Raw genomic sequence first — 55907 nt, forward strand, 5'->3', positions numbered from 1 at the left:
AAGCCGGACACAACGTGATTGCTGAATATTGGTACGACAGCCGAGCATGGTCGAAAAGCGAATGGCAACAAGCAATAGAGCGTGGCGAATTACTCTCTCAGATCCCTGAACCTAACAACTCTCTGTTGGCTAGCAGCGCTCTACTTGCGACAAGCTATGCCCAAGGGTTTCAGCATGCCAATATCGTTCAGCATAACGTAATGCTGCACTGGAGTTGGGATGTGGAAGCGTGGGCTGCATGGAACGGTAAAGCGGATATGGGCTGGCTAAGTGATGTAACCCCTACGTTGGATGTGATGTTGTCGCCACAAGATGGTGGTGTGATTATCACGCAGTGGCTTAACTACCAATGGATTGATAATGGTGATCAAAGTGTAGAAGTGGAAGTTGCCGCACGCTTTTTAACCGGAGACGACCAATCTGCTTACGCACAAATCAATGATAAGCATATGATTGTATTTAACATCAAAGGGAAATTCTAAATGTGTTCAGCAAAATCAGTGGTGAAAAGTGGATGGCCGCGTAGCTTATTAGTGACCACGGCATTTTGTCTCTTTATCGCAGCAATGACGCTCTCGGTTTGGGGCGGTCCATTTTACATTCATGTGGCGGTTAGCTTTGGATTTGGCTATTCGGCTATCTTCTTCTCATGGTTGATTGACCGTTTATTTCCAACCATCCCACGTATAATAGAAGTGGTGTGTTCGCTTGTTGCCTGTTTATTGTTTGGGGTGATTAATGCGCAATTTTGGCTCGGAGAGTATTTTGGTATCTCCGATATGATCCCTGTTGGCTTAATGGGATTACTGTTTAGCGGTATGTGTTATTTCTATTTTTACTCGCGTGAGAAAGAGGCGGTTGCTCAACGAGAGTTGGAAGCCATCAAGCGCGAGAAAGCAGAGCAAGATCGTGCGCTCTTGCTGAGTCAGCTTAAGCAGATGCAAAGCCAGATTGAACCGCATTTTCTATTCAATACCTTGGCGAATATCAGCGCGCTCATGTCGCAAGATGTCGATAAAGCCAAGCTGATGCTAGAACAGTTGACCGCGCTGCTGCGAGCAACGCTAAAAAGCTCACGCGAAGAACACACCACCATAGACAATGAAACGGCGTTACTTGAGGCTTACTTAAGCATCCAACAAACCCGTTTGGGTGACCGACTCAGCTACAAGATTGAGGTTGAAGAGGGACTAGGCAGAACCGAGTTACCGCCGATGATGCTCCAACCTTTAATCGAAAACGCCATCATCCATGGTATTGAACCGAAGCGAGAAGGTGGCGAAGTCAGCTTACTCATTAAGCGCGAACAACAGAACTTGAAGATTGAAGTCAGAGACACAGGTGTTGGCTTGAATCACGTGAGTGGGCACATGGGGTCTGGCGTGGGTCTAAGTAATCTCAAGCAGCGAGTTGAAGCTTTGTTCGCAGGTCAAGGAGAGGTTTCTATCAGTGAGTCTGCTCAGGGTGGCGTTTGTGTTCGCTTGCGCTGGCCAATGGAATCGTAATCAAGGAAGAAAGGAATGAATACAGGGTTTACTGCCATTATTGCTGATGATGAACCGTTATTGAGGCGTCATCTTGATAAAAGCCTAGCTGAAGTGTGGCCAGAGCTAGAGGTGATAGCCAAAGTCGCCGATGGTGAACAAGCGTTGCAAGCCATTGAGCAAAGTCAACCTGATATTGCGTTTCTCGATATTCGTATGCCAGTTTTGGATGGTATGACATTAGCGCAAAAACTCAATCAACTCGCCAATCCACCTTTGATTGTGTTTGTCACAGCGTACGATGATTACGCCATCAAAGCTTTTGAGCAAAATGCCGCCGATTATTTGCTCAAGCCTATCTCGGATGAGCGCCTCCTGACGACGTGTGAAAGAGTGAAAGCACGCCTTGCTAAGCGAGAGCAAGAAAGCAGTAATGTGCAGATGAGCAGCCTGTTAGAGCAGTTGCAGCAATTATCCGCGCCACAAACGCCGCAATATCTTCAGTGGATCAAAGCGACGCAAGGGGAAGACATTCATCTGATCGCCACGTCTGATGTGTTGTATTTCAAAGCGGAAGAAAAATACGTTTCTGTGTATGCCCAACAAGGACAAGGCAAAGTGCAGGAGTATTTGATTCGCACATCGTTGAAAGAGTTGATAGGGCAGCTTAACCCAGAACAGTTCTGGCAAGTACACCGTTCAAGCGTTGTGCAAGTGTGCAAAATTAGCAAAGTAAACAAAGACTTTGCTGGAAGAATGTTTGTTCACGTTGGAGAAACTAAGCTTCCGGTGAGTCGTGCATCTCAAAGTTTGTTCAAAGGGATGTAATCGCTAGAACTGCTCACTCTTTACACTGTAAACTCGCTGCTCTTAACCCACATTATCAAGGAAGATAAATGAGTTATCGCGTAACCCTGTTAAATGCGACGGGAGAACTGTCTCCAATCTCTGAGTATTTGCATCAGAAACTTGATGATCTGAGCTCACAACTTTCTAGTTACTTTGATTTGAGTAACATTGACCTCACCATTAGCCCGTTTGATCGCAATGACGTACCGCAGACGGGGATTGGTGGCTATTGCTTAAGTGCCTATCGTGTAGAGATTCTGCTTGATACTCAACGTACTGATATTAAAAACGTTATTGAGAAAGAACTAGCTGCGGTGTTAGCGCATGAGTTGCATCACCTGTTCCGTATGCGAGCGGGAGAAAGTGGCGTTGCACTTGGTGATGTACTAATTATGGAAGGGTTAGCTTGTCACTTCGAACGTAAGGTGAATGGCGGCGTCACTCCGAGTTTGTTTGAGCAAATCAAAGATCAAGATTGGCGCCCTTTCTACGCTGAAATGAAAGACAAGCTGACCAGCCTAGATTACAACTTCGATGCTTACTTTCTTGGCAGCGATGAAAGCCGCTGGCCGAAATACATGGGGTATTGGGTTGGGTACAACCTTGTTGTTGAATATCTGGCTGATTTTCAAGGCTCCGAGCTTGATTTAGTCGGAGCAAAAGCCGAGCTTTTCTATCAATAACTCTGGCACAAGCCAAACTAATCGGCTGAGTCATAAAAACAAAAAGCGCCTAAGTCATCAGACGTTAGGCGCTTTCTTCGTTTTATAGCGACGGTTTCTCCGAAGAGGCGAATGGGCTTATTCGCTGACTGTCACTTTCTCAATAATGATTGGATCGCATGGCACATCATCGTGACCAAGTTTAGAGGTCGTTTTCACTTTCGCGATGCGGTTTACGACATCCATACCCGCGGTCACTTTACCAAACACGGCGTAGCCCCAGCCTAGGTTGGTAGTAGCGGTGTGGTCTAGGAAATCATTGTCTTCCAAGTTAATGAAGAATTGTGCTGTTGCAGAGTGCGGTGCATCGGTTCGTGCCATTGCGATAGTGCCAACAAGGTTCTTAAGACCACGGTTTGCTTCGTTCGCGATTGGTGCGCGCGTTGGCTTTTCTGCCATGTCTTCGGTGTGACCGCCACCTTGAATCATAAAGCCATCGATAACGCGGTGGAAAATGGTGCCGTTGTAGAAGCCATCTTCACAGTATTTTTTGAAGTTCTTTGAGCTAACTGGCGCTCGTTCTAGGTTCAGTTCAATCTCGATGTCACCGAAATTGGTGGTCATAATAATCATCTGGTTTTGCCCTTGTAGGTGCTAAGTTGGCGGCATTATAGCTAAGTCGTATGAGGATAGCAGAAATAAAAACAGCGACGTTTTGGCGTCGCTGTTTGCATGGTGAATGGGTGAGGAAAGCTTTAAACCGTAAAGCGGCCGACCAAGTCGTACAGCTCGTTAGCTTTGTGGTTAAGGTTGCCACTGCCTGCTCGGTTTTGGTTGGCAAGGTGCGCCGATTGGCTGCTTTGTTGAGAGATGACTTCGATGCGTTGTGAAATCTCTTGCCCAACTTGGCTTTGCTCTTCAGTTGCCGTTGCGATCAGGGTGTTCATGTCCATGATGTTAGCAATCGCGGCTTGGATTTCTTGCAGTGCGGCAGAGGCTGCTCGTGCTTCCTCAACGGTTGCTTCACCACGCGCTTGGCTTGAACCCATGGCTTTCACTGCTGCATCCGAGCCAGACTTCAACTGCTCAATCATTTGGTGAATTTCGCCTGTGCTGTCTTGAGTGCGACTCGCCAGTTTACGGACCTCATCGGCAACGACTGCGAAGCCGCGACCTTGTTCGCCTGCACGGGCTGCTTCAATGGCTGCGTTTAGTGCCAATAGGTTGGTTTGCTCGGCGATGTCTTGAATCACTTCTAGCGAAGAAGAGATGTTTTGTACATCGCTCTCTAAACGAGAAATCACTGTGCTGGCTTCCGATACTTCTAGAGCGAGCGCTTCGACAGAGTTTGCTGCGGAATCAACAATGTGTTTCGCTTGCTGTGAATTTTCATCGGCGTCTTTGGCGGATTGCGCCGCTTGGTTAGCGTTGCTGGAAATCTCGTGCGCCGTTGCTGTCATCTCGGTCATTGCCGCTGCGACTTGTTCGGTCTCTTCACGCTGACCAGAAGCCAATTCGTCCACTTGCGATGCTCGCTGTGACATGTCGTTGGTTTCTGAAACCACTTCTTGCCCTACGTGGCTCACGCTCTTGATGATGCCTTGCAGGCTTTCAACAAAGATATTGAAGTTACGGCTCAACTGAGTGAATTCCGGCACGCTTGATTCTTCCATGCGCGCGGTTAAGTCTGCATCGCCTTGCGCGAAAGAGTGAATTGAAGCATCAAACTGCTCGATAGGCTTCATGATGCTGCGGTTAACAAACACCGCGAAGACCGCTACGATGGCTGCAATCGAAACACAGAACAGAGCAATAGCCGTCAGTGTGGTGTTGAGGGCCTGATGCGCGGCTTCTTCCATGTTTGCCACAATGGCGTCGATATCGTCCGTGTAGAAGCCTGTACCCAACATTAAATCCCATTCAGGAATAAAGACCGAGTAGCTCAATTTCGGTAGTGCTTCGTTCTGACCGAGTTTCGGGAAGTAATAAGTCGTGAACTCACCAGTTTTGGAATTTTTGATCAAATCCTGAATCAGGTAATTGCCTTTCTTGTCCTGCAAGTTATAGAAGTTTTCCCCGATGCCTTTGGTGTTTTTACCCACCACGACACGAACGCCTTTTGAATCATAACCAAAGATGTAGCCGGATTGACCAAACTCTAGTTGTTTCAAGATAGGCAGAGCCTCTTCCAGTGGGGCATTTTGTGCGAGTAGCGGCTCGACAGCGGAACGCGCCATTTGTACGTAGCTTTTGAGTTCGGCTTTTTTCATCTCCATCATTCGACTTCGAGTTTGCTCAATCTCGTGCTCGTTGTAGGCCGTGGTTTGTACGTAGGTGAACCACATCATGCCTATTGCCATAGTTAGAATTGGAATTATTGAAAGGATATATAGTCGTTTTCTGATCGTCAGATTCATAGAGACGTCCTTCTCTCGGCGCAGCGTTACAAGTGACAAGCTGAATAAGCTTGCCTGATAAAAGTGTTAATACTTATTGTTGTAATGCTTAGAGATTAACCGAGTTACTCAATCAGAAGTACTGGAAATTTGTAAATCTAGACGAAGGTCGTAGCATTTTTAAGCGGGATCACAATTAACGTGAACACGACCCACTATTGCAACGAGAAGTCCCTGTTAACCAATATGAGACGCGATACCTATTCTTTGCGAATTTGAGGTAAAGCCAGTCAGCAACAGGTTTAACGAGGCGCCAACGCAGTGGAGCGTAGAGCCAACCGCGACCAACTAATTGCCACGCACGATGAGTCACGTCCAACCCAAGCAGAAGCTCCCCCTTTTCGTTGAGGGCGTGCAAAATGGTGTTGGCTTGTTCAGGATCGATCTGCGGATAATCTGCGAATGCATCACTATAGATATCGACGGTTTTGATGTGCTGCTTGGAATCGCGTTGTTTTAGCGCCTTCATCTCTTTGGCACAAAGCGGGCAGGTTCCGTCATAAAATATGGTGAGTTTTGTCATTGCGGTTTTCTTATTTGAGATTTTCTAATCGCTTTTACGTGGCGAATTTTCTTTTGGTTCATTGTTTTGCAAGTAATGCAGCCAATTGTCGCGAATGTTGCCGTAATTGAATTGGCAGAACTCTTTGCGATCACGCAGGTAGTCTTTTTCTACTTCATCGAGTAAGGCTTTGTATTGCTCAGGATCACTACCGTACACCAGACATAACGTTGAAAAGTAACGCTGCAAATCAAAGCTGTGTTCGTCAATGTACTCGCCAAAATCGTAGTAGTCCGGTCTGTCGTCGGATTCGAATGCGAACATGTCGGCGGCGCTAATGGCCATATCTGCGCCATCTTCTAGGAAGTCAATCATTAAAATAGTGGCAAAATTATCGACCGCATCTTCTTCTTTTCCGAGAACAGGGATGCTTTGATCTTCGATGTAAGCATGTCCAGCTTCATGAAGTAAAGTGTGCAATAACGTATCTAGCGCCCCTGTTTTTGGGGATTTTCCGAAGCGTTCTTCATACTGATTATTGGAGAAGTAATTGAGCGACTCCAAATAAAAAGTGTAAGGAACGTATATTGTGTGTGTATCAGGATCATACATTGGACCATCTTCTCCGCCGTAAACCAGCGTGAGAGCTTTATCAAATGGAAAGTAGGCCTGAGACAGCTCAACAAAGATGGTGTTTACATCGCTGCTTTGAATCGATTGTTGGGCGATTTTTTCATGAGTTGTTTCTATGGGAGAATATTGAATACGAATGTTTTCAGATGCTGTAGCTGATGAGACGACGCTGAGTAATAGCGCAGGGCAAAGCGAATGAATGTTCATGTGGGACTCTTGTTATTGAATAACTTGTATAAAAAATTATACATGTTTTTGTCTGATGCATAGTTGGGGTTGTACTCATAGCCAAAGTCGGGACGTCGGTCTCGAAAAGCAATCATGATAACATCGCATATTTCGGCTGCTTGGTTCTCTAGGGCGTTTATCAAGACCTCTTGGATAAGAACGGCGGTGAAGTTATTAGCTATGCATCGTTTTCTAAGAAGCTTACTGAGTAACTGTGCTTCGATCTTTATCTGTGAAAATGATAATAGGCAGTTAATCATTGCAATGTTTAACCATGGGGTTGGTGAATGTCACTGAATTGAAGAAAATTATCAGCGATATGTTATAATCCTGCTCCGTTGTGACGAAAACGTTTGTTGCAGCCTGAGAGTTTCCTTGGATTCGGCTCGTTTATACACCATGAGCCAGAGTTGAAAAGCTACGACAGGAACAGGCAAACCCAATTGTTTTGAACGCGCTCTCGGCGTTTAGCGGTTACAACGGGAAGGAACTTTGTTTGATAGTAATTGACACATTCTGTTTAAGTAAGGGAGCCCGAAGTGGTTCAGAAAGTGTCACCCAGAATTTACTCACAACACAACACCCCAAGCGATAACGCACAGGTATTGCGAGGGGCCATTTGAAGGAGCTGTATCAGCTCCTTTCACATTTAAGGGCTTGCTAACAGCGTAAAAACTGACACATCGCTTAAGGAGCGCCCCTTAAACTAGCCTAAGGCGCATCTACACCAACTTTTTGAGTATTTTCGAAACAATAAAGCGAGAAAATTTGCTATTGAACGAAGGTTAAACTAACACTCATTCATTACGGAGAATGAAGAGAACAATAATAAGAGGCGATATGAATCATTTAATATCTGTAGGTGCACTGGAGTCCTTCTTGGTCGCAATCAGTGTGCTTTTCCTGGGGCATTTTATTAATGCTAAGCTACCGATTTTAAAGAAATTCAACATACCTGAGCCGATTGTAGGTGGTCTTATTGTAGCCTGCATGATTACTGCTCTTCATTTCAACGGCATCGATTTAGAGTTCGACTTGCCATTACAAAATACGTTTATGTTAATGTTTTTTGCGACAGTTGGTTTGGCCGCAAATTACACTCAGTTGATGAAAGGAGGTGCGAAGGTTTTTATCTTCTTAGCTGTCGCATCGTTTTACATCATCATACAAAACGGCGTTGGCGTTTCACTTGCGGCGGCGCTCGGTTTAGATCCTTTGATGGGGTTAATTGCTGGCTCGATTACTCTGTCAGGTGGTCATGGTACAGGTGCTGCGTGGTCACAAACCTTTCAAGACGTGTATGGATTGGATAACGTCTTAGAAATTGCAATGGCATCAGCGACTTTTGGTTTGATCATCGGCGGTATCATTGGTAGCCCTGTAGCGCAGCGTCTGGTGGAAAAGAACAGCATAGAGTCTGAGTATGGTCGTGGTGGTCGAGATGCCAAAACTCACGAGAAATTCCCGGAGTTGGTGACTTACAATGAATACGAAGAAGATAAAGTAACGGCGAAAAAAGTTGTGGAGAAACTCTTCTTCCTACTGATCTGTGTTACTGGGGCCAAGTATGTCGAGCAATGGGTAAGCACGTATGAAATCTCATGGCTGATGATTCCAGACTTCGTATATGCGCTATTCATTGGTGTGATCATTACGAATTTCTTGGAAGTGACCAAGATTCGTAAGTTAGATGCCGAAACGGTCGATATGTTAGGTACGGTATCGCTATCTCTGTTCCTAGCGATGGCTCTGATGAGCTTGAAGTTATGGAATATCTTTGATCTAGCGATTCCATTCTTGGTTATTTTAGCTGTGCAGTCTGTCGTCTTAGCTATCTTTACGTACTATGTTACGTTCAAAGTGATGGGAAGCAACTACGATGCTGCGGTTATTGCAGGGGGGCACTGCGGTTTTGGCTTGGGTGCAACCCCAACAGCCGTAATGAACATGGGTTCAATCGTTAACCGATTTGGCCCGTCGCCGCAGGCATTTATGGTGGTGCCAATTGTGGGGGCTTTCTTTATCGACATCGTTAACTTAATCATTTTACAAGGTTACATTTCATTCCTTGGTTAAATTTAAGTTCATGATCTCCTAAGGTCGAAATAAAAACGGTCACAACACAGGTTGTGACCGTTTTTTTATGGCTCGATTTTGGCCGTTTATCGGACGACGGATTATTGAATGGTTCGGCTGAACTTGAGGCTAGCTGTCCAACCAAGAATACCAATGAAGGCGTAAATGCCAACGTTTAACCAACCCGCTTGAGGAATGGTATTGAATGGGTTTGGTGTAATAATGGCGTGCAGCGGAAGGTAAAGCACTTCGGAGAAAAAGTGATCTAGCCCGTAGTAACCAAAAAGTGCGATAGGCATCCAACGTAGCGCATAAATGGCGATAAACAAAATGACCAGTGGTGAGTTCACTTTTTGTGAAATAGCCATCGCAGTTAATGCCAGCGGTAACAGCAGAATACCGGCGAACAACATTCTGATTAAAAACTCTCCCCAATGCAGCAGCACGTAACCTAACGAGGCTTGGCGGTACAATAAAGCCAATTGGTGATCAGTAGAGATGTTCAGCAACCACAACATTAAATTTGCAGCGAGTACGAGCACCGAGCAGACGAGCGGAATCACCAATAAGCCAAACCCTAGCTTCACTAAATGGGTTTTTATGTCACTGACAGGCATACTGCGCCAAAACATAATGCTGCCTTCCGCCCGTTCTTTGCGTAGCGTTCTTGGGAAGTACTGAACGGCTAACAAGATAGACAGCAGCCCTGCTCCTCCGGTAATCAACATATTGACGTCATCACCAAGCTCTTTGTGAATGTCACTGACATCGCCACCAAAGCTCATTTGGAAAAACATATTGTGTTGTAGAGTATCGTTACTCATTAAACTCACAAAGAGAATAACTCCACACGCCAACACAAACAGTGGAATACGTAAAACAAGAGGGTTTTCTAACCACTCTTTTTGCAACATCGCGACAACTGAACGCATTACGCTGCCTCCTTCTGCAATGCTAAAAATAGATCCGCTAACTTCACCCCATGGATGGAACCCATTGTTTCTGCTTGTTGGGCATACTGGGCTTTGAGTAACCATTTCGTTGAACCGAGGCCTTTTTGTGACGAGAGTGGGTTCATCGCTTCAATTTGTGTGCGGTGCTCGTCGTTGGCTTCAAGAATGAAATAGTCTTCACTGATACTGTCCATCGAGGTTTGCAGAACGGGGCGACCATGCTTAAGAATCAGAACATCTGTCAGCAAGTGCTCAATCTCTGATACTTCATGACTGGCGATGATCAACACGCGCTCGCCGTCGTGAAACCATTCCAATAAGTGACGATAAAACGTCTCGCGATACACGAGATCTAACCCGAGTGTCGGTTCATCCAATATGAGGATTTGGGTGTTGGTCGCGATCACAATCGCGAGGTGTAATTGCACCTTCATCCCTTTGGATAAAGATTTGATGCGCGCACGAGGTTTGATGTCCGTTTGACGAAGTAGCGTATCTGCTTGGGCGCGATTGAACCCTGGATGCACGCCCTCGGTATAGTTAAGCAGTTGAGCAACGGTCATCCAATCTGGCAGAACGTTGACATCCGAGATGTAGGATAAGCTCTGCATTATCTTGTCGCGTTGCATAATGGGTTCAAATCCGTTGATACGAATAGTGCCCTGATATTCATGTGCACCGAGTAGGGCATTAATAAGCGTTGATTTACCTGCGCCATTATGGCCGAGTAAGCCAAGTACTTGTCCTGCATGTAGGTCGAAACTCACTTCATGCAGTGCTTCTCCTTGTTGCTGATATTGCTTGGATACGTTGTTTACACTGACTAATGCGCTCATTGGTCACCTTTCAAGTGTGGTTTTAGTTGTTGAATGAATTCGTCGAGTGACATATCCAGACGCTGTATTGTGTCGGCTATCTGCGGAATTTGTTGCTGAAGAAAACGTGCCTTCTCGTCTGCGAGTAATTTGAGCTTTGCTCCTGAAGCGACAAACATACCTTGACCGCGTTTTTTCTCCACTAGCCCGTCATCAACAAGCAATTGATAGCCTTTCATAACGGTGAGGTGGTTAATTTTCATATCTGCAGAGATGCTACGGACGGAGGGCAGAGCATCGCCTTCTTGCCAGACACCTTGCAGTATTTGCTGCGTGATCTGGTCTGCCAACTGTCGAAATATCGGTTGGCGATCATGCCAATTAGTCATGAGTGAATCTCTTGGTTGAGATGGTGTTATATATATGTATAACACCTAGTGCATTAGAGAGAAAGTAATAATTTAAAACCTAGTGTATCCGCCTGTCTCATTCGCTCTAAATATCCACCTATGTGGTCGTTGTTTTGAGGTTTTGTTTAATATGGAAATTAATTGCTTCTCATAAGTTGAGAAGTGTTGTTTTTCTCTTCCCATCAATACACTTATCGCCTGTTCTAAATGAATATTCTCACTGAATGATAATTAGCATAATTTTAGGTCTGCCTATTTCTTACTTGATGAGAATCAATGGTCAAAGAGGCCTAGAAAACAAAAGTTTCGAGAGGCAATCTGACTGGCTTAGGCACCTATCTCACGTTGAGCGCGTGCTCAATGAATGAGAAAGAGTAGAGTAAAGAGGTCTCATGAATCAGGTAATATCTATCGGCCCACAGGAGTCGTTCCTCGTCGCAATTTGCGTGTTGTTTTTAGGGCAGTTCATCAATACCAAGTTACCAACCTTAAAAAAATTTAATATTCCAGAGCCAATTGTTGGTGGTCTAGTGGTCGCTTGCGTCATCACGACGATGCACTTAAACGGTGTGGATGTTTCCTTTGATTTACCACTTCAAAACGTCTTTATGCTGATGTTTTTTGCAACCGTTGGCTTAGCGGCAAATTACACCCAACTGATTAAAGGCGGTGCGAAGGTTTTCATCTTCCTAGTTGTGGCATCGGTCTACATTCTTATCCAAAATGCGGTCGGCGTGTCCTTAGCAACAGCGTTGGGGTTAGATCCACTCATGGGGTTGATCGCCGGATCCATTACGCTTTCTGGCGGACATGGAACTGGAGCTGCGTGGTCGCAAACTTTTCAAGAAATGTATGGTTTGCATAATGTTCTAGAGGTGGCAATGGCTTCTGCTACATTTGGCTTGGTGATGGGCGGGATTATTGGCAGCCCTGTTGCACAAAAGCTACTAAACAAACACAACTTGGAATCGGAATACGGACGCACCAATCAAAGTCATCAGAGTTTCCCTGAACTGGTGACGTACAACGAACATGAGGAAGATCGTGTCACAGCGAAAAGAGTCGTTGAAAGCTTGTCCATCATTCTACTTTGCGTGACAGGCGCGAAGTATCTCGAGAGTTGGGTAAGCAGTTTTGACATCAAGTGGTTAATGATTCCCGATTTTGTTTATGCGCTGTTTATTGGTGTTGTTATCACTAACATCATGGAAGTGACGAAGGCGCGCAAGGTTGATTTAGAAACCGTTGATATTCTTGGCACGGTTGCACTATCTCTATTTCTTGCCATGGCCTTGATGAGTTTGAAATTGTGGAATATTTTCGATCTTGCGATCCCATTCCTTATTATTCTTGCTATTCAGTCGGCAGTGTTGGCGATGTTCACTTACTACGTAACATTCCGCATGATGGGAGGCAACTACGATGCGGCGGTGATCGCTAGCGGACACTGCGGTTTTGGGTTAGGTGCTACACCGACTGCGGTCATGAATATGGGCTCCATCGTGAGTCGATATGGTCCATCACCACAAGCATTTATGGTGGTTCCAATTGTCGGTGCATTCTTCATCGATATTGTGAATTTAGTGATTTTGCAAGGATGCATCGCTTTTATTAAATAACATTCGCTTTTTTACCGAAATAACAAAGCCAGCACCTATACGCTGGCTTTGCTATTTGTAACACGAAATCTTGTTTGCCTGACTTCAAGCCGTGAAATCAATGCGTTACTATGACGACATAGTGTTCAATTTTGCAGCAGCATGAGGTACCCACATGTCTGAAAAAATATCGACGTCGGCATTAGCGAAAATGCGCAAGGTAGAAGCTAAGCTGCTGTTTGCCGATCTCAAACGTGCAGGCTACATCGTTCGCCAAGATGAAAAGTGGATTTTGACCGAAGAAGGGGCAAAGTTTGGCGGTGAGTATGTGGATCACCCTAAATTTGGCCAGTTCATCGTCTGGCCGACCAACTTACATATTGAGCTGACTCCCAGCTCAGGGAAAACATTGAGCGCGACACAACTGGGTGAAAAGCTGAAATTGAATGCGAAGCGCATGAATCAGCTTTTGAGTGAACTGGGTTGGTTGACCAAATCCGAAGAGGGATGGAGTGTCACTGAAGCTGGTGTGCGCGCTGGTGGACAGCAAAGAACCGATAAAGAAACACAAAATACCTTTGTCGTATGGCACGATGTGGTGCTGCGTAACAAGCGTCTTAAGCAGTCTGTCATTGAGTTTTTAGGGCAAGACGCGGAGTCACATTCTACGGATAAATCGTACTCAAGCTTTCGCCAAAAATTTGAAGCCAAGCACCGAACATTAGATGGGCATTACGTGCGCTCTAAGGGGGAGTTGCTCATCGACAACTGGCTGTACTTGGCTGGTGTTGTGCACGCTTATGAGCGTCAGTTGCCGATTGACCAAGATGTCACTAGCGATTTTTACTTACCAGGCGGTAAAGTCTATTTGCAATTTTGGGGAAGTGACGATGGGGAGATGGCTCAGGCCGACCGTGAGACCATTCGTACTGTTTATGAGCAGCATCATTTCAACCTTATCGAAGTCGAACCGAGTGAACTAGACAAGTTGGATGAAGTGCTTCCTAAGCGTCTTCGTCAGTTTGGTATTAAAGCTTATTGACGACTTAAGCCCGCTGTTCAGATAAGAAAAAACCCGTGTTCAACACGGGTTTTGTATTTTTAGTGTGTTTCTAGGCTGCCATCCTATGGGTTAAAAGCCTTTGATGTTTTCTGCTTCTAGCTCAGAGAAGTACTTCACTGTCTTCACTTTCAGTTCTTGTTGAGCTGGTTCGTCGCATACGATCACCGCTTTAGGGTGAAGTTGAAGAGCAGAAACTGTCCATAGGTGGTTTACACAACCTTCCACGGCTGCTTCAAGTGCCTGAGCTTTGTTATGGCCAGTGACCAAGATCATCACTTCTTCTGAGTCTAGAAGCGTACCAACACCGATAGTCAGCGCGTATTTAGGCACTTGGTTGATATCGCCGTCAAAGAAGCGAGAGTTCGCAATGCGAGTGTCTTCAGTGAGGGTCTTGATGCGAGTACGAGAAGAAAGAGATGACGCTGGCTCGTTGAACGCGATGTGACCGTCGTTACCCACGCCGCCCATGAACAGGTTGATCTTGCCGTAAGACTTAATTTTGTCTTCGTAACGCTTACATTCTGCGTCGTGATCGTCTGTGTTACCGTTCAGTAGGTTGATATTTTCTTCTTGAATATCAATGTGATTAAAGAAGTTGTTGTACATGAACGAGCGGTAAGATTCTGGGTGATCCGCAGGGATGCCAATGTACTCATCCATGTTAAAAGTCACGACGTTTTTGAAGCTGACTTCGCCGGCTTGGTAAAGCTCGATTAGGGCTTTGTAGGTTGCTAGAGGAGTGCCACCAGTTGGTAGACCCAGAACGAATGGACGCTCAGCAGTAGGTTTAAAGTCGTTGATACGCTTAGCGATATGCGCAGCTGCCCACTTACCTACTTGTGCTGCTCGAGTTAACGGGATAAGTCTCATTTTGTGCCCCTAGTTATTGGAATTGACGATGTACTGAAACATTAATTCGCATTATAAAATAAGTAGTGGCGAACTGCTATTGTTTTAGGTCAAAATTTTGCTTTTTCTTTAACCAATGTTGGTTTTGTCGACGATTTTTATATCTAAATGCTTTTATAAGACGATTTTTTACAAAGAAATTGCATTATGAAACTGACGAATCAATAGATAAAATTTATGATCTAAATTAAGTTCTGCCTTCGCACTTAACCTTGTTTTTTAACAACCTACAGAGTGCGAAATCGCACACGAACTTCAAATATTATGGGTTAGATATGGCATGGCGCTCATTCTTTAACCATAATTGAAATGTGTAAACCAGTGAGGAATTCGGTATGAAAAATGAGTTAGATCCGAGCAAAGTACTACAGGCTTACGAATGTGTGATGAACAACGGTACGCCAACCGAATTTGGTAAAATGTATGAAGGTGTAGAAGCGTTTTCTGACTACGATGGGTACAACGTTTTCTTGAGAGGAAATGGTGTTGAGCTAAAAATTGGCTTCCACAACACCTATCACTTGGAATATGACCAAGAGCATTTGAAAGAGAGCTTTCTGAAAAAGATTGCGACGCTCGCCAAGTAAACGGTCATCACCCAAATATTAAAAAAGCCCTTGGGAGAATGCCCCCTTGGGCTTTAGGAGAAGAAATGAGCTTGTATTGCTCGCTCAGTAAAGTCAAACGAGCTTTCGCCTACTGCTAGAAAAAGGCGAGAACTAGGTTATTGGTTATTAATCGTCTTCAACCAAACTCTCTTCAATGTATTCTTCTGTGGCGTCAGGCTTGTTACGACCATTTAGCGTATGGAAGCGCTTGCGACCACGAGCAAGTTGGGTGTACTTTAGCCACGTACGCTCAAGTTTTGTTTTTGCTTTGCCCGGGTTTTCTAACACCTTGATGAAGTGTTTCTCTTCGCTGTTTTCAGGTGTTAATTCGCCTGACTCTAAGCCAAGCATTGTATCCCCATAAATTGTTAGGATTTCCTCTTCTGAAAGAGTAAAATCGCCAGACTTTGCAAAGCCGCGTGGGAATTTTACGTTATCGTAAAAACGTTTTTTGCCATGACGGAATTCAGTGTCAGACATGTCAACAGCCTCTGTAACCGTTATTGATGAATGTAGTGAACTTACGGCGAAAATTAGGCTTAAATCTAACAAAAGAAAAACAAAACTTTTTTGTCGTCATGATTTTAATTAGTTGTTAATCTGGTTTTATATTAACCAGGAGATGGTTTATGGATGTAAAAGTCTTTCGAACATTTTTAGAGCTGGCAAGAGTTCGTCACTTCGGACGTGCTGCTGAGAACCTTTATATTACCCAAGCCGCTGTGAGCGCACGTATCAAACAGTTGGAAAGTTACTTCGATACGCAATTGTTTATTCGTGATCGAAATAACATAAAGTTGACCTCTGCAGGTGAGCGCTTAATCAGCTATGCCGAGGTAATGGTCACTACATTGCAACAAGCGAAGCTAGAATTATCGCTTGAAGATGGCAAAGCGCTGCAACTAACGTTAGGTGGCACGCCAAACATTTGGGACGCTTATTTACAGAATTGTTTAAGTGTCGTCACAGATTCGTTTGGTGGTTATGGCTTCATGGCAGAAGTGATGGGACGTGAGATGCTCAGTCGTAGCTTGCTAGAGCGCACGTTAGATATGGCATTTGCGTTCGATCAGATCAAAGCTGATGAGCTTAACTGTAAAAAAGTGGCGGATGTTGTTCTCGTTCTGGTATCAACTGAGAAAGATTCTTTAGACACCGTTTTCGAAAACAAATATGTGTACGTTGACTGGGGGACGCGTTTCTCCTCAGAGCATTCTGAGCGTCACCCTAAGATTCCGGCTCCATATTTACGCACTTCAACAGCGCGTATCGCATTGGACTTTATTTTAGAGAAGGGTGGAGCCGCGTACTTACCAATCTCTCTCGTGGAGCCATTTATCGCTAATGGGCAGCTTCACAAGGTGTCTGGAGTAGAAGATTGGTGTCGCCCTATCTATTTGAGCTATCGTAAAGCTAGTTCGTCTGTAGACGCGATTAAGCAAGTGGAAGAAATTGTCAAAGAGATCGATCCACTGACCGCTTACAGTTTTCAGCAAATTGGTTCTGGCACTTCCGACGAATAGCGTTGAATGAAAAGTCAGAAAAACGAAAAAGCCGCCTTGAGAAATCAAGGCGGCTTTGTTTTTATCTCGATGAATCGATAGTTATGGTAAGTCAAACAACAGGGCTGTTGTGCTTTCGTTTGATGTATTGCGCAAAACAACCTTACTCTGGTGTTCAACCTTCGCGCCGTCGCCAGCCGTCAAAGTGGTATTGTCGACACTAAGGCTCCCAGTCACTTGATGGATGAATAGATTTCGGCCCGACTCAATCTCAAAGTTTAGTTCGCTACTTGGCTCAAGAATTAACTGATGCAAAGTCGCATCTTGCTTAATAAGTAGCGTGCCGTTTTCTCCAGTTGGAGTTGCGATAGTCGTTAACCCAGGATTGCGACCAAAATCTTTTTGCTGATAACCTGGTTTGGTTCCAAATGTGTTCGGTTGAATCCAAATCTGTAGAAACCGCAGCGTATCTTGGTTCGATGCATTGTACTCACTGTGGTAAATCCCTTTCCCTGCCGACATGAGTTGGAATTCACCTGCAGGTAGTGTTTTGACGTTACCTTCACTGTCTTTGTGTGCGATAACACCTTCCAACACATAGCTGATGATCTCCATATCACGGTGGCCATGTGTATCAAAACCCGCGCCAGGCTTGACTACATCGTCATTAATGACTCTCAGCTCAGAAAAGCCCATATGTTGAGGATCGTAGTAGCTACCAAAAGAAAACGTATGTTTGCTATCAAGCCAGCCAAAGTTTGCTCGACCTCGGTCTGCTGCATGTCTTACCGTAATCATAAGGCCTCCTTAAGAGAGCTTTTTGTTTAAAAAGTTATCTAACGCTGCTTTACCTGCGCCAGAGAACGCCAGAGAAACGCTTGCTGCCAGTAATGCTAAGCCAAACTCGTAACCGTTGTTTGCCATGAATAGGCCATTTTCAAAGTGGACAGAGAATATCGCTACCACCATCGTGAACGCCAAAGCAACCGCTGCTGGTCGAGTTAGCAGACCAAGTAAAATGAACAAGCCGCCAAAGAACTCTGCGCTGCCCGCAAGTAACGCCATGAGCACGCCAGGACCTAAACCGATAGATGCCATCCACTGACCTGTGCCTTCTAGCCCGTAGCCACCAAACCAGCCAAATAGTTTTTGTGCGCCGTGCGCCATAAAGATAATGCCGATTGGAACGCGAAGTGATAGTGCGCTGTAACCTGCGTTTGATGTGGTAATTTTCTGTAATAGTGCTTTCATGATTCTGTCCTCTGACTCTTTTCAATGAGTGGGAAGCGTGTGCTCCCGTGCTGTTGAGAACAGTTTAGGTAGAGGCGAACATAAAAATAACGGGAGGATTTTGATAAACTCGTTCTAAAAAATTGAATGATTGGTTTTTATTTATTTAAATCAATGTCTTGATTTTTATATTCGGGTGTTTATTTGCCGATTATTTTCTGTTTTAAATCAAGGTCTGTCATTATTTTCGATAAACATTTTTGCTGTTAAACAAAAAAAAAGAGCACATGTACTGTGCTCTATTGCTTTCGCTTTTAACAAGGGAGAAAGGTGTGTTAAAGAAAACCGTCAGAGGTTCATTAAGCTCTCTAATGACTCCTCTACATTGTTGTAGTGATAAGTTCGAATATTACGTCCATCCGTCGCATTAATCTGAATTTCTGAGATCTCGTTATCTGAGTCTCGTTCGATAATTCCAATAGAATGATCTACGGATTTACTGGTAATAACCTTTTGGTTTCTTAATACAATTACGCAAGTATGTAAGTCCATGCCAATTCCCTTTAGCCGACGTTGTTGTGATGTTCTGGATCTAACTTTAGTGTACAAAAGCGCTAATGCCAATAAATCTCAATATTGAGTTCCGAAAATGGCTAATTGTGGGCGCTTAAGCAAGCTACAATAACACTATATTGAACGATGCCTATGAACAATAAATGACAAAAGGCATGAGCAAGGAAAGCACTATGTTTATTCACCCCCATACCTCACTGACCTTCGAGCAGTGTCACAAGGCGCGAGTCGCGCGAGACAGTCGTTTTGATGGGCGATTTTATGTGGCGGTAAAAACAACGGGAATCTTTTGTCGTCCGATTTGCCCGGCAAATTTGCCTAAAGAAGAAAATGTTGAGTATTTCGCTGATAAGACGCAAGCTCTTCAAGCAGGGTACCGTCCGTGTTTACGCTGTCGACCTGATAGCGCGCCTGGATCTTGGGCATGGAAAGGTGTCGAGACGACCTTTCAACGAGCGATTTCGTTAATTGATAGAGGGGAGTTGCATCACCATTCGGTGTCTGAGTTGGCTGAGCGTGTTGGGATTTCTGACCGTTACTTACGTATGTTGTTTGAGCAGTATCTAGGTATGTCACCCAAGCAGTATGCGCAATATCAGCAACTAATGTTCGCCAAACAGTTGCTTCACTCCAGCTCTATGTCGGTCACCGACGTGGGGTTTGCGTCAGGTTTTAACAGTACGCGCCGCTTTAACGATGCTTTTCAAAAGTTTCTCAAACTAACGCCTTCTCAAGTACGCCGTAAAGAGTTTGATGGTGCGGGTTGCAATCGAATTGCCTTACCTTATCGAGGTGAGTTGAATTGGTCGCACATGTTGGACTTCTATCGTTTGCGAGCGGTTGAGGGGGTTGAGCTGGTGAGTGATGAGAGTTATCAGCGCAACGTTTTTTTGGATGACAGCAAAGCCTGGTTTAAAGCGACAAAAGGTGAAGGATACTTAGAACTGGCGTTTGAAATTGAAGACGTAACGAAGCTGCAAAACTTGGTGTCTGACATTCGTCGTATGTTCGATCTTGACGCTGATATTTGTACTGTTGAGCAGCATTTGGAGTATGTCGCGCCTGGGCTCGTGTCGAGTAAAGGTATTCGTATTCCTGGTGTATGGAATGCATGGGAAGCAGGGGCTAGAGCGATTTTAGGCCAGCAAGTGTCGGTTAAAGCTGCGATTGGTCAACTTAACTTATTGGTGGCCACACTTAGTGGTGAGTCAGAAAAACGTTTTTTCCCGACTCCCAGTGATATTGCAAACGCCGACGTGAGCTTTTTGCGCATGCCGCAAAGTCGTAAAGAGACGCTAGTGCGCTTCGCTCAGTTTATGCAGGACAACTCAGAAGCTGACCCCCAGCAGTGGCTAGCTTTGAAAGGCATTGGACCTTGGACCGTCAGTTATGCTCAACTGCGAGGGCAATCTCAACCCGATTGCTTTCTAGATAAAGACTTAGTGGTGAAAAAGGCGATGCAGCGTTACCCATCACTGAATACGCACACTGCGGCCCCTTGGGGAAGCTACGCGACGTTTCACTTATGGAATCAATCATGAAAACATTTTATACCGAAATGCCGAGTCCACTAGGAACGGTGACTATCCAATCGAACGCTGAGGGCTTGCTTGGCATTTGGTTTGAAACATGCACCACTAAGCCGAGTGAGCTGGGAGTGCGAGACGAGCAGCATCCGGTTTTGCGCCAAGCTGTCACCCAACTGGATGAATACTTTGCTGGTCTGCGCAACGAATTCGACTTGCCCCTTGCAGCGACAGGCACTGATTTTCAAAATCAAGTTTGGCAGGCACTAACGACCATTCCATATGGGGAAACGTGGAGCTATCAAGATCTTGCGAATGCGATAGGTAACCCTAAAGCTGTGCGTGCTGTTGGGTTAGCAAATGGGAAGAATCCGATTTCTATCGTGGTACCTTGTCATCGCGTTATTGGCAAAAGCGGAAAACTGACTGGATATGCAGGTGGAGTGGAGCGCAAGCAACGTTTGCTCGCGCTGGAGCAAGGTACACCGCTTTAAGTGAAGCGATTCTCATATTGGGATTAAGCGTGCTACACAGGGGTAACGATAGTGTAGGGTTTCATATTCGTTATACGAACAGAAAAAGGACAATAAGGACATGCCTTTCAAAACGGATTTTGATGCCTTCATGAGTGAGTGTTGGCAGCATCACGAGGACAATCCCGAACAAATTTATGCTCAGCTAGAAACGGCTCTGAGCGAGGTGGAAGACGTTACCCAAATCGAGCGAATATTCGCATTGATGCTGCATACCGCTATTGGGCATCTCCAGTGCCCAGAACAGTTTCTTACTTGTTTAGATCACTTTGATGAACGCAAGGTTGCCGAGAGTTTGGCATTTCAACGCAGTATTGCCGTTGCGCGCTACTTCGTAGATGGCACTGACAATATGGAATTATTGGAAGAGCAAGAACAACGCCGAGTTTACGCTTTGATTTCGAATGAACTTTCTGCACTTGTTCAGCTTGAACTGGCGAGTCAATGGTTGGTGAAGGCAGCGTTAGGAATGACGCCGAACGATGCAGAAGGGCCATTAGCGCGCGCTATCGCGATCACTGCGAACAACTTAGCATGTCAGTACGAAGCGCTGGCTGAGCGCACGTGCATGGAAAAATCGAAGATGTTAGAAGCAGCGACACTCGCGCTAGACTATTGGAAAGTGGCAGGGGGGTGGATGCAAGAAGAGCGCGCAGAGTATCGCTTAGCGATGAGCTTGCTTAAAGCGGATAAACCGCAAGAAGCCAAAGTGCATGCTGAGCGCTGTGAGGCTATTTGTCAGCAAAATGGTAGCGACGCGTTTGAGCTGTTCCACGCACATGACTTGTTGATGCAAGTACACTTCCATCTTAGCCAGAAATATAAAGCTAAATTGGATGAAGAGATGCAGCAGCACTGCAAAACGAGCTCGTTGACGTGATCTTAGCGTTGAATGAAAAAAGCCCCGAGCGACTGGCTGGGGGCTTTAAGGTTGTTGACTATGCAGCGATGATTATGCTGCTTGCGCTTTTGCTTGGTATCGTCCTGGTTTATGGTTCATCGCCAAAATCAAGTTCGTTGCGATGGCACCTAGAACAGATAGAGCGATAAGGTGCACATCTACAATGAACAGTGACATCACCACGATGGCACAATCTAACGCCATTTGAACTTTACCCGCTCGAACTCCAAAACGTTCCTGAAGGTACAACGCTAGAATGTTAAAGCCACCCAAACTCATTTTGTGACGGAAAATTACCAACATGCCGATTCCAATCAGTCCACCACCCAAAAGTGCCGCATAGAAAGGTTCGATTCGTGAAATCTCAATCACATGATGCAGATGATCGACCGCAAAAGAGACAATCGAAACCGCAATAAAGGTATTGATAGTGAAGCGCCAACCCATGCGCATCACAGATAAAATATAAAAAGGGAGGTTAAGAGCGAAAAATATCTGACCAAAACTGAAGTCACTCACTTTGGTTAGGAAGATCGCCAAACCAGCCGTACCGCCAGTGAGCAATCCTACTTTGCTAAAAAATATCACCCCAAGTGACACCAACGCACTGCCGAGCGTCAGAGCCAAGAGGTTCTCTCTTAGGCTATGATCTTTGTCCATAAATTAATTTCCTTGGTTTAAAAACCGCGCCGGAGATAACACGTCTCACGGACGCGATAGACAGTCGCCAAAATAGCAACTAACAAATCGGCCAATAAAATGTCGCGAAAAGTGATGGATGTCGAGTTTTTGGACGAGATTATGATGATATTAACCTGTTTAACATAATGTACACAGATAGAAAAACAACAAGGAAAAGTTATGATTAAGAAAGTTGGCAACACCCAAATCAACACATTACATCGACTGAGTTGTCACTGTGGAAAAGTTGAGTTGGAACTGGCGTTACCCAATGGTATTGAGAAACCGAGACGGTGTGACTGTTCTATGTGTCGACGTCGTGGCGCGATTGTCGCGTCTGTACCTTTGAACGGTATTCGTATTGTGCAAGGCGAAGACGTCTTGAAGCAGTATCAATTTAATACACACACTGCGAAGCACTTTTTCTGTGGCGAGTGCGGAATTTATACGCACCATCAGCGTCGTTCTGACCCGAGTGAGTATGGCTATAATGTCGGCTGCTTAGAGGGCGTCAACCCATATGAGTTGGGAGCGATTGAGGTGATGGATGGCGTTAACCATCCATCCGACCGCTAGGTTGTGTTGCAAGTTAAGCACCTGATTGTCGGTGCTTTTAAGTAAATAAACCGCTATTCATCCACAAGTGTACCGCAATACTGGCGGCATAACCCAAGGCGATGACGGGAGCCCACTTTAAGTGGCCAAAGAAGGTGTATTGCCCACGCGCGGCTCCCATTAAAGCGACGCCTGCCGCGGATCCGATGGAAAGCAAACTGCCCCCGACACCTGCGGTTAATGTGACCAGTAGCCAGTTGCCCATCGACATGTTTGGTTCCATGGTCAGTACAGCAAACATAACCGGAATGTTATCGACGATTGCAGATAGGACACCAACCATTACGTTTGCCCAGACTGGGTTCCATTGCGTGTACATGACGTTTGAAACCAGTTCGAGGTAGCCAAGTAAACTTAAACCGCCAACACACATCACAACACCATAGAAGAACAACAAGGTGTCCCATTCGGCTCGAGACACACGATGAAACACATCAAACGGAACCACTGAGCCTAAGCGCTTCAATGCCTGATCATCGCCATTGGCAATTGCCATAGCTGCTTTTTTTGCGAGTGAGTGTTTGAGAGTTTGGCGCAAAAAATATCCGAAAAACTGTAAGTACGCCAAGCCCATCATCATGCCCATAACGGGTGGGAAGTGCAGCACAGCATGGAAAGAGACCGCAGTGGCAATAGTCAGAATGAATAATGCGACAATACGCCTTGCCCCGCGTTTTAGCTCAACGTGTTGGTGAATCGTATTCGGTTTTGTGTTTGGAACAAACAGTGACATCAAAAACGCGGGAACCAAGTAGTTCACCAATGACGGTACAAACAACGGAATGAACTCAGCAAAGCTGACATGACCGGCTTGCCACACCATCAGGGTTGTAATATCCCCAAATGGGCTGAATGCACCGCCAGCGTTGGCTGCGATAACAATGTTGATACAAGCAAGATTGACGAACTTAGGATTATCACCAGAGACTTTCATCACTACAGCGCACATCAATAGGGCCGTAGTTAAGTTATCGGCAATCGGTGAAATGACAAAAGCGAGAAACCCCGTCAGCCAGAACAACTTTTTGAATCCAAAACCTTTACCGACCATCCACGCTTGTAAGGCGTCGAAGAGTTTGCGTTCTTCCATTGCGTTGATGTAGGTCATCGCCACGAGCAAAAACAGCAGCAACTCGGCATATTCCAACAAGTTGTGTTCTAGTGCGGATTTGGCGATTTCAGGCTGGTTGTGTTGAGCAAAGGTGTAGCCAATCAGAATCCAAATTAATCCTGCAGCGAGCAGCACTGGCTTGGATTTTCTCATTTTCAGATACTCTTCCAACATAACCAGTATGTAAGCGATCGAAAAGATAATCAGAGCCGCGTAACCGACACCAGAATTAACAAGGTTCAGTTCATTGGTTGATGCAGCAAAGGTGGCGCTAGAGAACAACAAACAGCAGAAAGCCACAATTGGATAGATTGGCATAGACATTTCTCCTTTGTCTGGTTGGAGAAATATTAGCCACAAATGAATGAGTTAGTTGTGAGAGAGCTCGAATTAACAGTAGGAGTTAGGAAATGATAGTGTGCGCCACTATTTTCTGAGTGACGCAATGCTTGCTGCGCCGAATAAAACCGCAGCGGCATATAAACCGTAAGTTAACCAGTGACTAATCTCTAAAAAAGGAACGAGTCCTTGACCTGCCCACATACAGCCTCCGTTTAATGAGCAATGTTGTAATAGTCGAGTCAATTTAAAGGAAATGAACAATGTTTTTTGTGAGTGAAAGCAAATTCTGAAGGATTAGAAAGTCAAAAATTGGTCAGTGAGAGAGAAATCTCATTTTTAACTGGCTAGCTCTAATCCTTTTGAGTTAAAGCTAGCTATATCTAGAGCTGAATGCATTTAGCGTAGGAGCCATTTTTTCAACGGTGAAGCGTCGATTGCTTTCACAAGCAGTATGGTTGCAACAATCGTTGCAGGATAAATAAACACATCTTTCGCGAGGTGTTGCAGCCCGATAAATCCAGCGACATTCATCATGACAATTATGATAAGCAGATGGCTAACATATATCCCTAACACGCAAGGAGATAGTTTGAAGATCCAAGGCATGTCGCCAAAATGAGGGTGAGCCAAAAACCACATAAAGACACCTACAGCCCAGATAACGGTACCGAATAGGAAGTCGTGCGAGTTGAAAGCGATGTCATGTTGCATCAGCCAGTAAGCTTCACCAAAATGCAGTGCCATGCCAAGAATAATGCATCGAACCGTATTGTTTCGCGACCACCGCCACTGCGCTTCTCGTGCGAAATAACCCAGAACAACTAGCAACGTGCTGAAAAAAGGCCCATTACGAGTAAAGAAAGGCGCTGGCAGGTCGGTAATGGTCGCGTAACTGCCAGCAAAGACCCCGTATATGTATAGCAATACTGCAGTTGGCAGTATCATTTGCGCCATATTGATATGCACGAGAAAGGCAATTAACGCTACGGCAATGACCAGAGCCGGAATAAACCACAGATGAACGAGTCCGCCTTCGATGAGTGAATTGATCGGGGTTGACATTAAGTACCCCCAATAACCTTGCCTTTCGGCGAGATACCCTGCCTCAGCGACCGTCTGCCATTGGAATGGCATCAGTAAACTGATCATGCTCCAAATGAGCCAAACCTTCATTAACGGTTTGGCGTAGTTCTTAAGAGTATCGATAGGTGAGTGACTCAACTTCGGCTGGATTAGATAACCCGAGATGAGAAAGAACAGCGGAACAGCAAAACGAGCCAGTTGGTTGAGCATATAGCCAACCCATGGTATCCCATTCCACTGCCAGTACGTCAGTGCCATCTGGCAATGCAAACCCACAATCGCAAGCATCGCAATGATACGTGCAAACTCTAAGCTGGCTATTTTTTGTTTCTTTGCCATTACATTGTTTACCTAAATAAAAAACTTAGGTGAAAATAGCAGGTTGTTACTGAAGTAATACGTGAAAAAGTCAACAGACTTGCGCTTACATTGAAGCTGTTTTGAAAATTAAGACTTACTTCAAACTTCTTAATTATTAACCTATTAACGCAATCAATACCTGATTCGTGAGTCGAAAATAGCACTGAATAATGGTTAGACCAGTTAACTCGAGATTGCAAAAAAGAACGATCGTGCTAAAAATAAGATTATGCAAAAAGGAAAAGTGACAAAAGAGTTTATTCTGCAGCGGGCTTTTGAGATCGCCAGCGAAGACGGATTAGAAAGTCTTACGATTGGAGAGTTAGCCAAGCAATGCGGTATGTCGAAAAGTGGTCTGTTTGCCCACTTTAATTCGAAGTTGAATTTACAGCTATCGGTGCTTGATCACGCCAATAAAGTGTTCGCTGATCGGGTTATTGAGCCTGCTCGAGAACTCGGGGATGGCAATATCGAGCGTAAAATTCGAGGGTTGCTCGACTCTTGGATGACTTGGAATCACGCATTCCAAGGAAGTTGTATGTTTCTTGACGCTTGGAATGATACGGCAGATAAAGATTGCCCGCTTCAGGCCGGACTGCGTAAATCCATAGATACTTGGCTGAGTTATTTGGAGATCCAAATAGCGAAAGGCAAAGAGAAGCAAGAATTTGCAGCAGACTTAGATACACGCCAAGCAACATTTGATTTGTACGGTCTCTATTTGAGTGCGCATGTTTTTTACTCAATTAAAGGTGAGCAAGAAAGCTTGCGTCTGTTTTGGCAAGGGATCGACAACTTATTTTCTCGCTGGAAAGGCTAATATCGGTTATTCGCTTCCCAGATTCGTAGACATAAAATCACAAAGAGCGGCTGAGTTCGCTCTTTCTTATCAGTATGAAAAAGCACGACCGTTCTATTTTGTGCAAAGCTGATAGTTAAGGACATGATTATGAGTGAAAAAATTTACTTTAATACATCGCAACGTTTCAGTATTAAGCGCAGTTTGGTGAACATGAGTACTCGGTTACACCATACACTGGCCCCGTCACATGCAAAGAAGACCGCGCGCAAGCTTCTTCTGACACCTGCTCGTACGCAACCTAAAAATATTGAACCTCAAGGGCTTATCAAAGGTGAAATTAAAGGGCATGCAGGCATCATCAAAACCTATACTTTGGGCTCTGGACCTATTTGGGTGCTAACTCATGGTTGGTCTGGCACGGCAAGTCAGTTTTATCCACTGATGGAACATATTGCGTCGAAAGGGTTTACTGCTTTGGCGTACGATCATCCGGCACATGGTGAGAGTGAGGGGCAGTATGGGCACATTCCGGGGTTTGTCAGAGGATTAGAAGATGTGTTGGATACGGTCGAGGATATTGTTGGCCTAGTTGGGCACAGCATGGGCACCGCTTCTGCTCTTGAGTGTAGGCACAGTAAATTAGAAAACAAGCCTTTGCTGCTTATTGCTCCGGTATTAAATTACGTAGAGAACTTATTCGGCAGCATTGCGCGTTCCGGTTACTCGATGAAGCTTTTTAATGCTGTGGTTTCAGAAGTTGAAGACCAATTTGGTTATCCGTTACAGTCCATTGATCCGATGAAGCGTTTGTCTGAGCGTCCGTCTCACACCATTATTATTCATGATGAGCAAGATAAGTTCACCAAATACAGTGTCTCGGCAAAAGCGGCTGAAGAGATTAAAAACGTTGAGTTAGTGACAACACAAGGTCAGGGGCATGGTCGAGTGATGAAGTGTGAGCAAGTCTTCAGTAGTTTTGACCGTTTGCTCGATAGTGCTTGGTAACCCTTACTTTTACTGATTGATTCGCTCCGTTTTGCGCTAATTCGATTTGAAAGTAACACCTCAGACTTTTTCGTCTCTGGTGTTGCTCTTCTCGTTAAGAAGTTAAATCCAAAAAGGACAGCCGAAGCTGTCCTTTGTTTATTTAGCAGAACGTCTGCAAGGCTGAAGTTAGTTACAGTTAGCTACGCCAACTTCTTTCCAAACGCCCCATTCGCCAGATTGGCTAGGATCGTCACCCTGAGTCCACCATTTCGCTTCCCACGTTTTACCTGCGTGAGTCACTTGGTTACCACCTGTGTACACTGCGCTCGCATCCCATGCGTTGTCACAAGTACCAGGGTTCGGATCGGTTGCGTGCTGTGCAACAACCACTGTCGCGCTTGCCGATGAAGACGCTTTACCGTCGCTCACACTTACAGTGAAGCTTAAGCTTGTGTCTTGCGGGTATTCCGCAGCAGTGAACGTGACTTTAGAGCCTTCAACCGTTGCATTCAGACCTTGAGGTAGAGTCCAGTTGAATGTCAGGGTATCGTTGTCTGCATCGCTAGACGCAGATGCATCTACAACCACAACGTCACCAGCGTTTGCTGTTGCTGGAGCAACAACTTGTGCAACTGGTGCGCTGTTCACTGGGTCAACAACACCTGCTGGTTTCACTGTTACTACAACGAGGTCAGATGCCGTTGCACCCTCGTTATCAGTCACCGTCAGCTTGAAAGTTAATTGCTCTTCAACAGTAACTTCTGCTGCATCAAAGCTTGCTTTCGCTGTGTTTGCACCTGTTAGTACCACTGCTGTTCCAGATACTTGTTCCCAAGCGTAGCTTGCGATGGTGCCGTCAGAGTCTTTTGACAGGCTGCCATCTAGAACCACACTTGCAGGACCTGTTACCGATTGATCTGCGCCAGCGGCTGCGGTTGGTTTACGGTTTGGTTGAGGAACCACACCACCAGCCATACCTTCGTGCATCGCGTTTAGAATGTCACCGTTATCCGCGTCAATTTCCCAAGAGAATAGACCAGCAAGACCAAGAGACTTCGCGTAGCTACCTTTTGCTAGCACTGAACGGTGGTCATCAAATGTGATCAACTCGCCCGTAGTACGGTTCCATACCCATGGTGCTTCTGCTTGTGCATCGTAGCCGTACTCGAAGCCGTTAATGCCAGTGTTGTTTGCACCTAACATGAATGACTTAATGCCTTTGTAGTCAATTACGCCATCTTCCCAAACACCTTGTGCTGTGCTGCCCTTCAGTTTACCTGTAGCAGTACCTGTCATTGGGTCGTTTGGATCGGTTAGCGTATCTGGAGTTACGCCTTCCCAGCCACGACCGTACATTGCTGTACCAAGTACTAGCTTGTTCGCAGGAACGCCTTGAGCAAGAAGAAGTTGGATGCCGTTATCTGCTGTGTAAGCAGGACCCTTGTACGGTTCGCCGTTCTCATCAACGCCACTACCGTCACACTGACCAGGACGCATGAATGAACCACAGTAAAGCGCAGTTTGGTGACCAGGAACGTTATTCCAACCACCGTAGAAGTCGTAAGTCATTGCGAAGATGTAATCCATGTACTGAACTGCATCTGCGTAGTCTACGTCTTCAATCTTGTCGTAACCGACACCGATAGCGGACGTTAGCTCGTAAGTACGGCCTGTCTCAGCTTCTAATTCATCAAGCATTACGCGCAGTTCACGCATCAGTGCGATGTATGCTGGGCCATCGTTTACAGGGTCGCCCTTATCGGCTGCTGCGCCGCCGCCGCCAGGGAATTCCCAGTCGATATCAACACCATCGTAGAATTTCCAAGTTTTCAGGAACTTCTTAACTGATGCGACGAATGTGTCTCGGTTTTTCTTGTCCACGAAATCGAAGAATGGGTCAGACAGTGTCCAACCACCGATCGATGGGATGATTTTTAGATCAGGGTTACGTTGTTTCAATGCCATTAGCATTGCGTAGTTACCCTTGATAGGCGTGCTGTATTCATGACCAGCTTGTGGGAAGCTCTTCTGATAAGCAGCCCAAGGGTCATGGATAACGACTTCATAATCAGGCACACCTGTACAAGCAGTTTGTAGCGCGTTGAAACTGTTGCCGCCAACAGACTTCACAGACTCATTTGGGCCACAAATTGGGATAAAACCGTAAAGGATGTGAGTCAAGTTGTCGACCGGCATATTATCGACTGTATAGTCACGGCCATAGATGCCCCATTCAACAAAATACGTACCCATCACGACGCTTGGATCGGTATTGTAGGTTTTGTTGTTTGGATCAACATTCATCGTTAGTGGCTTCAGGTGAGAACCATCGGTATCTGCAATCGTGATTTCAGCTGGTGCGCTTTTCGCACAACCTGTCGCATCACATGCTTCGATTTCCATTTGGTATAAGCCACCTTGGCCGTATTCAAACGAAGCTGTCGTTTGGCTACCAGTGATAGGGCCACTTGCTACTTTTACACCATCAAAATAGACGTTGTAAGTGTCACCAGGTGTGCCACTCCACTGGTTAAACTTAACAGTAATCTTCGCTTGCTCATGGTATTTCACCATGTCGTAGTAGCCTGACGTGGTTTCCATCGCGAGCTCAATTTTAGAAAACTGAAGGTTGTTGGAACCGTACATATCGATACTTGGTGCGGTTGGAGCCGCAACTGCAGCACCTGATAGCGCTAAAGCAACTCCAGCTGCACATAGGTTAAATCGAATCATAACTTCTCTCTCAATCCTTGGATTCATGTTCTACCTAGAACATAGGCTGCTCTTGCACCAGATAAGATGATTGGATTTACTCCACGTGCAAAAGCATCACACTCAGCATTTCAGAGAGTCTTTTTTCGTCAAAAAAAATTAAGACGGTTTTCGAGGCACTTGAGAGAACTTAACTAAAACTCGCACTCTGTTACACAGAAAGTGTCAGACTGAGTCAATAATTTATAAAATCTCAGCAGAAACTAAAATTATTATTTACTCAGTAACGAGTTAGTTAAATGCGATGAAGACCTTATTTTGTTGTTTATTAAGGTTTTGTTTCATTGATATAGAAAGAGAATTGAAAGGAAAAATAGCCGTGAAGACGTATTAGTCACGGCTGAAGTGTTCACTCAACGCGGCACGACGTTTAGAGGCTGCGCCGGTTTCTGAGCCCTGAACGGTATGCTCAAATCCTTTACGAATGAATCGCTGATCTGGAATAAGAGGCTCAATACGGCGTATTTGAGGTGAAAGATGAGAGCCTGAGATCTGATACGCGGTCTTTCCTAATCCGGTATTCAACGTGATGACCTTGCCATCGAATTCAAATTCCGTCGTAATAAGTCGATGGTTTCGGTATACCCCATCTTCAGTGAAAACGAGACGTTCTGTTTGGTAGGGTGGCGCGCCAATCTCAATCCATTCGCCGTACACCTTTTCCGGATCAATGTGGTCTTGATAGGAGAGGTGGATTTGATAGCCAAAAAACGTCAACAGACCCATCCCGAAGCAGACAAATGTACTCTTGAGGATTTTGGATTGGTGGCGAGCCAAAAATGAAAGTTTTGGTTCTTGTCGTGCTTTTCGCCTTCGGCGAGTCGAGTCCGTCATAGATCTAATTTTCTCCACTTTTTTAACATGGTGGAAACCTTCCTTTTTAAAAACAAACAATCCCGCCATTGAGACGACGAAACTATGATCTAATGTCCACTTTTACATTCAGATACACATCTTATTGATGGTTTTGTTGTTTGCTCACATTCATTACTTCGCAGTTTTTCTTGATCGGTTTAGGTTGCCTGATTAATCCTTGTGAAAAGAGGTTCTCGCTCAGTAGCAAAGGATGTGCGTTATTACGTTGAGTTTAATGGCTTTCAAAGCTTGAGTAACGGAAAGAAACAAGGTAAAAAAGAGCGGACTTTTGATAAGGAAACCAATAATGAATATTAAGGAAAATAGCTATTTTGCTGGTAGTGTAAAATCACTGGGCTTTAACCAGAAAGATCAGGATGTTAGCGTTGGTGTGATGCTTCCTGGTGAGTACACGTTTGGTACTCAAGCACCAGAGCGTATGACGGTTGTAAAAGGTGCGCTTGTGGTCAAGCGTGTTGGCGAGAGCGATTGGACGACTTATCAAAGTGGTGAGTTTTTTGAAGTGGAAGGTAATTCTTCATTTGAGCTTCAAGTGAAAGAAGCGACTGCGTATTTATGTGAGTACTTCTAGTGTTCATTTGTTGCTCGTCATAAAACCACCTTCGGGTGGTTTTTTCGTCTATGTGCTTCACTTATAACGCATCTTTTTGGTTATTTGGGTATATACTTAATAAAAATGTACCCATCGACCAGGGAGGAAGTGATGGCAGTACAACGCAAGCATTCTGATCTCCCTCCTCGTTACGAGGATAAAGATCTCACCAATGAGCAAAGACAGCGCTTTACCGAAGTTGCCAATGCCGCTCATAAGAGACGTGAATTTTATCGACGTGCTCTAGGAAAGAGCTTAATGGGCAAAATGAAGGGCCGTGCGTTTAAAGATCACCCCACTCGTCAGCAAGACAAGCCGAACAGAACGTTGCAAGTAGTGTGGTTAATCGTATTCCTCGTTGTGGGGCTTTGGGTGATGCATGTGTTCGCTTAGTCATTAGCAAGCTTCTGGTACCTCTGGTGCATCAGATGTTGACTGTTCTTCCGTATTGCAGTACTCATAAAAGGCGTACTGGTTTTTACCAGTATGTTTAGCTGCGTACATTGCTTTATCTGCACATCGAGTCAATTCAGACAAATCCTTTGCATCTTGCTTATAGATAGCAGCACCTACACTCATTGTTAACTCGTTAATCATATCGTAGCTTCGGTAACCTGTCGGAAACAGATTCACGATCCGTTTTAGGATGCTGTCGAGGTCATCTTTACTTTTTACATCGTAAAGCATGATTACAAACTCGTCGCCCGCAAATCGAGCGATGGAGTAGTCGTGTTTATCTGTTTTTCTGTCTTTGTTGCGAATGTTATTTTTTAATCGAGTGGCGAAGGCTTGAAGTACTTGGTCACCAATATCGTGCCCGTAGGTGTCGTTGATGTGCTTGAAGTTATCGATATCGAGAAAAACCAATGCGGTGATGCTGTCATCAGATGAGTGCTTGATTTCATCGAGCTTTGCGCGCGCCCAAGTTTCAAAGCTCCAGCGATTGGCAAGCCCAGTGAGCTGGTCAAAATATGCTAACTCCTCAATCCCCTCACGATACAGTGTTTGAATGTAATTGAGGACTTTCGTGTAGTAATACGAGAACGTGTGACACACAAACGCGGTCGCTATCAGGGTCAGCATCAATCTCCGCTCTATGATTTCTGTGGCTGTTGGCAGTCGATCTAAAAAAGCGACCCCAAAAAAGATCAGTAAAATGTAGGTGCCACTGAACAGCAGACCGACCTTAAACTCATTAATTAATACCAGAGTGGCGACAATAGGATATAGCCATAACATTTTGCCTGACGGAGCGTCGTTATACAGAAGTAACAATAACCCTTCGAACATTAAGACAGCACTTAGCCATAAGTCGGCGTATTGATGGTGCCGCTGGACTTTTATTACATAACTGATTGCTAAGCATGCCAGGGCACATAAAGCATGGAAAAAGCTTAAACCCCAGTTATTCTCAAGTGATTGAGCAATGGAACCATAAGTTAAACAGGCAGCGGCGATACTGGAGCATAAAAAGACAATTTTCTTTTTTCTTGTTGAGCGGATGTCCGCCATTTCTTCTAAGCGCGCCCCAGCCAATGTCGACATTACGTATCCTTGCTTAATTAACGTGTACGCTTATTCTAGGCGGTATTTTCGCGATAAATAGAACAACAAAGTTTCCAAATGTGATATCAGTCATTTTTAGTGCAAAGCCATCAGTGTGATTTGGTGCGAGTGTTCAAAGAGGAATGGTGGCGCATGCAGGTTTTCATGACGGTTCTTCATGGCTCTATATGGTTCGACTGATAATTCAAAGTAATGTATCTAGTTAGACACATTTCTATTGATTATCCTGATTCTGTTCGGTGCTCGTTGATTGAGAGTATTGTTCACCAATCTCTGCTCTACGTATCGTCAAGGCATATGTCGTTTCGAAAATGCATTAGAAATATTTTTCCGAAACAGGGCGAAATATTGTTGTCGTTATGACCAATATGCGACTAGAATCCGCGCTAAATCACAACCTCATATCGAGCTTCGTTCGAGTCACTATTTTTAAACTGCTTCACAAATATTGTGAGGCAGTTTTTAGTTGTAGGAAAGGTTACAAGCATGCCTAAAAGCCAAAACATCAACCAACGAATGTCCATCGTGGCATTAGCTTGGCCAATTCTTGTCGAAATTTTGCTACGGACGGCTTTAGGAACCAGTGACGTGTTCATGCTGAGTGGCTACTCAGACAAAGCCGTATCCGCTGTTGGTGTGATCACGCAGATTACCTTCTTTTTAATCATCGTTTCGACGTTTGTCAGTAGCGGTACGGGGATTTTGATTGCCCAATACAATGGCGCTGGACGCGAGCAAGAGTCAGTGAGCGTTGGTGTTGCGAGTATTGCGCTGTCTGTGCTCGTCGGTGTGCTATTGAGTGTGATTGCCGTGCTTGGTGCGATATACCTACTCCCGTATTACGGCTTGGAAGCGCAAGTTGAGCAGTACGCTCATGAATATCTGCTGATAAGCGGTGCGATGACGTTTAACGTTACGATTGGCATTGTTTTTACAACTATTCTGCGTAGTCATGGTTATTCACGTTCCCCAATGGTGGTGAATTTGATCTCGGGTGTGTTCAACATCATTGGTAACTATATTGCGCTTTACCAGCCTTTCGGTTTACCTGTGTATGGTGTGCAAGGTGTAGCAATAGCAACCGTCGTCAGCCAAGTCATCGGTACGTTAATGTTATGGTTTATTCTCGCTCGCAGCAGCATTGAACTACCGATGTCGACCATGAAACAAGTGCCCGCAGAGATTTACAAAAAGATCTTAAAAATCGGCGGCATGAACGCGGGTGAAGTGCTGTCTTACAACGTGGCGCAAATCTGCATTGTGTATTTTGTGGTGCAAATGGGGACGGCATCGTTGGCGGCTTTCACTTATGCACAAAACATTGCCCGTTTCTCGTTTGCTTTCGCGTTGGCAATTGGTCAGGCAGCGCAAATTCAGACTGGTTACTACATCGGTAAAGGTTGGGTGAGCAGCATTTTAAAACGCGTACAAATCTACTTCTTAGTGGGATTTGTGGCATCAACGGCGGCAACCACACTGATTTACCTGTTTAGAGAAGAGATTCTGCGCGTATTTACCGATCAACCAGAGATACTCGCATTGGCAGGTTCGTTAGTCATGGGCTCAATTTTGCTCGAGGCCGGACGTGTGTTTAACCTGATTTTTATCGCGGGGCTCAAAGGCGCGGGTGACATCAAGTTCCCAGTGCAAATGGGGATTTTGAGTATGTGGGGACTAGGCGTGCTTTTCTCTTACATCTTTGGCATCCACTTGGGTTATGGCGTTTTAGGGGCTTGGATGGCAATCGCACTCGATGAATGGGTACGTGGTATCATCATGGCAAGACGTTGGCGCTCTCAGGTGTGGACCAAGTTTAAGGTGAGCTAACGGTTTTCGGTATTGCGCATCACGCCTATTCTGTTGTTAGAAACCAAAAAAGGCACTGTTAGTCAGTGCCTTTTTGTTATTTAAAATCGGGAAGACGTTAGAATTCGCACTCAGCTTTGAACACCATGCGCTCTTTGCTGTATGGATGATCCAGCTCTAGCATCTCAGCATGCAGGTGTAAGCGGTTGGCTTTTTCGCCGTATAAACCATCACCAACCATCGGCATGTTTAACCCCATGTGATGAGCACTGTGTACACGTAGTTGGTGAGTACGCCCGGTTTTCGGATACATGTATACCTTGCTGCGCCCATCTTTGACTTCAATCAGTTGCCAGTAGGTTTCTGCATGTTTCCCGTGTTCAAAACACACCAGTTGACGTGGGCGGTCGTCTGGGTCACCACGCATTGGCAGTGAAATTTCCCCTTCAGGCTCGTTTAATACGCCTTCGAGCAGTGCCATATAACGTTTTTGTACGCCGCGAGCCATAAACTGTTTTTGCAGACTTTTGTTCGCGCGCTTAGTTAAGGCAAGCACCAAAATGCCAGAGGTCGCCATGTCGAGACGATGAATCACAAACGGCCCTTCCACATCAGGGTACATCGCTTGTAGGCGCGTATAAGCAGAGTCCTTGATAGTTTTACCAGGCACTGAAAGTAAGCCCGAGGGCTTGTTGACGACGACCATAGCGTCGTCTTGGTAGATTATCTCTAGTTCTTTGTCTTCTGCCCAATTCTCCGCCAATGGATTAGGTTCGACATCCAGCCCTTGCATCATATGGCCCAAAATCGGCTGACATTTGCTGTTGCACGATGGGTAGAATTTTTTGTGTTGGCGAACTTCAGACTTTGGCGACACACCCCACCAAAATTCTGCCAGCGCCAGCGGTTTGAATCCGTGTTTAAACGCGTATTGAAGCAGTTTTGGCGCAGCACATTCCCCCGCACCTGCTGGTGGAACTGGGTTTGTGGTGTCCGCAAAAATGTCCACCAAGTCGCGTGTTTTGCCATGGTTGTTTAGAAAGCGGTATTGTTTATGCAATTTGTGCTGCAAAGCGTTGGAGAGCGTTTTGCGCTGCTCTTTCAGGTGAGCAAGTTGCTGCTCTAACTCAGCCAAGCGCGCTTCTTTGATTGCAAGCTTTTCATCCCACGCTTGCTTTAAGTATTTGAGAACGTTTTTCTCGGCGACACTTTGCTTACCCAACTCATCCAATAAGATTTTGAGGTCATCGGCATTGAGTGTTTGCTCGCCCTGTTGACGCTGTCGTTTGCGTGCGGCGCGGCCGTCAATCATCACTTGGCGCTGTGTTTGCTCTTCTTGTTGATAAGCGGCTCGGTCGGCTTGTATTTGCGCTTTAAGATCTGCCAATTCCGGATTCGCGGCACAGGTTTTGTACTCCGCATTGGCGGCGTTGATGGCATCCGTTTCTGCGCGGAAGAAACCTTCATCGGTCAGCATGTCATACACAGGAGGGACAAACCCTGGAATCAAGTTTTGGTCAGCAATTTTGCCAGAAAACGCACTTAAAAATCCGAGTTCGCCTTGAGGGTTTTCTACCAGCAATACGCCAAACATTTTGCCTCGCCCCGTTTCTTCATTAACCAAACCAAAATCGTGTTCGAAGTCGGTTTGCGCTAATAAGTGCTGTTGCAATTGCTTTGCGGCCATAACGCAAAGAGGATGCGGCGTGTAGTAGAACGGAAACGTAAACTGCGTTGGCAATTCATAGCCAGAAATATCAGCAGTAAAACGAGTAAAACAATGTTCAGGCGAGTGCATGGTGGGTATCCGCGCGAGTAAAAAATCGAGCGAGGATTGTACCTGTTTGAGTCAGGATTGCCATGTCGGTGTTGGCACTCGCTCTTGGATTAAGAACAAGAGCGAGTGGGGAAGAGCTTATTGCAGTTTTTGTAATGCAAGCTTCCACTGTGCCGGTTTGTCGTAGTAGGTCGAGTGCGGCAAGGTCAAGTACTCGCCATTTACTTCTGCAATCAGGGTTGGATAACCACCAACGTGTAACTGTCGCATCAATTGTCGGCTAGAGCGAATTCTCTCATCTAGTTCGGCTTCGCTTAACGCCATGTTTTGCTCCCACGCATCACTTGTTAAACCTAGCGATTCTGCAATGGCTTTGAGCGTCGATGCTTCATTCACTTTTAACCCGAGCTGATAATGCGCAGATTGGATGGCCTTTAGCATGTGCCATGGATTCAGCCCCATTTTCTCCGCACTCAAGATCGCTTGTGTGGGTAGATAAGAATCAAGAACAAACGCATCTTCGCTTTTCACGCGTTGCAGATATGCTTCACCAAACGTTGCTCCGGTTTCGGTTGCGATACGAGCGTCACTGTTGATGATGTGCTGACGAAATTCAGGTTCAATCGCGCGTTTCTCAATCATACCGCCGGGATGAAGCTCTACCTTAAATTGAGAGGTGTCCATCAAGGCTTCGATGAGTGGTGATGCCCCGTAGCACCAACCACACATGGGATCGAAGAAGTAATGCACGGTTACCATGACATTTCACCAGTATGCACTTTCGCACCGATTTCTAGCGCGATTGGCAATTGAGCTTCTGGGTATTTCGCAGACATGGTGTCAATGAGTTGAACGCTGTTATTGCTGTGTTTTTTCGCTTGCTGAAAATCCTGCAAGTATTGTTGCGAGTAGCGAATGGTGTCTGCGTTCAGCTTTGTGCCTGCTTTCATGTGACCAGGAATGACCACTTGAGGTTTAAGCGCAAGCATCTCGCTAAGTTGCTGCTCCCAAGCATTGATGGCGGTCTGGTCAGCGGCATCTGCCATCCACAAATGTACGTTTGAGTACACGGCTACGTTACCTAGAATCGCTTTGTTATCTGGAATCCATAGGTAAGGGCGGTGTGCTGATGTGCCATGGTTACCACGAATTTCAATCTTATGACCTTCTAGCTCCAATGATGCTTTATCGTACGCGACAGGGATCACTGGTTTTACCGGTGCGTTTGCGCCAAGCTTTGGTCCCCAGTACGCCAGCTTTCCAGCCAATTTCTCTTTAATAATTTTTTGAACCGCAGGCGTTGTGATGATCTGCGCATCAGGGAACTGTTGGTGTAAGGCCTCTGCGCCAAAGTAGTAGTCTGGGTCCGCTTGGCTGATAAAAATGGTTTTAAGCGTTTTGCCTGAGTCCAGCACTTTAGCGGCAATGCGCATCGCGTCAGCTTTGGTGAAGCCAGTGTCGATAACCATGGCGTCAGTCTCACCGTATACCAAGGTTGAGTTTACGTGGAAGCTGTTACCGTCGGCGTTGTAAACCTCAAGAGTAAGGGGAGAGGCTAGGACAGGGCTTGCCATTAAAATGGATGCAGCAATCAAAGTTAATTTTTTCATAATAAGCTCCTAAAGAATTTGGGGCCAAGCGACCATGGCTTGGGAACGGGAGCTATATTAGGAAATTGATACGCTCGGAAAAATACACAATAATGTGCATCACTATTTCTTATTTCGATCAAATGTATGGATAGAGTAACGGCAGCAAAAGTGTTTGTGGATGTGGTGTATTCTGGCAGTTTTACCGCGACCGCAGAGCGGTTAGACATGTCTCGGCCAATGGTGACTCGTTATGTAGAGGCGATGGAGAACTGGCTGCAAACTCGTTTGTTACACCGCACCACGCGCAAGGTGTCCCTCACCACCGCAGGGGAGCGCAGCTTGCCTCAGATTGAGCGCTGGTTAAAACAGGCCGATACATTAACGTCGAACATTGCCGTTGATGGTGAGCTGTCCGGAAAAATCCGTCTTGCGTCTAGTACTTCATTTGGATTCTCACAGTTGATCCCCGTAGTAAACAGTTTTATGCAAAAGCACCCCAAAGTGTATATCGACATAGATCTGCAAGATTCAGTGAGTGATCTAACCGAACAACGCATCGATCTGGCGATCCGAATTGCGTCAGATCCCGATCCTTCTTTGATTGGTAAGCCGATTGCGGTGTGCGAATCGGTGTTGGTAGCATCACCGCAATATTTACAAACTCACCACGCGATCGCGCATCCGCGAGATTTATCTTCACACGACTGTTTGGGATACAAAAACTTTGAGCGTCACGTGTGGCATTTGTCTCAGGGCGACCAGTTCGAATCGGTGGGAATTGAGTGTCGCCTAACCAGCAATGAGGCCACGGCGTTATTGCATGGCGCTTTACAAGGCATGGGTATTTCGATGTTGCCAACTTACTTGAGCAATATCTATCTCAAATCGGGTCAGCTTGAGTCGGTGTTGCCGGATTGGAAGCCAAATGATCTCAACATTTACGCGCTGTATTCATCACGTAAACACTTGTCTCCTGCGGTGAGAGCTTTCATCGATCACAGTGAAGATTACTTTAAACAGCACCCTTGGTGAATGCGAAAAGCGTCGTCATCCCGACTTGAGATTCATACAAGATCCTGTACCTTACATGGATATATTTTCGCAGCATCATTTAGAGTTTTCGTTAATGTCACAAGTTTGCATCAAATTTATTGCTTCCGATATGGATGGCACATTGCTTGACCAGTACGGTCGTTTGGATCCAGAGTTTTTCGATCTGTTTTTGCAACTGGAAGAGCAAGGCATTTTGTTCTCCGCTGCGTCTGGTCGTCAGTATTACAGCCTGCGAGACACGTTCGCGCCAATCAAAGACAGACTGTTGTATGTGGCTGAAAACGGCACCTTGGTGATGTACCAAGACAAAGAGCTCTACAGTTGTACCATTCCTAAAGCGGAAGTGTTGGAGATTGTGAAAGCGGCTCGTGAGATTGACGGGGCGAACATCGTATTGTGTGGCAAGCGCTCGGCGTACATCGAAACGCATGATCAGCAATCGCTGGAAGAATTTCAAAAGTACTACCACCGCTGTGAATATGTGCCGGATTTGCTTGAGGTCGAAGACGAGTTTATTAAGGTAGCAATTTGTCACTTTGACGGTTCGGAAGAGCTCCTGTTTCCGACCATGAACGCTAAGTTTGGCGCAACGCATAAAGTCGTGGTGAGTGCAAAAATCTGGCTGGATGTGATGAATGCCGAGGCCTCTAAAGGTGCGGCCATTCAGCATCTTCAAGAGACGATGAATTTTACTCCGGCAGAAACCATGACGTTTGGTGATTACCTCAATGACCTCGAAATGCTGCAAGTCAGTGAGCATTCGTACGCGGTTGCCAACGCGCACGAAGAGATTAAGAAAATTGCTCGTTATTCTGCGCCAAGCAACCAAGAGGCTGGGGTACTCAAAGTGATTAAAGAGAAAGTGTTAGCGAAGTAACGCTCATTTATTCGATGTTATTTTCTTCTTCACGTAAAAAGCCCCGCAGTGTATGCGGGGCTTTGTTTTTTTTTGTGTGTGTGGTGGGAGGGGGTAGTAATGTTCCCGTTTTAGCGTACGTACTTGGCGGTTGCGCTGACTAAAAAGTGTTGCAATTTCCCGTCTGATTTTGGCACCCACAAGTCGTTATGATAATGGTAAATACGGCCATTGATGGTCACAGACAAGGTATTATCACCCGTTTGCTCCATGCGAATAAACTGATCCGAAGTGACCAAAAACGGCTCTTGCTCTTCAATGCTCTGGCCCGTTGCCAATACGAAGTAGCCGAATCGGTTGCCAGCATCCGGATCGGTTGAGTAGATTCGATGTCCAACGAGGCTGTAGTCGTCGTTGAGTGCCTGCTCAAGCGTTTTTTGCCCGATGGTTTCGTGCGATGGAATAAATACCCAAGCCAACACACCTGCCGCAATGACTGCCAGTAGAAGCAGTACTTGCATGAACTTTCTCATCATATATACCGTTTAACGTTGAAATTTCATTTTGTACATGCGCTTATCCGCTATGCTGATAAGAAAGTCAACATTGTCACTGTCTTTAGGGTATTGCGCTAAGCCCATGCTTGTTGAAAGTGTTGAGACTTTATCGGAGTTTAATATTTGTGCATCAAAGACGGTATTTATCTGCTCACGTACGTTCTCTTCATTGAGATGTTCACCTTCAAGGATAACCGCGAACTCATCTCCTCCCATGCGATAAACAGTAAAATCATTGAGTGCCATAGAATTAAGCCGCCTAGCGATTTCCCGCAGTACAGTGTCGCCAACTTGGTGTCCGTGTGTGTCGTTGACTTCTTTAAAACCATTTAAATCTAGAATCCAGAGAGAAAAGGGCCTTTTTTCTTGAGTAAATTTGTTTAGGGTTATGAATAGTGCATTGCGGTTCCCTAGGTTCGTCAAAGGGTCGCTTAGCGCCAATTTTCTATGAAAATGGGATTCACGATAAAAGAAATAAGTTAGAGAGATAATCGACAAAACGAACGTCGCAAACAACATATATTGTGCTTGCATTAAGCGCTGGGTTTGACCTTTTTGTGCTTCATAAGCTTTACTGCTTAGACGGAAGTTTTGATTAACGAAGTCTATTAAGCCTAAATATAGTGTTTGAGTTGAACGATAAAATGCAGCAGCAGCTTGGCTGTCACCTGTTCTAGCTTCTACTAGTTGTTTTTCTAGCTCTTTGAACTCTTCAAAAAGATTAATGAAGTAAAGGTGCATGTTGTTCCGAGAAAAGAACTTATTGGCTTTCGTGCTACTGGTCAATAAGTCAAAGCGACTCCACGCTAACTCGTATTGAAGCTCTGCACCATCAATATTCAATACGTTTTCATCTAACCGTCTGGCCTCGCCGACAAGTTCTGATAGTTCTTTGGAGAGTTGGAATAAAAACCAAGTCGCTTGTTTTTGTTCGTTATTAAAATTTTGTGAGAGTGAACGTGTTTGCTGTAAAAGCACGACATTCGCGAGGAGCAAAGAAACGGCAAACACCACCAGCAGCATTTTGCTGGTGGTAGAATATTGCAATATTCTTTGTTTCTTAGAATAGGGTTCTGATAACTTCATTCTTATTATTTTTCTTTTATTTCATTTACTTGCCATACCATTTGCGCATGATATTTATTGTAGTTTAGCTCTGGATAGAGATTGAGTGGATATATCACCCAGAAAGGGCCTTTATTCCTGACTTTTATGTAATTCTGATCTTGTTGATAAGCCAGTATTGGTTGATATCGAAGAATATCTTGTCGGGACAATGTCGAGTGATAGTCGTTTAAGCTGCTGATATCAACCTGCTCTGGTACCTTTCCGTAGACGTGTGTAAGAAGCGTGCTGAGTTTAACGCCTAAAAACTCTGACGAAGCAGGAAGCCAAGGCAATGTCATCGTGTAGCTAGTGGTAGGTAAAGCTTGGATCTCTTCCAGTTCCAGTATGACACTAGGCTGCTGGCTACTACTAAATACGATCGTATTTGCAGACAAGAATGGCGCAACAAAAAACAGACCTAGCGCGACTATCTTTTTCATCATATGCCCTTTTGAGTTTTATTCTTTTTTCTTAGCTAGGACAAAGGTGCTAGCGGTAATTTATTTATAATTATAGAGCCAACCGGATGAGATTTTATAATACGTTATGTTTCAAAAATAACTGTCGGTTTACGTCACGTCAAGGTTATTAAGTTGCTTCTTAATTAAAAGCTCAGAGTATTGGGATGATGGTAGAGTTTCGTAATGATTTCGCGGTATTTAATTGGTTTTTAGTGCAACTTTGTGTCATTTTTAATAAAGGTACTGTGTCGGAAATGAGAATTTAATAAGGCGAGAAATGGATGTCGAATTTGCTCTTAAGTTACATTATTTTACATATTTAAATCATCGATATTCAGATATGTATTTGTTAGTACGTAAAGAAAATAAAGTCACCTAGTTTTGGTGACTTTATTTTTTATTTCATGAGCTTACTTAAATTAACTATGCAAACAAATATTTTGCATGGAAGTTGAGGTGCTCTTCAATAAAGCTTGAGATGAAGTAATAGCTATGGTCATAGCCTGGTTGCATTCTCAAGGTTAGGTTTGAATCGTGTATTTTTGCCGCAGCAATCAGCGCTTCCGGTCTAAGCTGCTCATTTAAGAAGCCATCAGCATCACCTTGATCAACCAAAATTGGTAATGGTGATTGTTGTTGTTTTAGAAGTTCACTTGCATCGTATTGCTTCCAGCTTTCAAGCTCCTTGCCTAAGTAAGCAGTAAAGGCTTTTTGTCCCCAAAGGCATTGCATTGGGTTACTGATTGGACTGAACGCTGAAATAGAACGGTACTGTTCTGAATTTTTCAGACCAATGGTGAGCGCTCCGTGGCCGCCCATACTGTGACCGGAAATTGACTTCACGTCAGAGACTGGGAAGTTACTTTCGATGATCGCAGGCAACTCCTCAGTCACATAGTCGTACATACAGTAATGCAGTGACCAAGGTGCTTGCGTCGCATTAAGGTAAAAGCCAGCTCCTTTTCCTAGGTCATAGCTTTCGTCGTCAGCGATACCTTCGCCTCTCGGACTTGTGTCTGGTGCAATGATCGCAATGCCAAGCTCGGCCGCCATACGAAATGCGCCCGCTTTCTGCATAAAGTTCTCATCGGTACACGTTAAACCAGAGAGCCAGTATAGCGCGGGTACGGGATTTGATTTCGTTGCGTTAGGTGGCAAGAATATCGCGAAGCGCATGGTGCAGTTTAGGGCATTGGATTCGTGTGTATATTGCTTGTGCCAACCGCCAAACACTTTGGCTTGGCTTACATTTTCAATGGTCATGAATAAACTCTCTAATTAGCAGAAGGAATTCAGGCTCCCCAAAAGGAGAGCCTGAGGCAGCATTATTGATCCATATGGATAACTGTTCGGATGCTCTTACCTTCATGCATCAGATCAAACGCTTTGTTGACGTCTGCTAATCCCATTGTGTGGGTAATGAACTCCTGTAAGCCGAATTCACCAGCCATGTAACGGTTTACGATTTCTGGAAGCTCAGAGCGACCTTTAACGCCACCGAAAGCGCTGCCACGCCATACACGACCAGTTACCAGTTGGAATGGACGAGTTGAGATCTCTTGACCTGCACCAGCAACACCAATGATGACTGACTCACCCCAACCTTTGTGACAGCACTCAAGTGCTTGGCGCATCACGTTTACGTTACCGATACATTCGAATGAGTAGTCAACACCACCGTCTGTCATTTCAACAATCACTTCTTGAATTGGCTTGTCGAATTTTTGTGGGTTGATTACGTCAGTTGCACCAAGTTGTTTCGCTAGGTCGAATTTGCTTTCGTTGATGTCTACACCGATGATGCGGCTGGCACCAGCCATGCGAGCACCGATGATTGCAGAAAGACCGATACCGCCGAGACCAAAGATTGCCACTGTGTCGCCTTTTTCAACTTTAGCTGTGTTTAATACCGCACCCATACCAGTGGTTACGCCACAACCTAGAAGACAAACTTCTTCAAGTGGTGCTTCTTTGTTTACTTTCGCTAGTGAGATTTCTGGAAGAACCGTGTACTCAGAGAAAGTAGAACAACCCATGTAGTGGAAGATAGTTTCGCCGTTGATAGAGAATCGGCTTGTGCCATCTGGCATTAGGCCTTTACCTTGCGTTTCACGAACGGCCTGACATAGGTTCGTTTTGCCAGATTTACAGAACTTACACTCACCACATTCAGCAGTGTAAAGTGGGATAACGTGGTCGCCAACTTCAACGCTTGTTACGCCTTCGCCAACCATTTCAACGATACCGCCACCTTCGTGACCAAGGATTGAAGGGAAGATACCTTCTGGATCGTCACCTGATAGTGTGAATGCGTCAGTGTGACAAACACCAGTTGCTACGATGCGTACTAGCACTTCGCCGGCTTTTGGAAGTTGTACATCAACTTCTTCCATTTTAAGCGGCTCACCTGCAGCCCAAGCGACCATTGCTTTTGATTTTATGTGAGTTTGACCAGGTTTGATTTCAAGCGACATTGGATGTTTCCTTTATATTTTCAGTATATGGAGTGACGTAATAAGCGTAGTTAAGGTTTGCTTACCGCGCTTCGTCGTTTTGTTGGTGCTCATTTTAGGTGTTTCAGTAAAAATGATAATCCGTCCATTTTGAAAATGATTTTTACATATGCGTAATAATGATAAGGTGAGCGTGTAAAAAGAGTGCGATGCCTCCTTAAAGCGGAAGGGAAATGGAAAAGGTGATTGACCTGAAGTTAGATAGAGGGGCTAAAGTAGAAAACTGTCAAACCATCAGCTAAGTAAGAGTGATTATGAATAAGACGGATCTGAGTGCCTATTTAACCAAGCTAGGCTTGCCTAGTGAATTGCCCGCCGATTTGGAGTCATTGCACAGAATTCACGTGGCGCAGCATCGTTGCCTGCCGTTTGAGAATTTTGACATCGCATTGCAGCGAGGCGTCTCTGTTGAGATTGAAGATATTATTCAAAAAACCGTGTACCACTCTCGCGGTGGTTACTGCTTTGAATTAAATGGTTTAATGCTTGATGTGCTCAACACTCTTGGGTTTGAAGCGCGAAGTTTGCTAGGGCGTGTACATGTGTCTGGTACACCAACAGGTCGTAGTCATCAAATCACGTTAGTGACGTTAGAGGAACAAACATGGATTGTCGATGTGGGTTTTGGCTCCAATACCCCTCGAGCGCCATTGCCATTTATCCTTGACCAAGTGATTCAGACGGATTTACAAACCTTCCGTTTTGTCAAAGATGCTCAGTTTGGTTATTTCCTCCAAGTGCTTTCAACCGATGGAACGGACACGTGGAACAATCTATACAGCTTTGACCTAGAGTTTGTGTTTGCTGGTGACATTGCATGTAGCAACTTCTTTACCTCGACTTCGCCTAATTCGCGTTTTACTAGCGCAAGAGTCGCTGCTAGAGCGACAGAAAGTGGGTTGGTGACGCTGCTTAACTACACACTCAGATGCACCAATCATGAAGCGCTAACAGAAATAGAGCTAGAGCCAGGTCAAACCTACCTGGATGCGTTGAAAGAATATTTTGGCATTGAGCTTGATGCGCAATACGACGATCTTCGTCCGTTACCTGACGCGTAAAGTTTTCCAGTTTTCAAAGCGTAGCGCGACGAGAACAATGTAATCACTATTTGTCTAGAAGAGGTCGACAGGAATACAGCATGGCGAATTGGGAAGGAGTCAGCGAGTTTGTTGCCGTAGCGGAAACTAACAGCTTTACAGCTGCCGCGGCTAAACTGAAAACGTCAGTGGCACAAATCAGTCGCCGCGTATCGGCACTTGAAGAGCGTCTTGCGGTCAAGTTACTGCATCGCACGACGCGAAAAGTTTCTCTGTCTGAAGCTGGACAGCTTTATTATCAGCAGTGCAAACATTTGGTCGAAGGGCTAGAACTGGCCGAGCTTGCTGTAACACAAATGCAGACCGAACCGCGAGGTTTGCTGCGTGTGACAGCGCCTGTGACCTATGGGGAAATGAACCTCGCGCCGCTCTTGCATCAGTTTTTGGAGAAGTACCCGCGTGTGGACCTCGATTTAGTTCTGACCAATCAAAAACTGGATTTGATAGAGCAAGGGGTAGACGTGGCGATTCGTCTTGGCCGCCTGCAAGATTCCAGCATGATCGCAAAGCGTCTTTCGTCGCGTCAAAATTACGTGTGTGCTAGCCCTATGTATTTGGAGCGATTTGGCGAGCCTCACACATTATCCGAACTGGCTCGACATCAGTGCCTAGTTGGTTCGGTCGATTATTGGCATTTTAAGGAAAATAAACGCGATAAGTCTTTGCGTGTGTCGGGGAGGATTAAATGCAATAGTGGTTTTGCGCTAATGGGCGCCGCCAAACGTGGTTTGGGTTTAGTGCAGTTGCCGGACTATTACGTTCAAGAAGCCCTAGATAACGGTGAGCTAGTCGAGGTGCTGACCGATTACCGAGACGACCGTGAAGGCATTTGGGCACTGTATCCACAAAGCCGAAATTTATCGCCCAAAGTGAGGTTGTTGATCGACTTTTTAGCGCAGGAACTAGCGGATTAGAGTTTTCAATAACTTTAATACAACTGAAATCGCTAAAACGCCCGGTGATGCCGGGCGTTTTTATTAGGATGAGAGCTGGAATCGAAAAGACATGAACCGCTATTGGTTGGATTCCGCGTCTTCACGTTTAATCACTTTGTGCCCATCTTCAGACACGCCTTGCTTCCAATAGCTGCTGATGTAGATGTTCTCGCGATCGACTTCTTTCTCATTGCGGAAATATTGGCGCAGCGCGCGCATTGAATCGAACTCACACGCACACCATACCGAAGCGTTACCGTCTAACCACTCGAGTTCGCGAACGCTATCAGCCAAGGTTTGCTGTTCAGTTAGCCAAATCAACTCCATACCGGCTGGCGTGTTTAGGGGTTGAATGTCGGCTGGAGACATCACGCTGATCACAGCGTAGCCTTTGGCCTCTTCTGGCAGCGTACGAATTTTCGCAGAAAGTGCTGGAAGTGCTGTCATATCGGCAGCCATGAAGAACCAATCCGCCTCAGTATTTAAGTTGGAGATGCTACCTGGCCCAACAATGCTGATCGTGTCGCCTTTTTGCGCGGCCATTGCCCAACGCGCTGCAAATCCGCATTGCAGATCTTGCGTTACGTGTCGGACGAAATCCACTTCGATTGAACTGGTTTCTGGATGAAAGCGTCGAATAGTGTAGGTGCGCATGATTGGTCGGTCGTCTTCTGACAGGATGCTCAGATCCGCGCCGCCCATATCGTTAAACAGTAATTTGATGTAACTGCCTTCGCAGTCACGAGGAAAGTGGCTCAGCGCCTCACCTTGCAAGGTAATGCGCTGCATGTTTGGAGTGATGGTTTCTGTGTCTGTGACAACAAGCGTTTTAGGTTGAGGCTTCTTTTTCATTGTTACTTTACTCGATAATTATTCTCTTTCTCATTTAAAGATTATCAAGTTCCCTAACAAGAGGGTAGCGTCTTTAAACAAATTTACACTGTGAATTAACGCCAAAGCCTCAAGAAAAATATTACCTCTATCCTTTCTCTAACCACGTAAAGTGAGTCGTTTTTTAACCATAAATGGACTTATATCATTGGAATCGTAGACAAAAGCAACAGCGCAGCCATGCTGTAGTTGAACCCCTTAACGCGTTTATCGGTGGTCAACCAACGCTGCAATTGCATACCTGCCGCCGTCCAAAATGTCACCGATGGCAAGTTAGCTAAACAGAAGATACCGGCGATAAAAGTCAGTTCGAGCCAAGAACCGCCACTGGTGTATACCGTAATGGCCGTCAACGCCATCGACCAACCTTTTGGGTTCACCCATTGGAATGCGACAGCCCCTAAAAAAGACATCGGGCGAAAATCGTGTTTTGCTTCGGTTTTGTCGCTGGTGGCGATTTTGTACGTCAAGTACAGCAAATAACTCAAGCTCAATACTTTCAAAATGGAGTGGGTTAGCGGGTAGGCATGGAACAGGCTCATCAAGCCAATACCCACCAAAATTAGCATGGCACCAAAGCCGAAGGTAATGCCCAACATGTGTGGGATAGTGCGTTTAAAGCCGACATTTGCCCCTGAGGTCATCAACATAATGTTATTGGGACCCGGCGTAAAAGTGGAGACAAAAGCGAACAACGCCAAAGCACCCAGTTGATGATATTCCATAGATTGTTCCTTGAATCAGTTCTCGATAAGTTGAGAACAACTATAAGTAGAACTGAGGTCAATATTGTGCTTTTATTTGATGATTAGAAACTAAATAAGCAATGAAACATCATCATGGATAGATTTGACGAAAGAATATTGCAAGTGCTCAAACGAGATGGAAGAACCTCCAATGTAGAGCTGTCGGAACGCGTTGGTTTATCTCCATCTGCAACCTTACGCCGAGTGCAAGATTTAGAGCGTAAAGGCGTGATCAAAGGCTACCGAGCAGTACTGGATAATCAGCAACTTGGCGTGGGTTTTGTCGCTTATGTGTCGATTGGTTTGGCCTCGCACTCTAAGCAGGCGCAGCTGGGTTTCGAAGAGCATGTGCGTTTTGTAAACGAGGTGGTGGAATGTCACAACATTACGGGATCTAACGAATATCTCATACGCGTAGAGACGCAAGATCTCGCCGCTTATAAAGCGTTCCATGCTGATGTGTTGGGTGAGTGCGAACACGTCAAGTCGATCACAACCATGGTGGTGATGGACACACCAAAAGACGAGCGATAGCCAAACGAGAGTGACAGTTTTTGTGGCACATGAATTTGAAGTGACTCGAAAGAGTCAGTCGAGTATGAGATAAGTACACAACAAATGCTGGAAAGCAGATGGCACTCTTACAATTTCCACCTTTATTCTCACCTTCGAAATAATCTCATCCTGCTAGTTTTGCTTAAACCGCTTGTGTTCATGAGCGGCGAGTCAGCAAATTTAAGGATGAACGATGAAATCACATGTAACACTTCCTCTTTTGAGCTTAAGCGCTGTTGCCGCATTGAGCTCATTTAACGTCAACGCCCACGGCTGGGTAGAATTTCCAAGTGCTCGTCAGAATACGTGTTATTTAGACGGTGGTTTTTGGACCAATGAGATCCCCAACCAAGCGTGTAAAGCGGCTTTTGAAGAATCTGGTGCTTACCCGTTTGTGCAACGCAGTGAAATTGCAGCAAACGTACCAAATTACCGAGATATGGAGCATGTTAAAGCCTTAGTCCGTGACGGCGAACTGTGTTCTGCCGGCGATGCCGCTAAGAAAGGTTTGAACATTCCTTCTCCAAACTGGCAGCGCACCAATGTTACGCCAGATGCAAACAACCAGATTGAATTGGTGTTTTACGGCAAGGCGCCGCACAACCCATCGTACTGGGAATTCTATCTCACCAAGCCGACTTATGATGATTCAAAACCGCTTACTTGGAGTGATTTAGAGCTGATCGACACCGCAGGTGACGTGTATGTTGATGCGGAAAAACGCTACCGTATTCAGGTGACTTTCCCTGCTGATCGTTCCGGCGATGCAGTGCTTTATACTCGTTGGCAGCGCATTGATGTGGCTGGTGAAGGTTTCTACAACTGTAGTGACATTACGTTAAACGGAACAGGTACGACGCCGCCGACTGACCCCGTTGATCCAACCGAACCGGGCAATAATCTGACATCTCTAGGCTACTTTGTTCAGCAAGGTTTCGGACCAGTAGAAGCGGGTGACACCATTCGTTTCCGTACGTTTAATGCGACAGGTAATGAAATTGTCGATATTTCACTACCAATCAGTGCAAACAATACGGCGACTTGGGCGGCAGAAATTGCTGATCAATTTAACGCGCAGCAAACGGGCGATTGGTATGTGGGTATTTGGCATCAAGAGATGAATCACTACATGTTCGACAGTAACAACGTGAATGCGAATCAAGTATTAGCGCCAAGTGCAGACTTCAGTTATGCGTTGTCACTGCTCAAAGCGGATGTCACGCCACCAGTTGAACCAACCAATTTGTGGGACAAGACAGCCGTTTACAACCAAGGTGATGTGGTGACGCACAACGGCAAAGAATGGACTGCCCAGTGGTGGACGTCTGGTGAGGAACCTGGCACAACGGGTCAATGGGGTGTATGGCGTTAAGCCATTTATTCTGGCTCTGAACAATAAAACCCTTCTCATGTGAGAAGGGTTTGTTTTTTCAGTCTAAAACCACCACTTTGGTCGAGTGGTTGTCTTGAAAATCAGAGCACATATCGTTATTCGCTTGCTCTCCACTCGTTCCAGTTGAGCATCGCGTAGTCTGCCAGTTTGAGCATCGGAATGTCTTCGTGCGTATCACCGTAGGCATAAACAGACGCAAATTCGTCGAGCGAAAACGTGGCCCTAACGCGCGAGACTTTTTTTTCTAAACTGCAATCACCTTGCTGGTAAAAGCCACTCAGTTTTGGCTGTTCTGAGATCAGTTCACTGCACAGCAAGTGGTAACCGTTCGCTTCACACCAAGGCTTGAGATACGCATTGAGTGATGCCGACACCACCACAATGGTATCGCCTCTGTGCTGATGCCACGCCAACCTTTCCATCGCTTCTGGCCGTAAGTACAGCGGGATCACTTCGTGGGCAAACTGAGCGCCAATCGCTTCAATTTTCTGCGTTTCTTTCCCTGAAAATGCAATAAAACTGCTGAGAGGACGCATAACACGAGCGGGTAACACTCCGAGTTTGTACAGCGCATAAAATGGCATGATAGCGACCTTTCCCACTCGTTTGCGCAGGCCATAAGCAGAATAGTGGAGGAAAAGGCTAAACATATCCTCTCGGGTGATGGTGCCATCAAAATCAAACAGTGCCAGTGACGGCTTAGTAGTATCGAGCAAACTCAGCGCCTATTTTTTGGTTTAAGATCGTTTTGTGTTTATTGATAAAACACCGCCAACCAGATGGTTTCTTGCGTTGGGTCAGTCCAGCTCACTTTGTGTTTGGTATGAGCTGGAATCGTAACGTGATCGCCTGCCTCAAGTCGTTGCACGACACCTGATTCAAAAGTCAGCTCACCTGCTCCTTTAAGAACCAAGACCCATTCATGTTCTTCTTGATCGTACCAGCCACTTTCGGGAGAGGTTTGCCCCGTTGAGAGAATGCGTTCTATACGCAGGTTTTTGTGGGTCAGCAGGTCTTCGAACACTTCCTCGTCGAGGTTATTCGGTAAGTCTTTAAACAGGTTCATGGCCTTTCCTTAGAGAATGATCAGTCCAAAAGGCGCAAGCAATTGCTCTTGTTGCCAATCACAAATTTTAACACCAAACAGAGAAACGCGGCGAACATCCAGCCCGTCTAGTTCGACATGAGTCAGATCACACTGCTCAACGTTAAAGGTTCCCCATTGTTCTGGCGAGAATTCGCAGCGAGATAAATCCGAGCCTTTGAGAGTTGCCCCTGCGAGGTTCGCACCGTTCCAACGGTTTTCAAAGAGGTCACATTTTTCTAGTAACACTCGCTCGAAGTTACAGTAGGTGAGGTTGCAGCCAGTAATAAAAGCAGAACAGAAAAACATGGTGTTACTGACGCGATTAGCAAAGTTCGCACCTTGGAAGTTTGCCCCTTTGAGATCGCACTTACGTAGCTCCAAGCCCATACAATTTGCGCCGTTAAACAGGCTCATCGCCAACATGCAGTTCGTAAAGCTAGCGTCTTTTAAGTTCGCGAAGCGAAAACTACACCCTTCTAGCGCTTTGGATTCGATAAAGCGACAGTCGATGAACTTAGCATCGCGCAGATCGGCATGGTCGAAACAGCACATATAAAAGTGGCAGTTTTTAAAGGTAGCATTCTGAAAATCGTGATGAGAAAAGTTTTCTCGTTCAAAAATGAGATCGGTTTTTAACATGTCTTCTCCTTAGTTGCGAGCAGACTAGCACTCCAAGTGACTGATTTTCCAGAAAAATAACTTCTTGTATTTCAGTGTTTTACAAACCCCTCAAATCGCGATTTTAAGGGGTCAAACGAGCTTTTTAAGTGGGTTGTTTTTTGAAAATAGAAGACGTAGAGGGCGAAAAAAGTTTTTGCTGGCTACGAGCCTTAACGAGAGGATTCGCATTTATGGGTATGCATGGCAACTCACACGCACAGTTTGCATTACAGAATTGTATCCTATTTGCATAATTTGTTGATCAATATGGCGTTTCTCCATACAAAAAACCTATATTTTTCACAAATTGATTTCCATCAAAATAGTAGGGTTTCTATGTGCTAGATTGCGCACAGCTCAAAAAGATATAGATACCCGTGTGCTTCAAGGCGCTGAGTTTACTTGAAATCTCAGATCAGTTAGCAGGCACCCCTTTGGGTACGACATAACGAAGCCCTACGAAAGGAAATAAAAATGAAAAAAACAATCTGCAGTCTAGCAGTGGTTGCTGCACTCGTGTCACCAAGTGTTTTCGCTCATAAACAAGGTGACTTCGTTCTTCGTGTTGGTGCGGCGTCTGTCGTTCCAAATGACAGCAGTGATAAGATTCTTGGTTCTCAAGAAGAGTTAGAAGTTGACTCAAATACGCAGCTTGGTTTGACGTTTGGCTACATGTTTACAGACAACATCAGTTTAGAGCTTCTAGCAGCAACACCATTCAGCCACGATATTTCAACAGACTTGTTAGGTCTTGGTGATATCGCGGACACCAAACACCTTCCACCAACGCTTATGGTGCAGTACTACTTTGGCGAGCCACAAAGTAAGTTCCGTCCATACGTGGGTGCAGGTCTCAACTACACCATGTTCTTTGATGAGGGCTTCAATAGCACGGGTAAAGGCGCTGGTCTTTCAGATCTTAAGTTGGATGATTCATTCGGTCTAGCAGCGAATATTGGTGTGGATTACATGATCAACGATCAATGGTTCCTCAACGCCGCTGCGTGGTACGCAAACATTGAGACAGAAGCAACTTATAAAGCAGGTGGAGTGAAGCAAAAAACCGACGTCAAAATTAACCCTTGGGTATTTATGATCAGCGGCGGTTACAAGTTCTAAGAAAAACCAGTAGTTACACGCACATTACTATTATTGGCATGACTTTGGGGGCGGTTACGGGGACTGCCCCTCTTTTTTATCCTCGTTTTGATTGCACATCATTTACTCCACTTAGCAACATGCAAAATTGGATCTTTACCTTGCAGATCATTTTATTGTCGGAAGATCGAAAAGTCCTACACTGATCACATAATTGAACAAGTGGACAATATAAATGAGCGACGACATCGCAAAGCATTCTTCCTCCAGATCTAAGCTGGTAAAAACTCTTTTCTTTACTCTCTGTGTTATCGCATTTGGTGCGATGTATTGGTCTTGGCAGTATTCAGACAGTCACCCAAGCACGGAAGATGCCTACGTTAGGGCAAAAATTTTGTCGGTAGCGCCTCAGGTAAAAGGCCAAGTGGTTTCTGTGGATGTTAAAGATTTCCAATCTGTTAATAAAGGTGACCTACTGCTGAAGATAGATTCACGCCCATATTTGTTGGCCGTGAAGCAAGCAAAAGCGGCATACCAATTGGCGGTCCAGCAACATGACGTTGCCGATAAGCAGGTAACTGAAGCTGTTGCGGGCTTAGATGCGGCGCGCTCTAACCTGACAGAAGCGCAAGTAGAGTACAAACGTACGGATTCCCTAGTGAAACGCAAACTGGCGTCGGACCAAGATTTAGATACGGCAAAAAACAAACTCGCCAATGCCCAAGCGAGCCTGGAGCAAGCGCGCGCAACGGTAGAAAAAGCCATTGCGAACCGTGGTGAAGAAGGCGTAGAGGCTGCGGTCGTTCAACAAGCGGCAGCACAGTTAGCGCAAGCGGAGCTGAACTTGAGCTACACCGACATTACGTCACCAGTGGATGGCATTGCCGGTGAAATCAATACGCACGTAGGCTCGGTCGTTAGCGTGGGTCAAACGTTGTTCCCTGTGATTTTAAAAGACAGCTATTGGGTACGCGCGAACTTTAAAGAAACCGATCTTACTCATATTAAACCTGGCATGCATGCGGATGTGGTGATTGATATGTACCCAGACGTGGTGTGGAAAGCAACGGTAGAACAACTATCGCCTGCGAGTGGTACATCGTTCTCCTTGATGCCACCAGAAAACGCAACGGGTAACTGGGTTAAAATCAAACAGCGTTTCCCTGTACGTTTGGCATTAGAAGTACCGGCCGATGCGCCGCAACTTCGCGTGGGTGCGAGCTCAGAAGTCACCATTGATTTGCAAAGTAGCGTGCAATGAGCCATCAAATTACGGCAGACAAACGGGGGATTGCCACCGTCGCCGTGATGCTTTCTGCCATCATGGTGTTAATCGATATGACCGTTGCGAACGTGTCGCTATCGCACATGATGGGCGCGTTGGGCGCAACGGCAGACCAAATTACGTGGGTGTTGACGGGTTACAGCATGGCGGAAGCGATCTTCATTCCGATGACCAGTTTCTGGGTGTCGCGTTTTGGTGAACGCAAAGTCATGTTGGTTGCTGTGATCGGTTTTGTGATTGCCAGTGCGCTTTGTGGGCAAGCACAGTCTCTTGAAGAGATGGTGCTATTTCGCATTATCCAAGGCGCTTTCGGCGCGTCGGTGATTCCATTGGCGCAGTCGACGTTAGTGCAGATTTATCCGTATGAGCAAAAAGGCAAAGCGATGGCGATTTTCTCCATCGGCATTTTGCTTGGTCCTATTTTGGGCCCAGTTGTGGGTGGTGTGATCACCGACAACATTAACTGGCGCTGGATTTTTTACATCAACTTGCCATTCGGTTTGATCTGTACCTCTTTGATTTATCGCTATATCCACATCGACAACAAATCCAAACCTAACTTTGACTGGTGGATCATCGGTTACATGGCGTTAGGTGTGGGCGCGTTGCAGTTTGTGTTGGATAAAGGGAATGAAGAAGACTGGCTCGACTCACGCATGATTCAGACGGCGATATTGCTCGCAGTCATGGGATTGGTGATGTGGATCTATCGCAGTTGGAAAACCAAAAGTCCAATAGCGCCATTGTGGCTGCTGAAAGACCGAAACCTTATGGTCTCGTCATTGATGATTGCCGTGGTGTCGATGGCGATGTTTGGCCTGACGACTCAACAACCAATGCTGTTGGAAAGCTTGCTGGATTATCCGGTCTCAACCACTGGTTTATTAATGGCACCGCGTGGGTTGGCGTCAGCGGCGATGTTGATTTTGGTGATTAAGCTCAATCCGCAATTCGATTCCAGAATCAAAATAGTCTTTGGCTTGAGCTGCATCGGGATTGGTAGCTATTTGATGACGCAGTACTCACTGCAGATCGATACATTTTGGATTGTGATGCCGAGTATGATTCAGGGGATGGGGCTTGGTTTAACCTTCTCGACGCTATCCACCTTGGCGTATTTAACGATTCCGAAAGAGC

General features: G+C 45.4%; 58 protein-coding genes (2 of these 58 only partly in view). 27 read left to right on the forward strand and 31 right to left on the reverse strand.

Annotated elements, in window-relative coordinates:
* The 4 genes from R7Z49_RS03020 to R7Z49_RS03035 all read left to right on the forward strand — a co-directional run.
* Positions 1–482 carry the 3' portion of a hypothetical protein gene (locus R7Z49_RS03020; protein ID WP_318111315.1) on the forward strand. 865 nt of this gene lie to the left of the window's left edge, so the window shows 482 of its 1347 coding nt (coding positions 866–1347); its start codon lies off the left edge, out of view; the stop codon is at positions 480–482.
* Positions 483–1505 carry a sensor histidine kinase gene (locus R7Z49_RS03025; protein WP_258490009.1) on the forward strand — a complete coding sequence of 341 codons (1023 nt, stop codon included), beginning with the start codon at positions 483–485 and terminating at the stop codon, positions 1503–1505.
* A gap of 15 nt (positions 1506–1520) precedes the next feature.
* Positions 1521–2312 (forward strand): LytR/AlgR family response regulator transcription factor, encoded by a 792-nt coding sequence (locus R7Z49_RS03030; RefSeq protein WP_053303980.1) that lies wholly within the window; start codon positions 1521–1523, stop codon positions 2310–2312.
* A 68-nt stretch (positions 2313–2380) separates the two neighbouring features.
* The gene (locus tag R7Z49_RS03035; protein WP_115386890.1) at positions 2381–3016 is read left to right on the forward strand and encodes a DUF2268 domain-containing putative Zn-dependent protease; all 636 of its coding nucleotides are present in this window, start codon (positions 2381–2383) and stop codon (positions 3014–3016) included.
* 117 nt (positions 3017–3133) lie between these two features.
* Here R7Z49_RS03035 and R7Z49_RS03040 read toward each other — a convergent pair whose 3' ends face one another.
* From R7Z49_RS03040 to R7Z49_RS03055, 4 genes are all read right to left on the reverse strand, one after another.
* Complete coding sequence (locus tag R7Z49_RS03040; RefSeq protein ID WP_005448882.1) at positions 3134–3628, reverse strand: peptidylprolyl isomerase; 495 nt, start codon at positions 3626–3628, stop codon at positions 3134–3136.
* A gap of 122 nt (positions 3629–3750) precedes the next feature.
* A complete protein-coding gene (locus tag R7Z49_RS03045; RefSeq protein ID WP_258490008.1) occupies positions 3751–5412 on the reverse strand; it encodes a methyl-accepting chemotaxis protein in 1662 nt (553 codons plus the stop codon).
* Positions 5413–5587: 175 nt separating this feature from the next.
* On the reverse strand, positions 5588–5974 hold the full coding sequence (locus R7Z49_RS03050) for a thiol-disulfide oxidoreductase DCC family protein (RefSeq protein ID WP_054576513.1): 387 nt from the start codon (positions 5972–5974) through the stop codon (positions 5588–5590).
* Positions 5975–5998: 24 nt separating this feature from the next.
* The gene (locus R7Z49_RS03055; protein WP_132936200.1) at positions 5999–6793 is read right to left on the reverse strand and encodes a DUF4344 domain-containing metallopeptidase; all 795 of its coding nucleotides are present in this window, start codon (positions 6791–6793) and stop codon (positions 5999–6001) included.
* An 861-nt stretch (positions 6794–7654) separates the two neighbouring features.
* Between R7Z49_RS03055 and gltS (R7Z49_RS03060) the strand changes: the two genes are divergently transcribed.
* On the forward strand, positions 7655–8890 hold the full coding sequence (gene gltS, locus R7Z49_RS03060) for a sodium/glutamate symporter (RefSeq protein WP_005374448.1): 1236 nt from the start codon (positions 7655–7657) through the stop codon (positions 8888–8890).
* 101 nt (positions 8891–8991) lie between these two features.
* On the opposite strand, the gene R7Z49_RS03065 is transcribed toward gltS (R7Z49_RS03060), so the two are convergent.
* Genes R7Z49_RS03065 through R7Z49_RS03075 form a run of 3 tightly spaced genes read right to left on the reverse strand, consistent with a single transcriptional unit; the run spans position 8992 to position 11047 of the window.
* Positions 8992–9822: a hypothetical protein gene (locus R7Z49_RS03065; protein WP_213966445.1), complete on the reverse strand. Its 831-nt coding sequence runs from the start codon at positions 9820–9822 to the stop codon at positions 8992–8994.
* A complete protein-coding gene (locus R7Z49_RS03070; RefSeq protein WP_005383221.1) occupies positions 9822–10679 on the reverse strand; it encodes an ABC transporter ATP-binding protein in 858 nt (285 codons plus the stop codon). The genes R7Z49_RS03065 and R7Z49_RS03070 overlap by 1 nt, the downstream gene beginning before the upstream one ends.
* Entirely contained in the window at positions 10676–11047 is a 372-nt protein-coding gene (locus R7Z49_RS03075; protein WP_005374444.1) for a GntR family transcriptional regulator, read from the reverse strand. The genes R7Z49_RS03070 and R7Z49_RS03075 overlap by 4 nt, the downstream gene beginning before the upstream one ends.
* Positions 11048–11460: 413 nt before the next feature.
* Between R7Z49_RS03075 and gltS (R7Z49_RS03080) the strand changes: the two genes are divergently transcribed.
* Positions 11461–12687: a sodium/glutamate symporter gene (gene gltS / locus R7Z49_RS03080; RefSeq protein ID WP_025768732.1), complete on the forward strand. Its 1227-nt coding sequence runs from the start codon at positions 11461–11463 to the stop codon at positions 12685–12687.
* A 154-nt stretch (positions 12688–12841) separates the two neighbouring features.
* Entirely contained in the window at positions 12842–13708 is an 867-nt protein-coding gene (locus R7Z49_RS03085; RefSeq protein WP_005374442.1) for a hypothetical protein, read from the forward strand.
* Positions 13709–13798: 90 nt separating this feature from the next.
* On the opposite strand, the gene nagB is transcribed toward R7Z49_RS03085, so the two are convergent.
* The gene (gene nagB / locus R7Z49_RS03090; RefSeq protein ID WP_005374441.1) at positions 13799–14599 is read right to left on the reverse strand and encodes a glucosamine-6-phosphate deaminase; all 801 of its coding nucleotides are present in this window, start codon (positions 14597–14599) and stop codon (positions 13799–13801) included.
* Between the two features lie 374 nt (positions 14600–14973).
* Here nagB and R7Z49_RS03095 point away from each other — a divergent pair, with 374 nt between their 5' ends.
* Positions 14974–15225, forward strand: coding sequence for a DUF3081 domain-containing protein (locus R7Z49_RS03095; protein WP_005374440.1), 252 nt, complete (start codon positions 14974–14976; stop codon positions 15223–15225).
* A 147-nt stretch (positions 15226–15372) separates the two neighbouring features.
* On the opposite strand, the gene R7Z49_RS03100 is transcribed toward R7Z49_RS03095, so the two are convergent.
* Positions 15373–15726, reverse strand: coding sequence for a DUF413 domain-containing protein (locus tag R7Z49_RS03100; protein WP_005374439.1), 354 nt, complete (start codon positions 15724–15726; stop codon positions 15373–15375).
* 149 nt (positions 15727–15875) lie between these two features.
* Between R7Z49_RS03100 and R7Z49_RS03105 the strand changes: the two genes are divergently transcribed.
* Positions 15876–16769, forward strand: a complete 894-nt coding sequence (locus tag R7Z49_RS03105; RefSeq protein ID WP_005374436.1) for a LysR family transcriptional regulator — start codon at positions 15876–15878, stop codon at positions 16767–16769.
* Between the two features lie 81 nt (positions 16770–16850).
* Here R7Z49_RS03105 and R7Z49_RS03110 read toward each other — a convergent pair whose 3' ends face one another.
* From R7Z49_RS03110 to R7Z49_RS03120, 3 genes are all read right to left on the reverse strand, one after another.
* Positions 16851–17546, reverse strand: coding sequence for a pirin family protein (locus R7Z49_RS03110; protein WP_017821043.1), 696 nt, complete (start codon positions 17544–17546; stop codon positions 16851–16853).
* Between the two features lie 9 nt (positions 17547–17555).
* Positions 17556–17999 (reverse strand): DoxX family protein, encoded by a 444-nt coding sequence (locus R7Z49_RS03115; RefSeq protein WP_005374434.1) that lies wholly within the window; start codon positions 17997–17999, stop codon positions 17556–17558.
* Positions 18000–18326: 327 nt separating this feature from the next.
* Complete coding sequence (locus tag R7Z49_RS03120; RefSeq protein WP_017633816.1) at positions 18327–18530, reverse strand: hypothetical protein; 204 nt, start codon at positions 18528–18530, stop codon at positions 18327–18329.
* 194 nt (positions 18531–18724) lie between these two features.
* On the opposite strand from R7Z49_RS03120, the gene R7Z49_RS03125 reads away from it, so the two are divergent.
* The 3 genes from R7Z49_RS03125 to R7Z49_RS03135 all read left to right on the forward strand — a co-directional run bounded on the left by R7Z49_RS03125 (position 18725) and on the right by R7Z49_RS03135 (position 21490).
* Positions 18725–20092, forward strand: coding sequence for an AlkA N-terminal domain-containing protein (locus R7Z49_RS03125; protein ID WP_031780807.1), 1368 nt, complete (start codon positions 18725–18727; stop codon positions 20090–20092).
* Positions 20089–20571 carry a methylated-DNA--[protein]-cysteine S-methyltransferase gene (locus tag R7Z49_RS03130; protein WP_005374431.1) on the forward strand — a complete coding sequence of 161 codons (483 nt, stop codon included), beginning with the start codon at positions 20089–20091 and terminating at the stop codon, positions 20569–20571. The genes R7Z49_RS03125 and R7Z49_RS03130 overlap by 4 nt, the downstream gene beginning before the upstream one ends.
* Positions 20572–20671: 100 nt before the next feature.
* Entirely contained in the window at positions 20672–21490 is an 819-nt protein-coding gene (locus tag R7Z49_RS03135; protein ID WP_213914701.1) for a hypothetical protein, read from the forward strand.
* A gap of 72 nt (positions 21491–21562) precedes the next feature.
* Here R7Z49_RS03135 and R7Z49_RS03140 read toward each other — a convergent pair whose 3' ends face one another.
* Positions 21563–22171 carry a YitT family protein gene (locus R7Z49_RS03140; protein WP_005374427.1) on the reverse strand — a complete coding sequence of 203 codons (609 nt, stop codon included), beginning with the start codon at positions 22169–22171 and terminating at the stop codon, positions 21563–21565.
* A 201-nt stretch (positions 22172–22372) separates the two neighbouring features.
* Between R7Z49_RS03140 and R7Z49_RS03145 the strand changes: the two genes are divergently transcribed.
* Positions 22373–22768, forward strand: a complete 396-nt coding sequence (locus R7Z49_RS03145; RefSeq protein WP_017821038.1) for a GFA family protein — start codon at positions 22373–22375, stop codon at positions 22766–22768.
* Between the two features lie 37 nt (positions 22769–22805).
* Here R7Z49_RS03145 and nhaD read toward each other — a convergent pair whose 3' ends face one another.
* Positions 22806–24236, reverse strand: coding sequence for a sodium:proton antiporter NhaD (gene nhaD / locus R7Z49_RS03150; protein ID WP_206957601.1), 1431 nt, complete (start codon positions 24234–24236; stop codon positions 22806–22808).
* Between the two features lie 420 nt (positions 24237–24656).
* Positions 24657–25682, reverse strand: a complete 1026-nt coding sequence (locus R7Z49_RS03155) for an acyltransferase (protein ID WP_318111319.1) — start codon at positions 25680–25682, stop codon at positions 24657–24659.
* A 250-nt stretch (positions 25683–25932) separates the two neighbouring features.
* Between R7Z49_RS03155 and R7Z49_RS03160 the strand changes: the two genes are divergently transcribed.
* Together R7Z49_RS03160 and R7Z49_RS03165 are read left to right on the forward strand one after the other, a co-directional pair.
* On the forward strand, positions 25933–26523 hold the full coding sequence (locus R7Z49_RS03160) for a TetR/AcrR family transcriptional regulator (RefSeq protein ID WP_005374416.1): 591 nt from the start codon (positions 25933–25935) through the stop codon (positions 26521–26523).
* Positions 26524–26652: 129 nt separating this feature from the next.
* Complete coding sequence (locus R7Z49_RS03165; protein WP_213914699.1) at positions 26653–27510, forward strand: alpha/beta hydrolase; 858 nt, start codon at positions 26653–26655, stop codon at positions 27508–27510.
* Between the two features lie 168 nt (positions 27511–27678).
* Here R7Z49_RS03165 and R7Z49_RS03170 read toward each other — a convergent pair whose 3' ends face one another.
* Positions 27679–30225, reverse strand: a complete 2547-nt coding sequence (locus R7Z49_RS03170) for a glycosyl hydrolase family 18 protein (protein WP_318111320.1) — start codon at positions 30223–30225, stop codon at positions 27679–27681.
* Between the two features lie 369 nt (positions 30226–30594).
* Entirely contained in the window at positions 30595–31098 is a 504-nt protein-coding gene (locus R7Z49_RS03175) for a DUF2850 domain-containing protein (protein WP_005374408.1), read from the reverse strand.
* A 328-nt stretch (positions 31099–31426) separates the two neighbouring features.
* Between R7Z49_RS03175 and R7Z49_RS03180 the strand changes: the two genes are divergently transcribed.
* Together R7Z49_RS03180 and R7Z49_RS03185 are read left to right on the forward strand one after the other, a co-directional pair.
* Positions 31427–31711 carry a pyrimidine/purine nucleoside phosphorylase gene (locus tag R7Z49_RS03180; protein WP_005383244.1) on the forward strand — a complete coding sequence of 95 codons (285 nt, stop codon included), beginning with the start codon at positions 31427–31429 and terminating at the stop codon, positions 31709–31711.
* A gap of 132 nt (positions 31712–31843) precedes the next feature.
* Positions 31844–32125: a hypothetical protein gene (locus tag R7Z49_RS03185; RefSeq protein ID WP_005374405.1), complete on the forward strand. Its 282-nt coding sequence runs from the start codon at positions 31844–31846 to the stop codon at positions 32123–32125.
* A gap of 3 nt (positions 32126–32128) precedes the next feature.
* Here R7Z49_RS03185 and R7Z49_RS03190 read toward each other — a convergent pair whose 3' ends face one another.
* A complete protein-coding gene (locus tag R7Z49_RS03190) occupies positions 32129–33277 on the reverse strand; it encodes a GGDEF domain-containing protein (RefSeq protein ID WP_104976349.1) in 1149 nt (382 codons plus the stop codon).
* Between the two features lie 507 nt (positions 33278–33784).
* Between R7Z49_RS03190 and R7Z49_RS03195 the strand changes: the two genes are divergently transcribed.
* Positions 33785–35125 (forward strand): MATE family efflux transporter, encoded by a 1341-nt coding sequence (locus R7Z49_RS03195; RefSeq protein WP_115386895.1) that lies wholly within the window; start codon positions 33785–33787, stop codon positions 35123–35125.
* 97 nt (positions 35126–35222) lie between these two features.
* On the opposite strand, the gene R7Z49_RS03200 is transcribed toward R7Z49_RS03195, so the two are convergent.
* The 3 genes from R7Z49_RS03200 to R7Z49_RS03210 form a co-directional block, all read right to left on the reverse strand.
* Positions 35223–36902 carry an RluA family pseudouridine synthase gene (locus R7Z49_RS03200; protein WP_047102495.1) on the reverse strand — a complete coding sequence of 560 codons (1680 nt, stop codon included), beginning with the start codon at positions 36900–36902 and terminating at the stop codon, positions 35223–35225.
* A gap of 117 nt (positions 36903–37019) precedes the next feature.
* Entirely contained in the window at positions 37020–37640 is a 621-nt protein-coding gene (locus R7Z49_RS03205; RefSeq protein WP_047102496.1) for a DsbA family protein, read from the reverse strand.
* Complete coding sequence (locus tag R7Z49_RS03210) at positions 37634–38491, reverse strand: MBL fold metallo-hydrolase (RefSeq protein ID WP_169628496.1); 858 nt, start codon at positions 38489–38491, stop codon at positions 37634–37636. Before R7Z49_RS03210 ends, R7Z49_RS03205 begins: the two co-directional genes overlap by 7 nt.
* A 126-nt stretch (positions 38492–38617) precedes the next feature.
* Between R7Z49_RS03210 and R7Z49_RS03215 the strand changes: the two genes are divergently transcribed.
* Both R7Z49_RS03215 and R7Z49_RS03220 read left to right on the forward strand, forming a co-directional pair.
* Positions 38618–39505, forward strand: a complete 888-nt coding sequence (locus R7Z49_RS03215) for a LysR family transcriptional regulator (protein ID WP_017633830.1) — start codon at positions 38618–38620, stop codon at positions 39503–39505.
* Between the two features lie 94 nt (positions 39506–39599).
* Positions 39600–40403, forward strand: a complete 804-nt coding sequence (locus R7Z49_RS03220) for a Cof-type HAD-IIB family hydrolase (protein ID WP_042522338.1) — start codon at positions 39600–39602, stop codon at positions 40401–40403.
* Between the two features lie 110 nt (positions 40404–40513).
* On the opposite strand, the gene R7Z49_RS03225 is transcribed toward R7Z49_RS03220, so the two are convergent.
* The 5 genes from R7Z49_RS03225 to R7Z49_RS03245 all read right to left on the reverse strand — a co-directional run bounded on the left by R7Z49_RS03225 (position 40514) and on the right by R7Z49_RS03245 (position 44981).
* Positions 40514–40903: a hypothetical protein gene (locus tag R7Z49_RS03225; RefSeq protein ID WP_017633832.1), complete on the reverse strand. Its 390-nt coding sequence runs from the start codon at positions 40901–40903 to the stop codon at positions 40514–40516.
* A 24-nt stretch (positions 40904–40927) separates the two neighbouring features.
* On the reverse strand, positions 40928–42025 hold the full coding sequence (locus tag R7Z49_RS03230; RefSeq protein WP_005383270.1) for a GGDEF domain-containing protein: 1098 nt from the start codon (positions 42023–42025) through the stop codon (positions 40928–40930).
* Positions 42026–42030: 5 nt separating this feature from the next.
* On the reverse strand, positions 42031–42486 hold the full coding sequence (locus R7Z49_RS03235; RefSeq protein ID WP_005374384.1) for a hypothetical protein: 456 nt from the start codon (positions 42484–42486) through the stop codon (positions 42031–42033).
* Between the two features lie 444 nt (positions 42487–42930).
* Positions 42931–43770, reverse strand: coding sequence for an S-formylglutathione hydrolase (gene fghA, locus R7Z49_RS03240; RefSeq protein WP_318111321.1), 840 nt, complete (start codon positions 43768–43770; stop codon positions 42931–42933).
* 62 nt (positions 43771–43832) lie between these two features.
* A complete protein-coding gene (locus R7Z49_RS03245; protein WP_017633834.1) occupies positions 43833–44981 on the reverse strand; it encodes an S-(hydroxymethyl)glutathione dehydrogenase/class III alcohol dehydrogenase in 1149 nt (382 codons plus the stop codon).
* Positions 44982–45274: 293 nt separating this feature from the next.
* On the opposite strand from R7Z49_RS03245, the gene R7Z49_RS03250 reads away from it, so the two are divergent.
* Both R7Z49_RS03250 and R7Z49_RS03255 read left to right on the forward strand, forming a co-directional pair.
* On the forward strand, positions 45275–46081 hold the full coding sequence (locus R7Z49_RS03250; protein WP_054576499.1) for an arylamine N-acetyltransferase family protein: 807 nt from the start codon (positions 45275–45277) through the stop codon (positions 46079–46081).
* An 80-nt stretch (positions 46082–46161) separates the two neighbouring features.
* Entirely contained in the window at positions 46162–47034 is an 873-nt protein-coding gene (locus tag R7Z49_RS03255) for a LysR family transcriptional regulator (RefSeq protein ID WP_017633836.1), read from the forward strand.
* Positions 47035–47133: 99 nt separating this feature from the next.
* On the opposite strand, the gene R7Z49_RS03260 is transcribed toward R7Z49_RS03255, so the two are convergent.
* The gene (locus R7Z49_RS03260; protein WP_053303996.1) at positions 47134–47907 is read right to left on the reverse strand and encodes a siderophore-interacting protein; all 774 of its coding nucleotides are present in this window, start codon (positions 47905–47907) and stop codon (positions 47134–47136) included.
* A 179-nt stretch (positions 47908–48086) separates the two neighbouring features.
* Positions 48087–48671, reverse strand: a complete 585-nt coding sequence (locus tag R7Z49_RS03265) for a LysE family translocator (RefSeq protein WP_005482872.1) — start codon at positions 48669–48671, stop codon at positions 48087–48089.
* A gap of 114 nt (positions 48672–48785) precedes the next feature.
* Between R7Z49_RS03265 and R7Z49_RS03270 the strand changes: the two genes are divergently transcribed.
* Together R7Z49_RS03270 and R7Z49_RS03275 are read left to right on the forward strand one after the other, a co-directional pair.
* Positions 48786–49226: an Lrp/AsnC family transcriptional regulator gene (locus tag R7Z49_RS03270; protein WP_258664164.1), complete on the forward strand. Its 441-nt coding sequence runs from the start codon at positions 48786–48788 to the stop codon at positions 49224–49226.
* A 214-nt stretch (positions 49227–49440) separates the two neighbouring features.
* Positions 49441–50619, forward strand: coding sequence for a lytic polysaccharide monooxygenase (locus R7Z49_RS03275; RefSeq protein ID WP_258664165.1), 1179 nt, complete (start codon positions 49441–49443; stop codon positions 50617–50619).
* Positions 50620–50735: 116 nt separating this feature from the next.
* Here the strand turns inward: R7Z49_RS03275 and R7Z49_RS03280 are convergent, their stop codons facing one another.
* The 3 genes from R7Z49_RS03280 to R7Z49_RS03290 are packed head-to-tail and all read right to left on the reverse strand — an operon-like array spanning position 50736 to position 52366.
* Positions 50736–51356, reverse strand: coding sequence for an HAD-IB family hydrolase (locus R7Z49_RS03280; RefSeq protein WP_031778857.1), 621 nt, complete (start codon positions 51354–51356; stop codon positions 50736–50738).
* 38 nt (positions 51357–51394) lie between these two features.
* Positions 51395–51706, reverse strand: coding sequence for a cupin domain-containing protein (locus R7Z49_RS03285; protein WP_005374359.1), 312 nt, complete (start codon positions 51704–51706; stop codon positions 51395–51397).
* A gap of 9 nt (positions 51707–51715) precedes the next feature.
* Positions 51716–52366: a Qnr family pentapeptide repeat protein gene (locus tag R7Z49_RS03290; protein ID WP_005374358.1), complete on the reverse strand. Its 651-nt coding sequence runs from the start codon at positions 52364–52366 to the stop codon at positions 51716–51718.
* 495 nt (positions 52367–52861) lie between these two features.
* On the opposite strand from R7Z49_RS03290, the gene ompW reads away from it, so the two are divergent.
* From ompW to R7Z49_RS03305, 3 genes are all read left to right on the forward strand, one after another.
* Complete coding sequence (gene ompW, locus R7Z49_RS03295) at positions 52862–53506, forward strand: outer membrane protein OmpW (RefSeq protein WP_054576497.1); 645 nt, start codon at positions 52862–52864, stop codon at positions 53504–53506.
* A 214-nt stretch (positions 53507–53720) separates the two neighbouring features.
* Positions 53721–54746 carry an HlyD family secretion protein gene (locus R7Z49_RS03300; protein WP_054576496.1) on the forward strand — a complete coding sequence of 342 codons (1026 nt, stop codon included), beginning with the start codon at positions 53721–53723 and terminating at the stop codon, positions 54744–54746.
* Positions 54743–55907 carry the 5' portion of an MDR family MFS transporter gene (locus R7Z49_RS03305; RefSeq protein WP_318111326.1) on the forward strand. It continues 326 nt past the right edge of the window, so 1165 of the gene's 1491 nt are visible here — the first part of the coding sequence; the start codon lies at positions 54743–54745; its stop codon lies beyond the right edge, outside the window. The genes R7Z49_RS03300 and R7Z49_RS03305 overlap by 4 nt, the downstream gene beginning before the upstream one ends.

It is taken from the genome of Vibrio sp. 1562, from assembly GCF_033340155.1.
Classification (GTDB): Bacteria; Pseudomonadota; Gammaproteobacteria; order Enterobacterales; family Vibrionaceae; genus Vibrio; species Vibrio alginolyticus.

Bases quoted from the DNA above. Each gene is read 5' to 3' on its own strand.
- R7Z49_RS03115 (WP_005374434.1), bottom strand. From the start codon at position 17,999: ATGAAAGCACTATTACAGAAAATTACCACATCAAACGCAGGTTACAGC.
- R7Z49_RS03260 (WP_053303996.1), bottom strand. From the start codon at position 47,907: ATGAAAAAGAAGCCTCAACCTAAAACGCTTGTTGTCACAGACACAGAA.
- R7Z49_RS03265 (WP_005482872.1), bottom strand. From the start codon at position 48,671: ATGGAATATCATCAACTGGGTGCTTTGGCGTTGTTCGCTTTTGTCTCC.
- R7Z49_RS03110 (WP_017821043.1), bottom strand. From the start codon at position 17,546: ATGATTACGGTAAGACATGCAGCAGACCGAGGTCGAGCAAACTTTGGC.
- R7Z49_RS03140 (WP_005374427.1), bottom strand. From the start codon at position 22,171: ATGGACAAAGATCATAGCCTAAGAGAGAACCTCTTGGCTCTGACGCTC.
- R7Z49_RS03235 (WP_005374384.1), bottom strand. From the start codon at position 42,486: ATGAAAAAGATAGTCGCGCTAGGTCTGTTTTTTGTTGCGCCATTCTTG.
- R7Z49_RS03300 (WP_054576496.1), top strand. From the start codon at position 53,721: ATGAGCGACGACATCGCAAAGCATTCTTCCTCCAGATCTAAGCTGGTA.
- R7Z49_RS03170 (WP_318111320.1), bottom strand. From the start codon at position 30,225: ATGATTCGATTTAACCTATGTGCAGCTGGAGTTGCTTTAGCGCTATCA.
- R7Z49_RS03075 (WP_005374444.1), bottom strand. From the start codon at position 11,047: ATGACTAATTGGCATGATCGCCAACCGATATTTCGACAGTTGGCAGAC.
- R7Z49_RS03125 (WP_031780807.1), top strand. From the start codon at position 18,725: ATGTTTATTCACCCCCATACCTCACTGACCTTCGAGCAGTGTCACAAG.
- R7Z49_RS03185 (WP_005374405.1), top strand. From the start codon at position 31,844: ATGGCAGTACAACGCAAGCATTCTGATCTCCCTCCTCGTTACGAGGAT.
- R7Z49_RS03145 (WP_017821038.1), top strand. From the start codon at position 22,373: ATGATTAAGAAAGTTGGCAACACCCAAATCAACACATTACATCGACTG.
- R7Z49_RS03195 (WP_115386895.1), top strand. From the start codon at position 33,785: ATGCCTAAAAGCCAAAACATCAACCAACGAATGTCCATCGTGGCATTA.
- R7Z49_RS03255 (WP_017633836.1), top strand. From the start codon at position 46,162: ATGGCGAATTGGGAAGGAGTCAGCGAGTTTGTTGCCGTAGCGGAAACT.
- R7Z49_RS03055 (WP_132936200.1), bottom strand. From the start codon at position 6,793: ATGAACATTCATTCGCTTTGCCCTGCGCTATTACTCAGCGTCGTCTCA.
- nagB (WP_005374441.1), bottom strand. From the start codon at position 14,599: ATGAGACTTATCCCGTTAACTCGAGCAGCACAAGTAGGTAAGTGGGCA.
- R7Z49_RS03190 (WP_104976349.1), bottom strand. From the start codon at position 33,277: ATGTCGACATTGGCTGGGGCGCGCTTAGAAGAAATGGCGGACATCCGC.
- R7Z49_RS03035 (WP_115386890.1), top strand. From the start codon at position 2,381: ATGAGTTATCGCGTAACCCTGTTAAATGCGACGGGAGAACTGTCTCCA.
- R7Z49_RS03270 (WP_258664164.1), top strand. From the start codon at position 48,786: ATGGATAGATTTGACGAAAGAATATTGCAAGTGCTCAAACGAGATGGA.
- R7Z49_RS03275 (WP_258664165.1), top strand. From the start codon at position 49,441: ATGAAATCACATGTAACACTTCCTCTTTTGAGCTTAAGCGCTGTTGCC.
- R7Z49_RS03025 (WP_258490009.1), top strand. From the start codon at position 483: ATGTGTTCAGCAAAATCAGTGGTGAAAAGTGGATGGCCGCGTAGCTTA.
- R7Z49_RS03180 (WP_005383244.1), top strand. From the start codon at position 31,427: ATGAATATTAAGGAAAATAGCTATTTTGCTGGTAGTGTAAAATCACTG.
- R7Z49_RS03165 (WP_213914699.1), top strand. From the start codon at position 26,653: ATGAGTGAAAAAATTTACTTTAATACATCGCAACGTTTCAGTATTAAG.
- R7Z49_RS03130 (WP_005374431.1), top strand. From the start codon at position 20,089: ATGAAAACATTTTATACCGAAATGCCGAGTCCACTAGGAACGGTGACT.
- R7Z49_RS03040 (WP_005448882.1), bottom strand. From the start codon at position 3,628: ATGATTATTATGACCACCAATTTCGGTGACATCGAGATTGAACTGAAC.
- R7Z49_RS03220 (WP_042522338.1), top strand. From the start codon at position 39,600: ATGTCACAAGTTTGCATCAAATTTATTGCTTCCGATATGGATGGCACA.
- gltS (WP_025768732.1), top strand. From the start codon at position 11,461: ATGAATCAGGTAATATCTATCGGCCCACAGGAGTCGTTCCTCGTCGCA.
- R7Z49_RS03105 (WP_005374436.1), top strand. From the start codon at position 15,876: ATGGATGTAAAAGTCTTTCGAACATTTTTAGAGCTGGCAAGAGTTCGT.
- R7Z49_RS03065 (WP_213966445.1), bottom strand. From the start codon at position 9,822: ATGCGTTCAGTTGTCGCGATGTTGCAAAAAGAGTGGTTAGAAAACCCT.
- R7Z49_RS03250 (WP_054576499.1), top strand. From the start codon at position 45,275: ATGAATAAGACGGATCTGAGTGCCTATTTAACCAAGCTAGGCTTGCCT.
- R7Z49_RS03120 (WP_017633816.1), bottom strand. From the start codon at position 18,530: ATGGACTTACATACTTGCGTAATTGTATTAAGAAACCAAAAGGTTATT.
- R7Z49_RS03175 (WP_005374408.1), bottom strand. From the start codon at position 31,098: ATGACGGACTCGACTCGCCGAAGGCGAAAAGCACGACAAGAACCAAAA.
- nhaD (WP_206957601.1), bottom strand. From the start codon at position 24,236: ATGCCAATCTATCCAATTGTGGCTTTCTGCTGTTTGTTGTTCTCTAGC.
- R7Z49_RS03245 (WP_017633834.1), bottom strand. From the start codon at position 44,981: ATGTCGCTTGAAATCAAACCTGGTCAAACTCACATAAAATCAAAAGCA.
- R7Z49_RS03135 (WP_213914701.1), top strand. From the start codon at position 20,672: ATGCCTTTCAAAACGGATTTTGATGCCTTCATGAGTGAGTGTTGGCAG.
- R7Z49_RS03085 (WP_005374442.1), top strand. From the start codon at position 12,842: ATGTCTGAAAAAATATCGACGTCGGCATTAGCGAAAATGCGCAAGGTA.
- R7Z49_RS03200 (WP_047102495.1), bottom strand. From the start codon at position 36,902: ATGCACTCGCCTGAACATTGTTTTACTCGTTTTACTGCTGATATTTCT.
- ompW (WP_054576497.1), top strand. From the start codon at position 52,862: ATGAAAAAAACAATCTGCAGTCTAGCAGTGGTTGCTGCACTCGTGTCA.
- R7Z49_RS03210 (WP_169628496.1), bottom strand. From the start codon at position 38,491: ATGAAAAAATTAACTTTGATTGCTGCATCCATTTTAATGGCAAGCCCT.
- R7Z49_RS03050 (WP_054576513.1), bottom strand. From the start codon at position 5,974: ATGACAAAACTCACCATATTTTATGACGGAACCTGCCCGCTTTGTGCC.
- R7Z49_RS03030 (WP_053303980.1), top strand. From the start codon at position 1,521: ATGAATACAGGGTTTACTGCCATTATTGCTGATGATGAACCGTTATTG.
- R7Z49_RS03225 (WP_017633832.1), bottom strand. From the start codon at position 40,903: ATGCAAGTACTGCTTCTACTGGCAGTCATTGCGGCAGGTGTGTTGGCT.
- R7Z49_RS03285 (WP_005374359.1), bottom strand. From the start codon at position 51,706: ATGAACCTGTTTAAAGACTTACCGAATAACCTCGACGAGGAAGTGTTC.
- R7Z49_RS03045 (WP_258490008.1), bottom strand. From the start codon at position 5,412: ATGAATCTGACGATCAGAAAACGACTATATATCCTTTCAATAATTCCA.
- fghA (WP_318111321.1), bottom strand. From the start codon at position 43,770: ATGACCATTGAAAATGTAAGCCAAGCCAAAGTGTTTGGCGGTTGGCAC.
- R7Z49_RS03215 (WP_017633830.1), top strand. From the start codon at position 38,618: ATGGATAGAGTAACGGCAGCAAAAGTGTTTGTGGATGTGGTGTATTCT.
- R7Z49_RS03095 (WP_005374440.1), top strand. From the start codon at position 14,974: ATGAAAAATGAGTTAGATCCGAGCAAAGTACTACAGGCTTACGAATGT.
- R7Z49_RS03290 (WP_005374358.1), bottom strand. From the start codon at position 52,366: ATGTTAAAAACCGATCTCATTTTTGAACGAGAAAACTTTTCTCATCAC.
- R7Z49_RS03070 (WP_005383221.1), bottom strand. From the start codon at position 10,679: ATGAGCGCATTAGTCAGTGTAAACAACGTATCCAAGCAATATCAGCAA.
- gltS (WP_005374448.1), top strand. From the start codon at position 7,655: ATGAATCATTTAATATCTGTAGGTGCACTGGAGTCCTTCTTGGTCGCA.
- R7Z49_RS03230 (WP_005383270.1), bottom strand. From the start codon at position 42,025: ATGAAGTTATCAGAACCCTATTCTAAGAAACAAAGAATATTGCAATAT.
- R7Z49_RS03205 (WP_047102496.1), bottom strand. From the start codon at position 37,640: ATGGTAACCGTGCATTACTTCTTCGATCCCATGTGTGGTTGGTGCTAC.
- R7Z49_RS03100 (WP_005374439.1), bottom strand. From the start codon at position 15,726: ATGTCTGACACTGAATTCCGTCATGGCAAAAAACGTTTTTACGATAAC.
- R7Z49_RS03155 (WP_318111319.1), bottom strand. From the start codon at position 25,682: ATGGCAAAGAAACAAAAAATAGCCAGCTTAGAGTTTGCACGTATCATT.
- R7Z49_RS03160 (WP_005374416.1), top strand. From the start codon at position 25,933: ATGCAAAAAGGAAAAGTGACAAAAGAGTTTATTCTGCAGCGGGCTTTT.